Consider the following 57,671-nt stretch of genomic DNA (forward strand, 5'->3'; position numbering starts at 1 on the left):
AAAAATATGGCGCAAAAGCTGGTAGAATATCTTTTCGCACCTAGAAACGCCATGGATCCAGCAGAAGCTTATAGAAAATTTAGGGGCCGCGATGCAAAAATCGACGCGTTAATGAGAGACCGTGGTTTCCCGGTACCGGAAGAGAAGTAAAACTATGCACAAAAAAAGCCATCAGTTATTCGCTGATGGCTTTTTTATATAAAATAAATTTGGTGCTTAGAACATCTCTCTACCAGAGAAATGGAAAGCAGCTTCAATCTTTGCATTTTCATCGCTGTCACTTCCGTGAACTGCGTTTTCTCCAACAGATTTTGCGTATTTTTTTCTAATAGTTCCTTCAGCAGCATCTTCTGGATTAGTCGCTCCAATTAAAGCTCTAAAATCTTCTACTGCATTTTCTTTTTCCAATACAGCCGATACGATTGGACCTCTTGTCATAAACTCTACAAGCTCTCCAAAGAAAGGACGTTCGTTATGTACAGCGTAAAATTCTTCAGCATCAGCAGTAGTCATTTGCGTCATTTTCAAAGCTACAATTCTAAATCCTGAAGCGGTAATTTGTTCTAGTATTCCACCAACATTCCCTGCTTCAACAGCATCGGGCTTTATCATAGTGAATGTTCTTTTTCCTGCCATCTTATGGTTTTTTAAATTTTGGCAAAAATAATTAAATAAGCTGCAAATACAAGCCTATTAAGAATTTATGTGAGTTTCAGTACCCTGGCTGTTAATTCTATTTAAAATTCACACTGTATTCTTGCTGAAGTTTATTATTTACGCCTCTCATTTCCATCTGCACTTTTGCTGAATCAAAATCGAATTTCAACACACCAAAACTCAAATCGCTCACCACCTCTCCTACTCTATATTGATTAGGTTCTCCACTAAAATCTGAATAAGAGTGCGTCATTCCGCTTGATGTAAAATCTACCAAAGGATAATTAAACCCCTTGATTTTCTTTTCTGAAAATTCTGAAATATGCCGGTCTCCACTTAGAATAATCACATTTTTGGCTTCTGAAGATTGTAGAAGTTTTTCCAGTTTTTTTACTTCAGAAGGAAAATTCCCCCAGGTTTCAAAACCGTGTTCTGCTGAAAGTACCTGGATAGAACTTAAGATCAAATGATAATCTGCTGTGCTATTTTTGAGTTCATTTTCCAGCCATTTCCATTGTGCAGCGCCTAAAACGGTTCCTTCGGGATTAATTTTATAACGCTGGCCTGGTAGATTGCTTGCTTCCAAAGGAGACCTGAAATACCGAGTGTCTAAGACAATCACTTTTATGGTTTTTCCTGCTTCTACAAAACTTTCAGCATGGTAAACGCCTTCTCTTTCCCGGCGCTTATCATCTTCTGCTACATCAAAGAAATCTAAAAATAACTGCTGACTTTCCTCTTTATATTCCCAGTCTCTCCCGGCGTCGTTTTTACCGTAGTCATGATCGTCCCAAGTTCCTAAAGTTAGCGTGGTTTCAATTAACTTTTGATAATCAGGATTGTTTTTCTGGGCCTGGTAGTCGGCTTCCAGTTTTGCCATATCATCAGTATCAGCATAGATATTATCACCTCCCCATAGGAAAAGATCCGGTTTTTGCTGGATTATTGGCTGCCATAAAGGCTGGGCTTCGTCCTGCCGGTTACAGCTTCCAAAAGCAATTACAAAATCATAATCCTTACCTGCGTTTTTAGTATCAGTTTGAGTTGTGTTAGTATTACTTCCGCAGGAAATAAATAGAAAAAAGCTTACTAAGAGCGATAAAATTATCTTCATTTTTCGTTGATTTGCTGAATACAAAAATACAGATTGGTTTATTAAGCAGGTATTAATAAATTGTATCTTTACTCGCTACTCGCAGAGCAAGATTAAACATAGTGCCTTGTGGCTTGCATCAGGGTATTTTATTTTATGATATGATAGAACAAGCAATTTTAGAGATCACTGCCGAACTTTCCCAGGCTAAGAATATAGTTATTGTACCGCATAAAGGACCCGATGGGGATGCTATAGGTTCTACTTTAGGACTAATGCATTTTCTAAAAAACAAGGGCCATAAAGTAGATGTAATAGCACCAAATGATTATCCGAGATTTTTAAAATGGCTGCCAGGGAATGATGACGTTATTATCTATGAAAAGGATAAATCTAATGCCGACAAACTAATAAATGAAGCCGATCTTGTTTTTGCGCTGGATTTTAATCATTTAAATCGGGTTGGAGATATGCAGGACATCTTAACAGCATCTCAAGCGGTTTTTATAATGATAGATCATCACCGAGAACCTTCAGATTTTGCAAATTACACGTATAGCGACGCTGAAATGAGTTCTACCTGCGAGATGGTTTATCATTTTATAAATAAACTTCGCGCTGTAGAGAAAATCACCCCTGAAATTGCCACCTGTTTATACTCCGGGATTATGACAGATACCGGTTCTTTTAGATTTAGCGCAACCAGTGCAGAAACCCACCGGGTAATTGCCAAACTTATAGATAAGGGAGCCGTTAATCACGAGATTCACAATAATATTTTTGATACATTTAATGAGAATAGGTTACAACTTCTGGGAACAGCATTACAAAACTTACGTGTAAAGCCAGAATATAAAACCGCTTATATAAGCCTTACCCAGGAAGAACTGGATAAACATAATTTTCAAAAGGGAGATACCGAGGGTTTTGTAAATTATGGCCTCTCTATTGAGGGTGTAGTTTTTGCTGTTATTTTTATAGAAAATAAACAGGAAGAGATCATTAAAATCTCTTTTAGATCTAAAGGGAATTTTAATGTAAACGAATTTGCCAGAGCTCATTTTGAAGGTGGCGGTCATAATAATGCAGCCGGTGGAAAAAGCCAGCTTTCTATGGAAAACACCATCGTGAAATTCAATAGTATTCTTACAGAATATGAGGAGCTAAAAAAATAAATTCAGCCTAATGCTGAAGATAAAAAATGAACTCATAATTGGAGATTCAAAGTTATAAACAGATGAAAAGATATTTAATCTTCATTGCTATTATTAGTTTTGGAGCGTGCAAATCTCCAGAACCGCGCTATCCCGTGACACAAAAATCGGGTTCGCACATTAGCGAATCTATAGTTAAGAATCAGGAGTTACTGGAAAAGGAAATAAACCAAATAGAAACCATAATAGAAGCCGATTCTACCAAAAAATATAAGTCTTCTCAAGATGGTTTCTGGTACACTTACAATAAAAAAAATACAGATTCTTCTAATACAGAAACTCCAGAATTTGGGGATATAGTAGAATTCGATTATAGCATTTCTACCTTAGATGGTAAAACTATTTATGCTGAAGGGGAAAAAGCCACTAAAACATACGCCATAGACCAGGAACAGCTTTTTAGCGGTTTAAGGCAGGGCGTGAAATTAATGAAAGAAGGAGAAACAGTAACTTTTCTATTTCCATCGTATAAAGCTTATGGCTATTATGGTGACAAAAATAAAATAGGGACTAACTGGCCAATAAAAACCAAAGTCACGCTAAATAAGATCTCCGAACAGGAGGAAATTGAAAATCAACAATAAGTTAAACCCAGGGCCATAAAGGGCCTTTTAATTTTTATGCTCAATGAGAACCAGTAAATTTTTACTACTTTTTGCAATGGTATTTACCATGATTTCGTGTAATGACGAATACCCCGATCTTGAAGATGGGATGTATGCTGAATTTAAAACCAATTACGGAACATTTGTGGCCGAGCTTTATTATGAGCAAACGCCAATTACCGTAGCAAGTTTTGTTTCCCTTGCCGAGGGTACAAACAAAATGGCAGACAGCACTCACAAAGGGAAAAATTATTACGACGGACTTACTTTTCACAGAATTATAGATGGTTTTGTAATCCAGGGTGGCGACCCAAGCGGTACAGGATCTGGAGGACCAGGATATAAATTTCCAGATGAGATTGTAGACAGTTTAAGCCATGATTCTAAAGGAATTCTCTCTATGGCAAATGCCGGCCCCGGTACAAACGGAAGCCAGTTTTTTGTAACCCTTGCTCCTACCCAAAATTTAGATGGAAGACACACCGTTTTCGGTAAAGTTGTAGAAGGCCAGGAAGTGGTAGATTCAATAGGAAAGGTTGAAACCGGACCCCAGGATAAACCTGTAAAAACGGTTACCATGGAAGAGGTGAATATTATTAGAAAAGGAAAATCGGCTAAAGATTTTGAAGCTCCTAAAGTTTTTGAAAATGAATTACAAGCCATAAAAGATAAGGAGGAAGCCGAAGCTGAAAAACGCCAGGCAGCCAGGACTGAAATGGCTGAAATATTCGAAAGCCATAAAGATGAAGCTGAAACTCTAGAAAGCGGATTACAAATTTACTACGAAGAAAAAGGTGATGGCGAAAGACCAAAAACCGGTCAAATGGTAGAGGTTCTTTACGAAGGCTACTTTAGTGAAGGGGATATCTTTGACACTAATAAAGAAGAATTGTCTAAAGAAATGGGACTATATAATGAAGGTAGAAAAAGCCAGGGTGGTTATGGCCCAATGGCTGTAGTATATGGCCCAGACGCGCCTATGATTCCAGGTTTTAAAGAAGGTATCCAGCAACTTAAAGTTGGAGATAAAGCTTTGCTTTATATCCCGAGTCATTTAGGATATGGTGAACGTGGCGCCGGTGGCGTAATTCCTCCAAATACCGATCTTGTTTTTAGAGTTGAGTTGGTAGGCATCCAGGAATAAATTTCCTGAATTAAAATAAGAAAGGCTGTTTGAATTCTTTTCTTTTCGTCATCCTGAATTTATTCTAGGATCTAGTTCTAAAAAGAACTTAGAAGCTGAAATAATCCCGAAGCTTCGGGACAGCTTGACGTTAGAAAATAAAAATTCAAACAGCCTTTTTACTTTTCGCTATTCCCGATTATTTCTTCGGAATATTCTTTAAAACTTCAATTAAGAATTTCCAATATTTTTGAGCTGAAGAAATACTTGCGCGTTCATCTGGAGAATGCGCTCCCCTAATGGTTGGTCCAAAAGAAATCATATCCATTTCAGGATAATGGTTTCCAATTATTCCGCATTCCAGTCCTGCGTGACAGGCCGCAACATCGGCTTTTTCATTATGCAAATTTTGGTATAATTCATCAACTACTTTTAAAATAGCCGAATTAGGATTTGGTGCCCAGCCAGGATATTCACCAGATAATTTCACTTTAAATTTAGCAAGTTCAAAAGTCGCTTCTAAACTATTTGCTAGATCATCTTTAGAAGATTCAACCGATGACCTGGTAAGACAGTTAATTTTCACTTTGCCATCCCCTACTTTTACACTGGCAATATTATTAGAAGCTTCAACCAAACCTTCAATATCAGGACTCATTCTGTAAACACCGTTATGTGCTGCAGAAATCGCTTTAATAACTTCCTGCTGGTCTTCAACTTTCATTACTTTATTAGGAACTTCTGTTTCAGAAATTTCAATATCCATATTGGGTTCCAGAGAAGCAAATTCAGTTTTTATATCCCGAACTTGCTGAATAATTTCAGTTAAAAAAGTTTCGGTATTCGATTTATCCACAACTACGATAGCTTCACTTTCCCTTGGAATGGCATTTCTTAATCCACCTCCATTAATACTTGAAACACGTAAGCCAAAATCACGATTAGAATCGAAAAGCACACGAGCCATAATCTTGTTGGCGTTGGCCAGACCTTTTATAATATCCATCCCCGAGTGTCCACCTCGTAAACCTTTTACCTTTATTTGGTAACCAACTGAATTATCTGGGGTATTTTCCTCTTCATAATCCCTAACAGCCGTAATATCTACACCACCGGCACAGCCAATTCCAATTTCGTCATCCTCTTCGGTATCCAGATTTAAAAGAATATCTCCCTTAAGTAAATTCGAGTCCAGTCCTTTGGCACCTGTCATTCCCGTTTCTTCATCTATAGTAAACAGCGCTTCAATTGCAGGATGTTCAATCTCATTACTTTCCAGGATAGCCATCATACTGGCAACGCCCAGCCCGTTATCGGCGCCAAGGGTTGTTCCTTTGGCACGCACCCAATCGCCATCAACATACATTTTGATTCCTGAAGTTTCGAAATCAAAATCGGTGTCATTATTTTTTTGATGCACCATATCTAAATGCGATTGCAAAACGATTGGTTTTCTATCTTCCATCCCTGCCGTGGCTGGCTTTTTTATTACCACATTCCCGGTGTCGTCTACCAAAGTTTCAAGGTTAAGCTCGTTACCAAAGCTTTTCATAAACTCGATTACCCGCTCTTCCTTTTTAGAAGGTCGTGGCACCTCATTAAGATCGGCAAATTTATTCCATAATATTTTAGGCTCTAAATCCCTTATTTCTTCGTTCATTGTTTTATATTTTGGTCTCCTACAAAGGTATTGGTAATTAATAAGGAAGGAAAATTTACAGACTTTTTAAAACTTATTTAACCAAAAGAAGACCAGTTAATTAAGATTTTAAGTCGTGTTTTGCATATAATCCTATTTTAAGATTGTGAAGAAAAAAGGACTTTATATTTTAGCTTTTCTGCTCCCGGTTCAAATTATTTTTGTCATTTTCCTGGCGGGCTATCCCGAGCTGGTTGAAAACTGGTATAGTCAAAAGTTCTACCCAATAACTTCACAATTTATGCGTTACGGGCACGGTTTTTTACCTTTTTCACTAGGTGATCTCCTATATACTCTCTTCGGAATTTTACTTGTGCGGTGGCTAATAAGGCGAATTAAACAGAAGTTCAAAAATCCAAGGTTTTGGCTTGTTGATGCTATGGCAGTTTTATCTATAGTATATGCCTGTTTTCATATTTTTTGGGGTTTTAATTATTACCGCCTACCTCTTCACAAAGCTTTAGAAATTGAAAACGATTATACTACTGAAGAGCTCTATTCCCTTTCTGAAATATTAATTAATGAATCCAATCAGCTTCATAATCAGCTCAGCGAAAATGACTCAACAAGTATCGTTATACCATATACCAAAGATGAAATATTTGAAAAAACCATTGAAGGTTACACTAATATCAGCAAAGATTTCCCTGAATTAACTTATAAAGGGGAATCTCTAAAACGTTCCTTATATAGTGTCCCGCTTTCTTATATGGGCTTTAATGGATACCTTAATCCGTTTACTGGCGAGGCACAGGTAAATACGCAAATTGTTTCTTATAAAATCCCAACCACGGCCAGTCATGAAATAGGGCATCAACTTGGTTTTGCTAAGGAAAACGAAGCAAATTTTATAGCCTGCCTAAGCAGCATGAACCATCCCGATCCTTATTTTAGATATTCAGGATATACTTTTGCGTTGCGTTATTGCTTAAACGAATTATACCGAAGAGATAAAAAACAGTTTGAAACATTAAAAGCAAAAATGAATCCCGGGATTCTTGAAAACTACCGCGAAGTAGAAGACTTTTGGCTGGCACATCAGAATCCTTTTGAACCTATATTTCAGGCTTTTTACAACCGCTTCCTAATTGTAAATAACCAGGCCGATGGAATGAAAAGTTACAGCTACGTAGTGGCGCTTTTAGTTAACTATTTTTCCGACGAAAAAAATAGATTATAACTTATATAGTATTCAAATCAAAATTGAGATAAATAAATTCAAGCATATCCGAAAATGATCATATTATAAAATTTGATCGTCACCTGATTTTTTTTTAAAGCCTGCTCCGAATTTATATCTGAAGCCTAAGTTGAGTTTATTAATATTCTTTTTAGATGCTGAAAACATGTTCAGCACGACTATTTATTTATGATTTTTAATTCATCAGTTAAACGCACCTAAATAAAATTTCATTTAGCGATCAAAGCAATTTCAGTTTTGTTATAATTTTCTTAATTTACAGCCCTTAGGTAAACCTTGGGGCAAACTCACGAGGAAGAATATTTTAAGTATCGATTATCGAGTAAAACCACAATTAATTCAACTAAATTTTATGAAAGTAAGACTTTTACTATGTCTGGTATTTCTGGTCGGTTTGCAAACCAAAGCGCAGGAATACTTCCCAAAAAACGACGGGGTAAAGAACCCCCAAAGCAATTACACTGTTTTTAAGAACGCAAAAATTCACGTAAGTCCGCTGGAAACTATAGAAAACGGAATGTTTGTAGTGCAAAATGGCAAAATCACTGCCATCGGGATATCGGTGAGCGAGCCTGCAAATAGCGTGGTTATAAATTTAGAAGGCAAAGAAGTGTATCCTTCCTTTATTGACCTTTACAGTAGTTTTGGAGTAAAAGAACCCGAAGAAGCCAAAGCTGGCAACGGGCAACCACAATATGATGCCAACCGTGAAGGTTATTACTGGAATGACCACATTAGGCCGGAAACAGATGCAGTAAAGACTTTTAAATATGATGAAAAAACCGCTTCTTCTTTACATAAAGCAGGATTTGGCGTGGTTAATACACACATTCCCGACGGGATTATTCGTGGTACAGGAATGCTGGTAGCTTTGAATCCCGAGGGTACTGAAGGCGATAGAATACTTAAAGATCGCTCGGCACAATACCTTTCCTTTGATAAAAGCAAGCAATCAAGACAATCTTACCCAACCTCAACTATGGGTGCTATGGCCTTAATTCGCCAGGCTTACTTAGATGCCGAATGGTACGGAAAAGGCAAAGCTGAAACCAAAGATTTAGCCCTTGAAGCTTTAAACCGAAATAAAAATCTTACTCAAATATTTGCTACAGATAACTTACTGGATGCACTTAGAGCAGGAAAAATAGGAAACGAATTCAACATAAATTATGTAATCCTGGGTACCGGTAAAGAATATGAGAGCTTAAAAGAAATAAAAGAAACCGGAAGCACTTTTATCGTTCCGCTTAATTTCCCCGATGCTTATGATGTAGAAAATCCTTTTATGGCTGAAAAACTTAGTTTAGCTGAAATGAAGGCATGGAATCAGGCGCCAGCGAATTTAAAAATGCTGGCCGAAAATGATATTCCTTTTACCTTAACTACACACGATCTTGATGCTGAAAAAGATTTCAGAAATAATCTTCTAAAAGCGGTTTCTTACGGCTTAAGTAAAGAAGATGCACTTGCCGCATTAACCACTACTCCAGCTAAAATTCTTGGAGAAGAAAACAGGCTGGGAACTTTAAAAGAAGGCGCCTGGGCAAATTTCATCATAACTTCAGGGGATTACTTTGATAAGGAAAGCAGCGTTTATGAAAACTGGATTCAGGGAGAAAGAGCGGTGATCAATAAAATGAATACTACTGATATCACCGGAACCTACGATCTCAATTTACAAGGCGAAACTTACGAATTAAAAATCTCTGGAAAACCGGAAGCCCCAAAGGCGAGCGTAAAATCTGGAGACACGAAACTTGGAGCGAAACTTAGTTTTGCTGATAACTGGATGAATTTATTACTTTCTCCAGCAGATACCACAGCAACCGGATTTACAAGATTAGTCGCTAAAACCGAAGCGAGATCTGATAAAATTTCAGGAACGGCTTATTTAAATGATGGGTCGGAAAGTAATTTCAGCGCGACTAAGAAAACATCAACTGAAACTGCTGAGGCAGATGAAGAGGAAGAAGAAAATGGAGAGGAAAAGGAAGAAGATATGCGCGAGGTTATGCCGGTAAGTTTTCCGAATAAAGCTTACGGATTCTCAGAAATGCCCAAAGAAGAAACCATCTTATTTCAAAATGCCACAGTTTGGACCAATGAAGAAGAAGGAATTATAGAAAATACCGATGTTTTGGTGAAAAACGGAAAAATTTCCAGAATTGGGGAAAACCTTAATGCGGGAAATGCAAGGGTGATTGATGCCACCGGAAAACACCTTACTTCAGGGATTATAGACGAGCACTCTCATATTGCCGCTTCAGCAATTAATGAAGCCGGGCACAATTCTACCGCCGAGGTAACTATGGAAGACGTGGTAGATCCTACAGATATGAACATTTATCGAAACCTTGCTGGCGGGGTAACTACCGTTCAGCTACTACACGGTTCGGCAAATCCTATTGGGGGTCGTTCTGCAATTTTAAGGTTAAAATGGGGGGAGAATGCTGAAGATATGATCTTTGAAAATTCTCCTAAATTTATAAAATTTGCGTTAGGAGAAAACGTAAAACAGTCTAACTGGGGAAGCCGTTCCAGGTTTCCACAAACCAGGATGGGTGTAGAACAGGTTTTCACCGATTATTTTACTCGCGCAAAAGAATATGAAGCACGAAAAAATAGCGATAAAGATTTTAGAAAAGATCTTGAAATGGAAACACTCGTTGAAATTTTAAATAGCGAACGTTATGTTTCGGCACACTCTTATATTCAGAGTGAAATTAATATGTTGATGAAAGTTGCTGAAAATTTTGATTTCAGAATTAATACATTCACGCATATTTTAGAAGGTTATAAAGTAGCCGATAAAATGAAAGAACACGGTGCCGGCGGTTCTACTTTTTCTGACTGGTGGGGCTATAAATATGAAGTGAATGATGCAATCCCATTTAACGCCCCTATTATGCACAGCCAGGGAATAGTTACTGCTATAAACAGTGACGACGCCGAAATGAGCAGAAGATTAAATCAGGAAGCTGCGAAATCTGTAAAATATGGCGGAGTTTCTGAAGAAGATGCCTGGAAATTTGTAACATTGAACCCGGCAAAATTATTGCACATAGATGATCGCGTTGGAAGTATAAAAACAGGAAAAGACGCCGATTTGGTGCTATGGTCAGATAACCCATTATCTATTTACGCCAAAGCTGAAAAGACAATTATTCAGGGAAAAGTATTTTTTGATATTGAAAGAGATAAAAAGCTTCGCGAAGAAATTAAGAAGCAAAGAAGTGAACTCGTAAACCAAATGCTGAAAGCCAAAAATAAAGGTTTAAAAACGCAACCGGTAACGAAGAAAGAAGAACAACATATCCATTGTAACACCCTGGAAGAAATTAAATAAAAAGAACAAATGAAGACGAAATATTTAGTAATACTTGCACTATTTACCTGTATAGGAAATTCTTTTGCACAACAAACCCCTGCTCCAGAACAATCTGAAGCCGTAACCATTGTGGGAGCTACAGCCCACTTAGGAAATGGAGAAACTATAGAAAACAGTTTAATCATTTTTGAAGATGGAAAAATAACCCAGGTGATGGATGCTACCGCTACAAAAATGCAGTATCGCGGTCGAATAATTGAAGCCGAAGGAAAACACGTTTATCCCGGATTTATCGCTCCAAATGCAACACTAGGTTTAGTTGAAGTTGATGCTGTACGTGCTACCGACGATGAAGATGAAATTGGCTCAATGCTACCACACATTAGAAGTTTAATCGCTTATAATGCAGAGAGTAAACTGGTAGAAAGTATGCGCCCTAACGGAGTTTTAATGGGACAAATTACGCCTCGTGGAGGCAGAATTTCAGGAACTTCTTCAATTGTTCAATTTGACGCCTGGAACTGGGAAGATGCCGTTATTAAAGAAAATGATGGTTTGCATATTAACTGGCCAAGCAGTTTTACCCGAGGCCGTTGGTGGGCCGGTGAAGATCCCGGGCTTAAACCAAGCGAAGATTATCAGGCCGATCTTTTAGAACTCGAAGAGTTTTTCAATTCAGCTAAAGCATATTTAGAAGGTGATGATGAAAAAACGAATTTGGCTTATGAGGCGATGAAAGAAGTTTTTACCGGCAACAAGCGCGTTTTTGTGCACGTAGATGGTAAGAAAGAAATATTAGACGTTATAGATTTTAAAAAAGATCAGGATTTAGAAACCCTGGTTATTGTTGGTGGTTATGAAGCTCATAAAGCCATAGAAGATTTAAAAGATAATAATATTTCGGTTCTGGTTCAGCGCCCACATGACAGGCCGGAAAATGAAGATGACGACTATGATTTCCCTTACAAGTTAGCGGGAATCTTACATAACAAAGGTGTTTTGGTTGCTTTAGAAAGTAGTGGTAGTATGGAACGTATGAATACCAGGAATCTTCCTTTTTATGCGGGAACTGCCGGTGCTTATGGACTAGGGAAAGAAGAAGCTTTAAAATTAATTACTTCTAACACCGCAAAAATCCTTGGTATAGATGATATGGTTGGAACTTTAGAAAAAGGAAAAACCGCCACTCTATTTATTAGCGAAGGTGACGCATTAGATATGCGAGGCAATATTTTAACCCACGCTTTTATTCAGGGGCGGGAAATTAGTTTAGAATCGCATCAAACAGAACTTTACAAACGTTATCAGGATAAATACGATAGCGCAAGTAAGTAGAGAATTATTTAAAATTTTTAAAGAGGTTAACAAATTTATCCGTGAGGTATTTTTGTTAACCTCTTTTCTTTGCAATAGCTTTAAACTCCCTATTTTTACACCTATGGTTAAGCAAATTAGCAGCACACAAAACAAGGAAGTAAAACACCTGCTTCAACTTCAGGAAAAATCCAGGCTTAGACGAAAAGAAGCTGTGTTTTTAGTAGAAGGCCAGCGGGAAATTCAGCTTGCTTTAAAAGGAGGTTTTAAACTGAAAGCCATTTATTTCTGCCCCGATTTAATAAGCTTAAAAGAATTGAATACTTTAATTTCTGAAGAGGTGGAATACACTGAAATCTCTTCGGAAGTTTATGAAAAATTAGCTTACAGAAGCAGTACCGAAGGGGCTTTAGCTGTTTTTGAAACCAAAAGCAGCAAGCTGGAAGATATAAAATTCTCTACTGAAAACCCTTTAATTCTTATCGCTGAAGCTCCCGAAAAACCGGGGAATATAGGTGCGATTTTAAGAACTGCCGATGCCGCAAAAGCTGATGCCGTTTTTATCGCAAATCCCAAAACCGATCTCTACAACCCAAATATCATCCGTTCCAGCGTTGGTTGCGTGTTTACCAATCAAATCGCCACGGGAAGTACTTCAGAAATTATTGATTTTTTAAAGAAAAATAATATTTCAATTTATGCTGCTGCTTTGCAGGCTTCAAAACCATATCACGAAATAGATTTTACTAAATCTGCGGCAATAGTTGTTGGCACTGAAGCAACCGGATTAAGTAAAGAATGGCGTGAAAATTCAACCCAAAATATAATTATTCCTATGAGTGGTGAAATTGATTCTATGAATGTTTCAGTTGCAGCGGGAATCCTTATTTTTGAAGCCAAAAGACAGCGCGGTTTTTAACGAAAAAATCCAAAAATCTTAAGTATAATTCAGCATTAAAAATAAAAGCCTTTGAATCCCGAAAGCCTATTCTATATAATCATTGCCATTATAGTTATCGATTTTATTATCGATAAAATTCTGGATACTTTAAATGCGAAACATTTTGATGATCCGGTTCCGCAGGAACTCAGTGATGTTTACGATAAAGAGGAATACGAAAAGTCCCAGCGCTATAAAAAAGAACGTTACCGGTTTGGGATTCTTACTTCTACTTTCTCAGTATTACTCACTTTAGGTTTTATTGTTTTTGACGGATTCGCCTGGGTAGATGATATTGCCAGACATTTTACAGATAACGCAATTTTGGTCGCTCTAATTTTCTTCGGAATAATTATGATTGGCAGCGATATTCTCACCACGCCTTTTTCCTGGCACAGCACTTTTGTGATCGAAGAAAAATACGGTTTTAATAAAACCACGAAAAAAACATTCTTTCTTGATAAAATAAAAGGCTGGCTAATGATGGCTATCCTTGGCGGAGGAATCCTCGCACTTATCGTTTGGTTTTATCAGTTTGCCGGAAATGATTTCTGGTGGTATGCATGGATTCTGGTAGCTGTTTTTTCTATATTTCTCAATATGTTTTATGCGAAACTTATCGTCCCGTTATTCAATAAACAAAGTCCGTTGGAAGAAGGTTCGCTACGCACAAAAATTGAAACCTATGCTAAAAGCGTAGGCTTTACCTTGGATAATATTTTTATTATAGATGGTTCTAAAAGAAGTACCAAAGCCAATGCCTATTTTTCAGGATTTGGAAAAGAAAAACGTATCACCCTTTTTGATACTTTGGTAAAAGACCTTGAGGAAGAGGAAATTGTAGCGGTATTGGCTCACGAAGTTGGTCATTATAAAAAGAATCATATCATCGTGAATTTGGCCGCTTCCATTTTAACCACAGGTTTTACTTTGTGGCTGCTTTCTTTATTTGTAGGAAGCCCGGCCCTTTCGCAAGCCCTGGGAGTAGAAGCGCCTAGTTTTCATATTGGCTTAATTGCTTTTGGGATTTTATACAGTCCTATTTCAGAAATTACAGGCTTATTAATGAACTTTTTATCGCGAAAATTTGAATACCAGGCAGATAATTATGCTAAAAATACCTACGGAGCCGCACCCTTAATTTCAAGTTTAAAAAAACTCACAAAAAATAGTTTAAGTAATCTCACACCGCATAAAGCTTATGTCTTTATGTACTATTCTCACCCCACACTTTTACAAAGGTTTCGTAACTTAAAGCAAGATTAGTAGTTGTTTCTTTATAATCTTAATTGTACTTTTAATTTATGACAGAAGCAGCTATAGAAAAAGAAAACAAGCAAATTGCAAGGCAATATAAAGAATTGCTGCGCATAAGTTATCGTAGTCTTAGTGACGAGGATAAAAAGCAAATTAGGAAAGCTTTTGACACTTCTGTAGAAGCACATAAAGACCAACGTAGAAAGTCTGGTGAAGCTTATATTTTTCACCCAATTGCGGTGGCAAAAATTGTGGCTTCAGAAATTGGCCTTGATGCTACTTCAATTATCGCAGCGCTTTTGCACGATGTTGTAGAAGACACCATGTATACGCTTGAGGATATTGAGAAAATGTTTGGAAAGACCGTGGCGACCATCGTAGACGGACTTACAAAAATATCCAGTTTAAAAAAAGATAAGGATGTTTCGCTGCAGGCCGAGAATTTCCGGAAAATGCTTCTTACTTTAAATGATGATATTCGGGTAATTATTATAAAAATTGCTGATAGGTTGCATAACATGCAAACTATGGATGCAATGCGTCGCGACAAACAGGAAAAGATCGCTTCAGAAACGCTTTATATTTACGCACCTCTTGCGCATAGAATTGGCCTTTACAACATTAAGACCGAACTGGAAGATCTAGGTTTAAAATATACTGAACCCGAGGTTTATACTGAAATTCATACCAAAATAAAAGAAAGCAAAGAGGAACAGGATGCTTATATTAGAGAATTCTCAAAGGTTATTGAAGATTCCCTGAATCGGGAAGATTTTAAATATAATATTAAGGGAAGGCCAAAATCTATCTATTCCATACATCGTAAAATGAAAGCTCAGAATGTGAGTTTTGACGAGGTTTACGATAAATTTGCTATTCGAATTATTTATAACAGTGACCAGGCTAATGAAAAATTTCTGGCCTGGAAAATATATTCTATAGTTACAGATCACTTTAGGCCCAACCCTACCCGACTTAGAGATTGGATTTCTTCACCCAAATCTACAGGTTACGAAGCATTACATATTACGGTGATGGGTCCCAAAGGCCGTTGGGTAGAGGTTCAGATTAGAAGTCAGCGGATGAATGAAATCGCCGAAAAAGGTTATGCAGCGCATTATAAATATAAACAAGGTGACGCTCAGGAAGATCACGGTATAGAAGAATGGCTAAACAGGCTTCAGGAAGCGCTGGAAAATCCCGATGTGAATGCTGTAGATTTTGTAGAGCAATTTAAGCTCAATCTATATTCAAAAGAGATCTTTATTTTCACTCCTCAGGGGGATTTAAAATCTTTACCAAAAGGCTCAACTCCTTTAGATTTTGCATTTAGTATACATACCGAAATAGGTTTAAAGACCAGAGGTGCCCGTGTTAATAACAAGCTTGTACCCTTAAGCCACGAGTTAAAGAGCGGAGACCAGGTAGAAATTATCACTTCAGAAAACGCTAAACCTAACGTAAACTGGCTGGATTATGCCACTACCGCACGAGCGCGAGCTAAGATAAAATCTTCTTTAAAAGACGAAAAAAGAGAAATTGCCGAGGAAGGAAAAGCGATTCTTACCCGTAAATTACGCGCCCAGAAGATCACTTTCAATGAAAAAGTAATTAATGAACTTGTGGTTCATTTCAACCTAAAAACCAGTCTGGATTTATTCTACCGGGTAGGAATTGGGAAAATTGATAACCAAAAACTCAAGGAGTTTGCTTCTTCAAGAAGTAATGCGCTGGTAAGTTATATTAAACGAAAAATTACCAGGCCGGTTATTGCCGAAGATCTTAATAAAGATGAAATCACTTCTAAATACGATCAGCTTGTTTTTGGAAGGGAAGAAGATGAAACTTTAGAATATAAACTGGCAAATTGCTGTAACCCTATTCCCGGCGACCAGGTATTTGGTTTTGTAACGGTAAACGATGGGATTAAGGTGCACAAGAAAAACTGTCCCAACGCCCTTCAGCTTCAAAGTAATTATGCTTATAGAATTATCCCGGCAAAATGGATAGATTCTTCTCAGCAAGATTTCAAAGCCGTAGTAAAATTAACCGGAATAGACAATTTAGGACTGGTGAGTGAAGTTACAAAAGAGATTTCCAGCAACCTTAACGTTAACATGCAAAAAATTAGTTTTGAAAGTGTAGATGGCGTGTTTAGCGGACAGATCACCCTTAGGGTTAAGAACAATGCGATCCTCACTAAAATCATTAATCGACTCAAAAAAATTAACGGCATCGATAAGGTTAGCCGTGAATAATCACATACCTTTGTAAGGTACAAAGAACTATGAGCAAAAAAGTTGTAAATAAGAACGATCAGGCAGTAGTTAAAAACGTTTTCACCAAGTATTTGGAAGAAAAAGGGCACCGAAAAACTCCTGAACGTTTTGCAATACTCCAGGAAATCTACAATAACGACGATCATTTTGATATAGAATCACTCTATATTAAAATGAAAAATAAGAAATACCGGGTAAGTCGTGCCACCCTCTATAACACTATAGAATTACTTTTAGAATGCGGTCTTGTTAGAAAGCACCAATTTGGGCAAAACCAGTCGCAATATGAAAAATCATATTTTGACAGGCAGCACGATCATGTTATTCTAACTGATACCGGGGAAGTTATAGAATTCTGTGATCCTCGTATTCAATCTATAAAAAAGACAATTGAAGAAGTGTTTGATATAGAAATTACCAAACATTCTTTATATTTTTACGGCAATAAAAAAACAACCAACTAACTTAAGATTTCAATGGCGGTAGATTTACTACTCGGTCTCCAATGGGGTGACGAAGGCAAAGGAAAAATTGTTGATGTACTTACCTCTAAATACAATATTATTGCGAGATTTCAGGGAGGACCAAACGCAGGACACACCCTCGAATTCGACGGGCAAAAACACGTACTTCACACTATTCCTTCCGGAATTTTTCATGATGACACCATTAACCTTGTAGGTAATGGTGTAGTGATAGATCCCGTGATCTTTAAAAAAGAACTGGACAACCTCAGCAAAAATAATGTAGATTACAAGTCTAAACTGCTTATTTCCAGGAAAGCACATTTAATTTTGCCTACTCACAGGCTTTTAGATGCGGCTTCTGAAGCGTCAAAAGGAAAAGCCAAAATTGGTTCTACGCTTAAAGGTATTGGGCCAACTTATATGGATAAAACTGGAAGAAACGGAATTCGTGTAGGTGATCTTGAATTAGACAACTGGAAAGAAAAATACAGAAACCTCGCCGATAAGCATGAGAAAATGATCAAATTCTACGATGTAGATGTTCAATATGATCTTGCCGATTTGGAAAAAGAATTCTTTGAAGCAGTAAAGACTTTAAAATCACTAACATTTATTGATAGCGAGAATTACTTACAGGAGGCCCAGAAAGACGGTAAAACAATTTTAGCTGAAGGTGCCCAGGGATCTTTACTCGATATAGATTTTGGAACATACCCTTTTGTAACTTCTTCTACCACTACAGCTGCTGGCGCCTGTACAGGGCTTGGCGTTGCTCCAAATAAAATAGGTGAAGCTTACGGAATCTTTAAAGCTTATACAACAAGAGTTGGAAGCGGCCCCTTCCCTACCGAGCTTTTTGATGAAGACGGTGAAACTATGGGTCGTGTTGGGAATGAATTTGGTGCTACTACCGGTCGTGCACGCAGATGCGGTTGGTTAGATTTAGTAGCCTTAAAGTATGCGGTTCAGGTGAATGGGATTACCCAATTAATTATGATGAAAGGTGATGTACTTAGCGGATTTAAAACGCTAAAAGTATGTACCGCTTATAATTATAAAGGAAAGGAAATCAGTCATTTACCATATAACATTGAACCGGAAAATGTAACCCCGGTTTATACGGAACTTAAAGGTTGGGCAGCAGATCTTACGGGAATGACCAAAGTAGATCAACTTCCTAAAGAATTTAATGATTATGTAGCTTTCCTGGAAAAAGAATTAGAAATACCAATTAAAGTTGTTTCTGTAGGTCCAGATAGAACTCAAACTATTGAGCGCTAAGGAATACTGACCTTTATAAAATCAAAAAGCCGTTTCAAATTGAAACGGCTTTTTTTATAACAAAATTCTATATAACAAAAACTTAGAATTGAGTTAGGTAGTTATCATTCCTTAGGAAACAATAAATAAGCTTGCAATTGCAACAGCTTCATCTCCAGTTAAAATTTCGTCAAAAGCTTCGGTTGCTGCATCGGTAGCATCTCCCGCAAGACCAGAGCTAATAGAACTAACATCTACTCCACCTTGCATAACATTTTCTTCACCGTTATATACTGCCTGCGTTGCTTCTGGCATATTTTCGCCACGCTCGTTTCTAACTATCCAACCTTTAATTCCTCGAATTCTTCTTATTTCAGAAGCGTGTCTTGCTTCAACCGAATGGATTCTAAGTGCAGGTTCTAAAAATGGAGTTCCCATTAAATTTGCTGCCTGTCCTTTATAGGCTCTTACACCGGTATCTTCAAAAGCCTGAGCCAAAGCAAGCATTTGTGCCATAGCATCCATTTGGCCAATTCCATTCTCATTAAATGGATCAAAAGCTCCTCCTGCCGTAAAATCGAATTCAGGAGAACTAACAGCATCATCACCAAGATTTTCAACTAAAAAATTAACGTGCTGATCTTCGTGTTTAAAAAGTTGCATAAAGGCTATCTCCTCACGGCTACCTCCTTCTAAAACTCCAGAATCTAAAGCACGTCTATAAAATGCGGCTTCAAGATATTCTAAGGTCAATGCCAGGTTTAATGAAGATACTGGACCACCATTATCCTGAAACATAGCTGCTGCATTGGCTTTAGATCCTGCTGCCATTCCAAAAGGAATTGCTGCCAGTGCGGCTTTCTTACCAAAAGAACTCAATGTTCCAAACATTTGGCGTCTGGAAGTTGATTTAGTTACTAGCTTTTCAGATGTAAATTCATCTAATAATTTTATAATACTCATAATGTTTTGTTTTAATAGTTAGTAAGTGGGTTTACGATCCTGTATTAGGTTCTGGTAACTGGTTTGCAGTGAATTCAGTTTCAATAAAAGGTCCTGCTCCTTCAAATACCTCGCTAGGATCTAACTGAATGTCCAATCCATTTCCATCGATAATATCGTCCCCGGCAAAATCTGCCGACATTGGATTTAACAAAGATCTTATTGCAGATGCGTGCCTTGCTTCTACTGAAACAATCTTACCGGCAATAGTTAAATATGTTGCATTTTGTAAACGATCACCTGCTCCATTATAAGCACCAACGCCCGTATCTTCCAGAGTCATTGCAGTTTGTAGAACAGAATCTCTACTGTTTAGATCTACAGAAGACAGGTTAAATTCTAGTTCAGGTAGCACCTGACTTTCATCTCCTTCTACGGCTTCTAAAATGGCAGCTCTCAAGAAATCTCTATGAATTACTTCGTGATTATATAAATCGTCAATAATTTGCTTTTCTTCTGCAGGAGCTCCAGAATAATATCCGCCTCCTCTAACTGCTTCATAAAATGCAGCTTCTAATTGCTCTAACGCAAGAGCGTAGTTAAGAATTCCTACATCCCCAGCTCCAAGATCAAAACTTCCATCGGGATTAGGTTCAGGCATAGGTTGAAAATCATCATCATTGCTACAGGCTAACAAAACTCCAGAGCCAGCAATCGCTAATCCACTCATTTTAATAAACCTTCTACGAGACTTTACATTTTTGTCTTTAGAAGTAGTATCCACCACTTCCATTTTTACAACTGGTTTTTTCATAATTTAATTTTTAGTTATTCAGTAAACATACGCAACGATGTAGGTGGCGGTTTTATAAAAGAAGTTAAAGTTTTCTAAAGAAAATTTCAAAACGATTGAATTCTAATAATATTAACATTATTTTCATTTTTTTTATGAAAAAAATATTTATTTATCATTATTTACGAGATTAAAATGAAAATATTTGAATAAGTGAGCTGTTGCTTTTAAAATCCTACTCCCCTAAATTTTAATTACTTTTGAAAAAATTTTCAGTTTGAAAAAAATCATTCTTTTTATAGTATTTGCTTTGTTTATTATTCCTGCTCTAACACAGGCACAAGGAGCAAAAAAAATTGATTATGATTCTGATAGGAACATCCAGGATGAGAAATATCCCGGTGCTTTTGTTTTAAGCAAAGTAGAAAAGCAGGTTTATTTTAATCATGAGGGAATTGAGGTTTGGTGTGACCTGGCAATTCACTATAATGACGAAAACTTTTTCAGGGCTTTCGGAAATGTAAAAATGAAGCAAGGTGATACCGTAAGCCTAAATAGTAATTACGCTGAATATAACGGAAACTCACAATTTGCATTTGCCAGTGGTGATGTGGTGATGAAGCGCCCCCAAACCACACTTGAAAGCGACAGCCTTTTCTTTGATAGAGTAAAACAAGAAGCTTACTACCGTAGCGGCGGCAAAGTAATTGATACCGGCGGAGTTATAACCAGTAATATTGGGCGCTATTTTATGGAAAAGGATAAATATTCCTTTGTTTCAGATGTAGTACTTACCAATCCCGAATATGTAATTAATTCTGAGCAACTTGATTTTTACGGCGAAACTGGCCACGCCTATCTCTATGGACCTTCAACTATAGAAAGTGAAACCAGTACCGTTTATTGCGAACGCGGATTCTATGATACCCGCGGCGACACCGGTTATTTTGTAAGAAATTCAAAAATAGATTATAACAATAGAACCGTTAAGGGCGATAGCTTGTTTTTTAACAGAAACACCAATTTTGCTTCCGCTACAAACAATATTGAAGTTATAGACACTATAAATAAAAGTGTGGTCACAGGACATTATGCTGAAGTTTTCAGGGAAAAAGACTCAGTTTTTATTACAAAAAGAGCAGTTGCTGCCAGCGTTCAGGATAATGATTCCTTATTTATTCACGGCGATACCATAATGATCACCGGCAAACCCGATAAACGAATAATCCGTGGGTTTTATGATGTTCGGCTTTATAAAAGCGATATGAGTGGCAAAAGTGACTCAATTCACGTTAACCAAGAAACAGGTTTAACCAAAATGATCAACCTTATTAGTGGGCCTGTTTCTTCGGTAGATAAAAAACGAAGTCCTGTTATATGGTCAGGACTTAGCCAAATGACGGGAGATACCATTCATTTACAAAGCAATAACAAAACAGAACAACTCGACTCAATGCGGGTTTTTAATAATGCATTTTTAATCCAGCAAGATACTATAGAAGGTTATAACCAGGTAAAAGGAATGGACCTGGTAGGATTATTTGAAGACAACGAACTTTACCAGGTAAATATCAATAAAAATACTGAAACGCTTTATTACACCAGGAACAGCGAGCAGGAACTCATAGGAATAAACAAAACCCTGTCCAGTTCTATTAAAATATTTTTCGAAAATCAGGAAATTGATATTATTGATTACCTTGATAATGTTGATGGGGATTTAACTCCAGAAGAAGATTTCCCTATTAATGTTCGGGAACTTATTGGATTTAATTGGCGTGGCGAGGAAAGGTTACTTTCTAAAGAAGATTTATTTAAAGGAAAACCGGCTCCCGAATTGGTTAAAATAGAAGGCATTCCATTACCCGAGGAAGAAGAAGATTTCTTTGATGAACGGGAAGAAGGAGATGAATTGTTGCTTAATGATAAATCCAGATTAAAACCTGAAGATTTAAAAAACAGGGCGAAAGATAGTATTCCTCAAATAAAAGAGACGCAACGCTTAATTGAATCTGAAGTTGAGGATAACAAAAAAGAAGCTGAAGAATTGCAAAAAATGGTGAGAGATAGTATCCCTAAATTAAAGGAAGCACAACCCTTTGAAAAAGCTGGAGATACACAGAAAGAAAATCAGGAGCAAGCTGAAGAAGATCAACCCGATGAATAAAGATTTTTTAAAATACCAGGCGCAAACTACTCCGCATCCCCTGGGTCTGGAGGTAGAATCGGCCAAAGGTTCCTATATTTTTACTACCGACGGGAAAAAACACCTGGATTTTGTAGCCGGGGTTTCGGCTTGCAGTTTAGGACATTGCCATCCTAAAGTAGTAAACGCGATAAAAGAGCAGGCTGAAAAATATCTGCACGTAATGGTCTATGGTGAATATTCGCAGCAACCGGCGGTTGAATTAACCAAATTATTGGCTCAATATTTCCCAAAACCTCTTGAAAAAACCTACCTCACCAATTCAGGCACCGAGGCTATTGAAGGCGCAATAAAACTTGCTCGTCGTTATACCGGTAGAGCTGAAATAATTGCCGCTCACCAAGCTTACCATGGAAATACTATGGGCTCGCTTAGTTTAATGGATTATGAAGAACGCCAAAAGCCTTTTAGACCTCTTCTAGGCGGAATCTCATTTATTACTTTTAACGAGGAAGAAGATCTACAAAAAATTACAGAAAAAACCGCGGGTGTAGTACTGGAAAGTATACAGGGAGGCGCTGGGTTTATACTTCCGAAGAATAATTATCTAAAAAAGGTAAAGGAGCGCTGTGAAGAAGTAGGCGCTTTATTGATATTAGATGAAATTCAGCCCGGCTTTGGAAGAACAGGCAAACTATTTGGATTTCAAAATTTTAATATGGTACCAGATATCGTTGCTTTGGGAAAAGGAATGGGCGGTGGAATGCCAATTGGTGCATTTTCTGCTTCAGCTAAAATGATGGATAGCCTTTCTGATAATCCAAAAATGGGTCATATTACTACTTTTGGGGGTAATCCTGTAATTGCTGCTTCGGCTTTAGCGACTTTAAGAGAAATTACCGAATCTGGGTTAATGACAGAAAGTCTAGAAAAAGAAAAACTCTTTAAGGAATTGTTGGTGCATCCACTTATTTCAGAAGTTCGAGGAATAGGCTTAATGCTCGTTATCATTGCGATATCAGAAGAAATAGCAAATCAATTAGTTTTAAAATGCAAGGAGAAGAACCTCATCCTTTTCTGGCTATTATTCGAAAAAAGAGCAGTTAGAATCACCCCACCACTTACCATTTCAGAGGAAGAAATAAAAGAAGGCTGTGGCATCATTATTGACGTATTGAATGAAATAATGAACCAACAGGAGACTGTTAATTAATTTGTTAACAACAATTTCGGTTTTAAGACTTTTCAGCCATATACCTTTATAATTTTAAGAAATACCTTAATAGAAGATTATAAGGCGAAAAGTTCTAAAGATCTAGCAATTTCGACATAGACGTTGAAATATTTTAAATCTCACTTTGTGAGTAATGTAGAAATCCCGTAATTACCTACGTATGCAATTAAGCCATAACGACGAAAACAATTTCTCACTTTCCCGATTCGAATCTATGCTTAAAACCAATGATGTTTTATTCTTTGATTCCGCAGAATTTGAGGACATTATTCATTATTATTTAGAAAACGGGAAATTTGCACTGGCAAAAAAAGCAGTTAAGTTGGGCCTTGCACAACACCCCGATTCTACAAATTTAAAACTCTTTAAAATTGAGATCCTGGTTTTTGAAGACAAACTTGATGTAGCTGAAGCTATGTTAACCGAGTTACAACAGCTGGAATCTTCTAATGAAGAAGTCTACATACAAAAAGCACAAATACTATCTAAAAGAGATTCTCACGCCAAAGCCATTCAGGTTTTGGAAATGGCACTGGATATTAGTCTGGATCCCGCAGAAATTTATTCCCTTATTGGAATGGAACATTTATTTCTGGAAGATTTCGAAAATGCGAAATTCAGCTTTATGAAATGTTTGGAAGCAGATGAAGAAGATTATTCTTCGCTTTACAACATTATGTATTGTTTTGATTTCCTTGATCAAAAGAAGGAGGCTATAGAGTACCTCAACCTGTATCTGGATAAAAACCCATATTGCGAGGTTGCCTGGCACCAGGTAGGAAAACAATATTTTGATCTAAAAGATTATGAAAAAGCACTATCAGCGTTCGATTTTGCCATTATTAGCGACGATTATTTTATAGGTGCTTATCTTGAAAAAGGAAAAGTACTGGAAAAATTAGGACGATATCACGAAGCCATAGAAAACTATCGATTAACCCTGGAATTAGATGATCCTACTTCTTTTGCTTATTTAAGAATTGGAAAGTGTTTTGAAAAATTAGGTTTAAACGAACTGGCTCTAAAGCATTATAAAGATTGTGTGCACGAAGATCCGCTTTTAGACAAAGGCTGGATTGCGATAACAGATTTTTATATCAAAAAGAAAAATTATCAGAAAGCACTCTATTATATCAATAAAGCGATTAATATAGACGAAGAAAATGTGCTTTATTGGAAGCGTTATGCAAAAATTAATAACCGCCTTAAGTTTTATGAAGAGGCTGAACGTGGCTATAAAAAAAGCCTTGATCTTGGTAACTACGAATTAGAAACCTGGGTTAGACGCTGTGATATTTTAATAGATCTTGGGGAATTTGAGACCGCTATTCAAAATTTAAATCAAGCGCTGGAATTTTACCCAGATACTGCCGAGATTGAGTTTCGACTTGCCGGACTTTATTTTAGTCATAATGAAGGAGAAAAAGCTTATTTTCACCTTAATAAAGGACTAAAGTTAGACGCCGAGTATTATATTGTAATCGAAGAATTATTTCCACAAATTTTTAACCGTAAAAGCGTAAAGCAAATTATAAATTCCTTTATAAACCTCTCTTAGTTATTTTATTAACTTTGAGCCGGAATTTTAATTTGTACACATGCAAAAAACCTTTAAAGACCATCTATCAATTACTTTAAAAGGGATGGCCATGGGCGCGGCAGATGTTGTTCCCGGAGTTTCCGGAGGAACTATTGCCTTTATCTCAGGAATTTATGAAGAGTTAATATCCACCATTAGCGGTGTAAACTTTTCATTAATTAGCACCTGGAAGGAAAAAGGTTTTAAAGCCATGTGGCATCAACTTAACGGGCCATTTATTTTAGCCCTTTTCACAGGAATTCTAATTAGTGTTTTTACATTAATGCGAGTTGCAAATTACTTACTAGAAAATCATCCTGTTTTAATCTGGTCTTTTTTCTTTGGACTTGTAGTTGCAAGTATATGGTATGTAGGTAAACAAATCCCCAAATGGAATTTAAAAATTATAATAGCACTAATTATTGGGGCCGGTGTAGCATTTTATATCGTTTCGCTTCCTCCTATGGCAGCAAACGACAGTAACTTATTCATATTTTTTTCTGGAGCTATCGCAATTTGTGCCATGATACTTCCCGGGATTTCAGGTGCTTTTATCTTAGTGCTTTTGGGAGCCTATAAACGAATAACAGAAGCTGCTCACGACTTTGATTTTCAAACTTTGGGAATATTTGCGGTGGGAGCTGTAATTGGTTTACTAAGTTTTTCTAAGATTTTAAAGTGGTTGTTTGTGCATTACAGCAGTATCACCCTGGCGGTACTTACCGGTTTTATTGCCGGGTCTTTAAATAAGATCTGGCCCTGGAAACATGTTCTTGAATCTGAAATGTATGGTGATAAAGAAGTTGTACTAGATGAAGCTTCAGTTTTACCCTGGAATTTCGATGGCGAACCCCAAACAATATATGCTATTCTTTTAATGCTCGCCGGATTTTTCTTAATATTAGGTCTGGAATTTTTCGCCTCAAAAAGTTCAAAAAACGTAGATGCAGCAAACTAGAACCTTTACAGATAAAGTGCTTTTAGTACTTAAAGGTTTAGCTATGGGAGCGGCTAATAAAGTTCCCGGTGTGTCTGGTGGTGTCGTGGCTTTCGTGGCTGGTTTTTATGAAGAATTTATCTACTCGTTACAAAAGGTAAATTACAAGGCTTTTAAACTGCTTATTAACGCACGTTTTAGAAGTCTATATCATTATACCAACGGAAAATTCCTCAGTTTACTTATCCTGGGAATGCTTATAAGTTATTTTAGTGTATCTAAGTTACTTGATTATTTAATTCTTCATTACGAACTCTACGTCTGGGCGGCCTTTTTTGGGATGATCGTAGGTTCTATTTATTACATCAGTAAAGATTTTGATGAATGGAGTAAACGCTCCCTTGTTTTCGTATTCCTTGGAATTATTGTCGGGGTGGCCATTAGCTTCCTGGAACCGGCAAAAGAAAATGATAATCTTTGGTTTGTATTCTTCTGCGGGATCATAGGTGTTTCAGGAATGACCCTGCCGGGGCTTTCTGGATCTTTTATCCTTATTCTATTAGGAAATTACGTATTGTTATTGGTAGACGCCGTAAATGCCTTGTACGATACCATGGCAGATTTAATGCTTTGGGATTTGAGTTTTTTGGAAGACCCCGGGCGAATTCGTTTACTTGAAGTATTACTTGTATTTGGAGCGGGATCCCTGGCAGGATTAGTTACGCTCTCCCATTTTCTTGGTTTTGTTCTTAAACATTACAAAAAAGATACTTTTGCCGCAATAATTGGCTTTATTACCGGTTCCCTTGGTGTAGTCTGGCCCTGGAAAGAAAAGATCTTTAAATTAGACACAAATGGCGAAATGATCCTGGACAGCCAGGGAAATGGCATTATAGATTATTACGACCGGTATTTTCCCAGCTTCTCTAGTGCAGAAACCTGGCTCGCAATTTTCTTTATCTTTGTTGGTATACTTATCGTGCTGGGACTCGCCTGGTATGAAAAGAAAAACCAAAAACCCATAAAGCAATGAAAACTTTTGGCCTTTTAGGAAAAAACATCAGCTACTCATTTTCCAAAACTTACTTCACTGAAAAATTTAAGAAAGAAAAGATAGAAGCCGAATATCATAATTTCGATCTAATAAACTTAAAGGAATTTCGGGATGTTATAAAGGAAACACCCAACCTGCAAGGCCTTAATGTTACAATTCCTTATAAACAGGAGATTATTTCTTATTTAGATGATTTGGCTCCTGAGGCAAAAGAAATTGGCGCTGTAAATACAATTAAAGTTAATGGTAATAGGCTTATTGGTTACAATACAGATTACATTGGATTCTTAGAATCTTTAAAACCATTTTTAAAACCACACCACAAAAAAGCTCTTATACTTGGAACAGGTGGCGCTTCAAAAGCAGTCGCATATAGTTTACAAAAACTGGATATAGTCTATAAATTTGTTTCAAGAACTGCAGGTGAAAACAAGTGGAGCTATGAAGATCTTTCAGAAGAAATTATTAATGACCATAGCATCATTATTAACACAACTCCCCTCGGAACCTTCCCTGATACCGAAAAATACCCGGATATTCCGTATAAATACTTAAATGAAGAACACCTTGTTTATGACCTCATTTACAATCCAAATATCACTAAATTAATGGCTATGGCGAAAAAACAGGGAGCAACGGTTACCAACGGTCTTAAAATGCTCGAACTTCAAGCTGAAAGTGCCTGGAAGATCTGGAATAAATAGCTTCTCAATCTTCTTTTAAAATCGTACAAAAAAAGGGATTTGTTTGCCCATTTTTAGCGTAGTTACTATCTTTCAGCCTAATTAATTTACTCGAACCTTAACATTGAAAGATATGTCTCAGCAAGAAAATGAAAAAAAGAAAGAAGATTTTTCCAACGAATCTAACAATACTCCTGAAAATACTCAGGATAAAAAAGAGTCGTTAGAAGAGAAGAATGGTGCTAATGCAGAGGAAAATTCATTTTCTCCAAAGTCTGAAACCGAAAAACCTTCAGAAGAGAAAGATCCTGTTATAGAACCGGCAGAGACTGCTTCAGAAATTACACCTGAAGAACACAGCCTGGAAGATGCTATGGTTGCTGAAGCCGGTGATAAAAAGAAAACTTCAGAAGAAAACAAAGCGAGCCAGGAGGATGATGACGAAGATGATGCCCTGCTTGAAGAAAGCAGAAAACAAACCCAGGAAGAAGAAAAAGTAGCTACGGAAACAAAGGCCAAAGCTAAAGTTGAAGAAAAAGCGGCTGAAGATGATTCCGATGATGATGAGGAAGAGAGTTCTGAAGAAAAAGGGCGTACTTCAAAGCACCATCAGGAACATATAGACGATACGGTTGCGGAAGACAGCGAAGATCAAACCAAGGCTGAGCGTCACGATATTCCGAAAAAAGATTACCACGCAATGAGCGAAGAGCAGTTGGTAGATGAATTTGAATCCCTGCTTAAAAAGGAAAAAGTACAGGCTATCAAAGATCACGTCATTGAAATTCGAGCTGAATTTAATGCTAAATTTAATGAAGAGGAAGAAGAGAAAAAAGAAGAGTTTTTAGCAGATGGTGGAAATATAATAGACTTTCATTACTCTACTCCACTTAAAAAACGATTCAATTCTCTTTATTTTGATTATCGTGAAAAACGTAATAATTACTATAAGCAACTAAAACAAGACCTAAATAAAAACCTGGCCAAACGCCTGGAAATTATAGAGGAATTAAAAGGTCTAATTGATGTTGAAGAAAACATAAACACCACCTACAAGCATTTTAAAGAGCTTCAGGATCGCTGGCGTGTTGCAGGACCAATCCCACGCGAGAAATACAATGATGTGTGGAATACCTATCATCATCATGTAGAGAATTTTTACGATTTTCTGCATTTGAATCGCGAATTCCGCGATCTGGATTTCAAACATAATCTTGACCAAAAATTAAAAGTAATTGACCGCGCTGAAGAATTGGCACAGGAAGGTGATATAAACCGTGCTTTTAGGGAGTTACAAATGCTCCACAAAATGTGGAAAGAAGAGCTTGGCCCGGTTGCAAAGGAATTTCGTGATGATATTTGGGACCGTTTTAGCACTGCCACCAAACAAATTCACGATAAACGCCAGGAGTACTTCAATACAATGGATGAGCGTTATGAAGAAAACTGGAAAGCCAAACAGGTTATTATCGAGAAAATTAAATTAATTGCTGATGAAGAATATAAGAGTCATAATAAATGGCAGCAAAAAATTAAAGATATTGAAGCTCTAAGAGAAGAATTTTTTAATGCCGGGAAAGTACCTCGCAGCAAAAATGAAGAAACCTGGACCGATTTTAAACAAAACGTTCGCAAATTTAACCGAAACAAAAACGCTTTCTATAAAAACCTGAAAAAGGAGCAATACGATAATCTTGAGAAAAAGAAGGAATTAATTCAAATTGCCGAGGATAATAAAGACAGTGATGACTTCAAGTCAGTAACGCCTTTAATGAAGAAGATACAAGCCGACTGGAAGAAGATTGGCCATGTTCCAAGAAAAGACAGCGATAAGGTTTGGAAACAGTTTAAAGCAGCTTGCAATCATTATTTTGAACGTATGCACGAAAACCGTGATGACGAAAATAAAGAAGAATTTGAAGCTTTTGACAAGAAGAAAGAATTACTGGAACAGGTGAAATCTGTAGAACTTAGCGGAGATAAAAAAGAAGATTTACCAAAAATCAAACAATTTATTGAAGATTGGAAGAATTTAGGTCGTGTACCTCATAATAAACGTTTTATAGAAGGAAAATTCAATAAGGCTTTAGATCAACTTTTCAATAAGCTGGATGTAGATCACACCAAAGCAGAAATGCTGAAATACGAAAATAAAGTTCAGGCCTTAAATGATGCTGATGACGATAAAAAACTTCGTAACGAACATTATTTCTTAACCAAGAAAGTAGAAGAAACAAAAGCTGAAATTAGACAGCTGGAAAACAATCTACAATTTTTCTCTAATGTAGATGAAGATAATCCTTTAGTACAGGATGTACATAAAAATATAGCCGATCAAAAAGAACAACTTGAAGTTTGGAAAGAAAAGCTGCGTAAAATCAAGTCGCTTTACTAAATTAAGCGGCTATGAAGTGCATTCTTTGCGAAGGCTCTACTAAAGATTTTTGGAAAAGTAAAAAAAGAAAATATGTTGAATGCATCCATTGCGGGTGCATTCAACTTTTAAAGGAATTCTATATTTCCAAAAAAGCAGAAGAGGCACGATACCTGGCGCATAATAACGATATTGAAAATCCCGGATACCAGAATTTTGTTAAGCCGATAACTTCACGGGTTTTAAAAGATTTTTCTACAGCAAAAAAAGGTTTGGATTATGGTTGTGGCACTGGCCCTGTTGCTTCTACCCTATTAGAAAAAGAAGGATATTCCATAGCCCTTTACGATCCCTATTTTTATCCCGATGCAGCAGTACTAAATACCGAATACGATTATATTATTTGCTGCGAAGTAATGGAACATTTCTATGAACCAAAACGAGAATTCAGGGAATTAGCTGCACGATTAAATCCCGGCGGAAAACTCTACTGCAAAACTCAACTTTATTCTGAAGATATTAATTTTGATAGTTGGTACTATAAAAACGATCGTACCCACGTTATTTTCTATACCAAAAAAAGTTTAGAATGGATAAAGGATAATCTAGGATTCTCAGGGTTAGAAATTCATCCAGACCTTATTGTTTTTAGTAAGTAATTTTACAACAACTTAGCCTCATTCCAAAAAACATCCATTTCAGCTAAAGTCATATCCTTTAAAGCTTTATTCTGCTCTTTTGCTTTACTTTCTAGATACTGAAAACGTGTAATAAATTTCTTATTAGTGCGTTCTAAAGCGTTTTCCGGGTTTATATCGAGAAAACGGGCATAATTGATCATAGAGAAAAGTACATCGCCAAATTCGGCTTCTATTTTATCTTTATTCTCGGTATTTATTTCGTGCTGTAATTCTCCTAATTCTTCCTGCAACTTTTCGAAAACCTGTTGAGGTTTTTCCCAATCAAACCCAACTCCTGCCACCTTCTCCTGAATTCTACTTGCTTTCACCACTGCCGGCAAAGTACGCGGCACGCCTTCCAAAACACTCTTCTTACCTTCTTTTAATTTAAGGTTTTCCCAGTTTCTTTTTACTTCTTCTTCATCGGCAGCTTCAACATCGCCATAAATATGTGGGTGGCGATCTATTAACTTATCACAAATTCCGTTAGCCACATCTGCGATATCAAAATCCTTAGTTTCACTACCTATCTTTGCATAAAAAACAAGATGCAATAACAGATCTCCCAATTCCTTTCGCACCTCTTCCAAATCATTATCTAAGATCGCATCTCCAAGTTCGTAAGTTTCTTCTATGGTAAGATGACGAAGTGATTCCATGGTTTGTTTACGATCCCAGGGACATTGCTCCCTAAGCTCATCCATTATAGTCAGTAAACGATCGAATGCTTCTAGTTGTTCTTTCCTGGAGTTCATAATGAAAATTTTGAATGGCAAAAATAAGGATTGCTTTTAGGCTTTTTGAAACTTCCGGAAAGAAATAATTGATGAGTGTGTGAAGCTAGAAGCAGAAACCAGTTCAGCATGACATCTATTTTTAATATTTCACTTTCCTAAAATTACCCCATAAAAAAAGCCTTCAGTAAACTGAAGGCTTGAATAAAGGGTGGAAGACCGGGTTCGAACCGGCGACCTCCTGAACCACAATCAGGCACTCTAACCAGCTGAGCTACAACCACCATTTTAATTGCGGTTGCAAATGTAGCTTAATTTCATAATTTCACAAAGAAAAATTCTCAATATTCGTATGAATTTTAGCCTTAATTTGCCATCACAAGCTTAAAAAGCTTCAAATTAATTAATTACAAAAAAATAATATTCTCCCTAAATCAAATCGAAGATGGAATCTACCGCTGGATATCGTTCTACTGTAAAACCTTCGGCATGTTCCGTATTAATTAGCCTTCCCAGATCCCTCGCCCTGTAGGTAATACTTTCCAGAAAATTACTACTGGAGATTGGAGTCTGCGGCTCTTTACTATTCTGATCAAAAAATTGAGTTTTATAGGCTTTTACCGCATCCATTTTTTTCTCTATATATCCAGAAATATCTACTACCACATCGGGTTTTAAATTTCTCCACTGAATATAATGATAAACGTGTTTTGGTCTCCAGGCTTCCTGACTCTTCCCATCGTAGATAGTTTCTATTTTTCGCAAGCCACTTAAAAAGCAGGCATCACTTGCCAGTTTTGATCCCTTTGCGTGATCTATGTGGCGATCTTCTATAGCATTACACAGCACGATCTCAGGTCGATACTTTCGCAGTATTTTTATAATTTCTAATTGGTGTGCTGTATTGTTTTCAAAAAAACCATCGCTAAACTCCAGGTTTTCTCTTACAGAAACACCCAAAATTTCAGCGGCATTTTTTGCTTCTTCATCCCTGGTTTCTGCGGTACCTCGTGTTCCTAACTCCCCACGGGTAAGATCAAGAATTCCAACTTTCTTTCCCCGGTCTACTTCTTTTGCAATAGTACCCGAGCAACTCAATTCAACATCATCAGGATGCGAGCCTATAGCCAATATATCTAATTTCATCATAAATAATTTTGTCCTTTCCGTCCCGATAAAAAATCGGGATAAACTGCGGCAGAAATCTAATTTTAAGTTAGTCTTTCAAAAACTTTAAACTTCGTATTTCTACCCTCTAACCTCTTTTAGCGCTTGTTCTAAATCTTCCATCAAATCTTCCTTCTCCTCTATTCCTACAGAAAATCGCATCAATCCATCTTTAATTCCCTGGGCTTCCCGTTCTTCAGGAGTAAGCAAACCGTGAGAGGTTTTTGAAGGCGATAATATTGTAGACTCTACACCTGCCAGGCTCATAGAAGATTTTATTAATTTCAATTTTTTCTGAAAAAGGTCGAAATCCAATCCCTCACGTAATTCAAAAGACATCATTCCGCCAAAACCTTTCATTTGAGATTTCGCCAATTCGTGGTCTGGATGAGATTCTAGTCCCGGGTAAAAAACCCTGGAAATGTCTTCGTGTTTCTCAAGGAAACGAGCTAATTCCAGCGCATTCTCATTTTGTGCTCTAACTCTTAATCCCATTGTTTTTAAGCTGCGTTCCAGCATCCAAACGGTGAAATCGCTGAGACTTCCACCAAAATTCTTAGCCAACTGAAAAATCTTATCTATATGTTCTTCTGAAGCTATCGCGGTTCCCGCAAGAATATCGCTGTGCCCACCCATATATTTTGTTGCAGAATGCAAAACGATATCAATTCCAAAATCTATTGGATTTTGATTTACCGGGGAAGCAAAAGTATTGTCTATCATACTCACCAGCTTATGCTTTTTAGCAATTTCGGCAATCGCTTTTATATCGGTTACGGTAAGCAGTGGGTTTGAAGGTGTTTCGATGTAAATGACCTTTGTATTTTCTTTTACTTCTGCTTCAAATGATTCGGGATTAGAGTCTTTGGTAAAAGAAAATTCCAACCCGAATTTCTCAAACTCTTCGGTAATTAAATTACTGGTTCCACCGTATAGCGTATTCTGAAAAACCACATGATCTCCTTTTTGAGCAAAAGCCATAAGAGCCGTACTTACTGCAGCCATACCACTTCCAAATATCAAAGCCGCTTCCCCGTGTTCTAAAGCTGCCATTTTTTGAGCCAAAGCCACCTGGTTTGGGGTATTAAAATATCTTGGATAGCGCTTTACTTCTACATCTTCAAAGGCATAAGAAGTCGCCATATATAAAGGTGAAACCGCACCTTTAAATTGTTTGTCTTCCAGCTCGCCAACATGCGTACAAATAGTATTTATTCCGGGATGTTTTTTCATCATTTTTAATGCTTTCAAAATTCGCCCTAATGTAAAAAGAAATTTTCTAAAAGCCCTGCGTTTTCAGGCTGTTTCCAATTCTCTCAGATTCCACATTGTAGAACAATAGTTAAATAGCGTTAAACCAATCTTTGCTTAAAAATTTGGCCTGACATTTCTTTATCTTTAATAAAAACTATTTGATATGAGTGAAGTAAAAGCATACGGCGCACAATCCAGTGATGCCGATTTAAAGTCCTTGAATATTGAACGCAGGGAAATAACCGCCGACGATGTGAAGATTGAAATAGAATATTGTGGCGTTTGCCATAGTGATATTCATCAGGTTAGAAACGACTGGAAGAATTCAAACTATCCCGTGGTACCAGGTCACGAAATTATAGGTCGCGTAACCCAGGTTGGAAAAAATGTGAGCAATTTTAAGGAAGGAGATCTTGTTGGGGTTGGCTGTATGGTAGATTCCTGCCAGGAATGTGATTCTTGCAAAGAGGATTTAGAGCAATTCTGCGAAAATGGTGCAACGCTAACCTATAACAGTAAAGACAAGCACCTGGGGGGACATACCTTTGGAGGCTATTCTGAACAAATTGTGGTAGATAAAGAATTTGTACTTAAAGTTCCCGAAAACATAGATGCCAAAGCAGCTGCACCTCTTCTTTGTGCAGGGATTACAACCTGGTCGCCGCTACGCCACTGGAAAGTTAAAAAAGGCGATAAAGTTGGTGTTATTGGTCTTGGCGGACTTGGACATATGGGCGTGAAATTTGCCCACGCATTAGGTGCACACGTGGTCATGATCACTACTTCTCCCGCAAAATCTGAAGATGCAAAAAAACTAGGCGCAGATGAAGTATTGATCTCCAAAAACAAAGACGATATGAAAAAGCAAGCCGGATCTTTCGATTTTCTTCTGAATACTGTTCCCGTGGGTCACGATATGAATCCTTACGTGGCTTTGCTAAAAAGAGATGCTACAATGGTGTTGGTAGGCGCAATTGAACCTTTAGATCCCGTTCACGGAGGCGGTTTAATTGGTGGACGTAAAAGAATAGCCGGTTCGGTAATTGGGGGAATTAAAGAAACCCAGGAAATGCTGGATTTTTGTGGCGAACATAATATTGTTTCTGATATTGAGATGATAGATATGCAAAATATCAACGAAGCTTTTAACCGGGTAGTAAAATCTGATGTGAAATACCGATTTGTTATCGATATGAAATCGCTTAAAAACCAGAATTAGGCTCTTGAAAACAAATTCAGAGATTTAAGATTTTAGAAAATTTAAAAAGACCTCACAGGTTTAGAATCTGTGAGGTCTTTTACTTAATAATGGAAATTTAAATGCTCCTAGGCTCTTCGAATCAAAATATTTTCCAATCAAATATCTCGTAAATTTGCCAAGAGGTGGTTTACTTTTAAAAAATATAATTCAGCTGGATACCTCCAAAATAGTTTCTGGGATTTCCGGGGTAATAATAGCGTGGTGAAGCGCCACCAAAACCTACGGCGTTAGTGAGTACACTCGCGGCATAATGCTCATCCAGCGCGTTGTTAATTCCTCCATAAATATTGAAATTTAAATCCTGAAATACATTAAAAGTGTAACCTGCTTTTAAATTCACCAGGCTATACTGATCTGTATACCCTGAATTTGCATCATCGAGCGGAATTTCTCCCACGTTTCTAAAGTTTCCGTAGAATTCAAAACCTGAATCGCTTTGAACATCTACTCCAAGATTCATGGTATATTTAGGAACTCCCGGAAGCTCATTTCCCGAAAAATCTTGGTCATTATTAATAAATTCATCGAATTCAAAAAAGTTTATGGCTCCGTTAATATAAGGCTTGATAGAAATTCCAGGGTTTACTAAAAATCGATAATTTGTAAGGAATTCAATTCCATTATGATTTGTTTTCCCCGCATTAACTCCAACATATTGATCTTCTGCGACCCGCTGCGCGACTAACAAATTATCTATTTGAATGGAAAAGACAGAAATTTCGGTATACAATTTATTTTGAAGCCAATTTCCTTTAAATCCGGCTTCATAGTTAATTCCGGTTTCAGGTTCCAAACTGGTGTTTATCTGGCCTTCCGGCGTTAAAGTTTCAGCAACTGTGGGAGTTGAAAATCCGTGACTTATAGAAGCATAGATATTCTTGCCCTCGCCAACTTCATAACTAGTCCCTATTCTTGGCGAAAAAACGGCATCAAAACCATAATCCCCGGTTTGATTTACCTCATCCTGCGTATATAGATCGGTTAAACTATAGTTGGTGCTATTCACATTAAAACCGGCTTCCAGGTTCCATTTCTCGGTAAATTCAAGATTAATTTGCGCGAAGAAATTGGCATAATTACGATCCTGCTCATTATTGCTTTCACGCTCCCCCAACACACTTCCTTCTCCGGGAAAATCTTCGTATAAATTTTCGAAAGTTCCTGTTTCGTACCACTCGTTATAATATTCGGCACCAAAACTAATTTCTGAAGGCAATTCCAAAATCCGTGTATCCAAATTAAACTTTGTACGCACTCCGGCTGAAACCCGTTCTTCCTTCAAAATATCAAAAGGTCTTGGTTCGTAAGCATCTCTAAAGCTTAGAAAAATGCTGGTTGTGTTTGTGAAATTATCAAAAAGCAAATGCGTGTAAGATCCGCCAAGCATACCGCGGTCATAAGATTCATAGCCCTGGGATTGCCCCCAGGTAAAAGCAGCCGTTTCAGGATTATTTAAAAAATCATCTTCGTTAATAGAACTTGGAATAAAAGCTTTTAGGCGTGTAAAATTGGCTAAATAAGACAGGCTGCCATTCTCACTGGTTTTTAATGTTCCGTTTACCAAAGCCGATTTTCGATCATAATTCCCGTTATCCCGATAACCATCACTGCTAAGGTTTGTGAAAGTTGCGTAAAGTGAAGAATTTCTAGTCGTGTTAGAAGCCTGAAAAACCTGTTTTTGAGTATTAAAACTTCCAAATTGCGAGGTAAACCCGGCCTTAGCTTCTTCCCTGCCTAAACCTTTAGAATATAAATTAATAGATCCTCCTAAACCGGCACCGTAAATACTGGAAGTTGGTCCTTTAATCACTTCAATTCTATCTAGTGATTCCTGATCAAAATCATCCAGGGTAAGCTCACCCTCGGCAGTGGTTAAGGGAATCCCGTCAAAATAAGCCTGGATTCGGTTTGTACTGTATTGCGAACGCGCACCAATACCTCTAATATTTATTTTATTAGTATTTAGGGCGCCCTGGTTCACAAAGATTCCAGGAACATTATTGAAGGTTTCGAGAACGTTCGTTGCATCGGTTCGGTTAAAATCGGTTTGAGTGATTAGATTTACCGCCGCAGGTACTTCCCTTAAATTTTTAGGGATCATAGTACTGCGCACTATCACTTCAGAAAGATCTTCAGAAGATGGATAGATATAAATTTCCTGTACTTCATTCCCTGCCTCAAGGTTAATTTCTAAAGGTTCATAACCTAAAGCGGAGAGTTTAAAACGGCCCGGTAAATCTTCGGTATTTATTCTAAATACCCCCGACTCATTTGAAACAGCAATCACTACGGAAGCCGTTGAAACACTAACATTTTCAACGGCTTCGGCAGTATTTGCATTTAAGATTTTAAATTGATTTTCCTGAGAAAACAGGCTTTCAACACTAATTAGGCATAGTAATGCCAATAATTTTTTTTCCAATATATTTAATTTTATTCAGCTGAAACTTTCCAGATTACATTTGAATCATCATCATTTACTAATAGAGCGCCGTCTGGAGTTACGGTTACGCCAACGGGTCTTCCGTGTACTGTGCTTTTAGTTTCATCGGCAATAAATCCAGTAAGAAAATCTTCTGGCTGTCCGGGTTTTCCGTTTTCATTAAAAGGCACAAAAAGAATTTTATAACCTGAGAAAACCGCTCTATTCCACGAACCATGTTGACCTACAAAAGCGCCATTTTTATATTTATCAGGAAATTTATCTTTAGTGTAAAAAGCAAGACCTAAAGAAGCGGTGTGTGGCCCTACCGGTACATCTGGCATTATTGCTTTTTCAACTAAATCGGTATGTGGATCCTCAGCCCAACGCGGGTCCTGAATTTGCCCGTAATAAGAATAAGGCCAGCCATACCAACCATCTTCCTTAACACTGGTTATATAATCTGGCACCAAATTATTTCCAATTTTATCACGCTCGTTCACGGCGGTCCAAAGTTCACCGGTAACAGGATTCCAATCCATTCCAACCGGATTTCTTAAACCTGCAGCAAAAATTTTTTCTCCACTTCCATCTGGATTAATTTCCAGGATTGCAGCACGTCTCTCCTCTTTCTCCATTCCATACTCCCCAACATTACTGGCAGAACCTACAGAAACATAGATTTTACTTCCATCTTCGTTAGCAATTAAATTCCTGGTCCAGTGATTATTATAACCACCGGCGGGTAAACTAAGAATTTTTTCTCCTTCGGCTTCAATTTTTGTATCGCCTTCAGTATAAGGATAACGGTAAAGCCCGTCGGTATTAGCAACATAGAAATAATTATCTAGAACCAACATTCCGTAGGGTTGATTCAAATTTTCTAAAAAAGCTTCCTGGTAATCTGGAGTACCATCTCCGTTTTCATCACGAATTAAAGTAATCCTATCTGCACTGTTTTTAGTATTCGATTCCACCACAAAAATATCTTCATTTGGTGCAATATAAGTTCTGCGAGGGTGTTTTAGGTTTTCAGCAAATTTAGTTACTTTAAACCCAGCAGGCGCTTCTGGCTTTTCATTTCCCCAGCCTATCACTTTACTCTCTTTAGTAACCGATTCAGAAGAAAAAGGCGCCACCAATCTTAATTCGCCAATTTCAGTCTCTACAATATCTGCAGGACGTTTAGATAATTCTTCTTTCTTCTCTTCACTTAAATCTTCATTAACCTGGGCTTCAGTTTCTACTGCAGGGCATAAAACCAATCCCAATCCCAGGATTATCGTAAACTTTCTCATAACATCTATCATTTTAGTTTAAAATTAGCTCTTAATAATTCGCCTGAAAAGTTTTTATGCCAGATTAGGTTTACTTTAACACGAGCCAATTAACCTGAGTTTTTTGGTGGCTGTGCGTGTTTTAGTTAAGTTTATACTTTCAATTATTTAGGATAGTATGAAAAAATATCTCATATTGAGTTTGGGGCTACTTTCGCTGATTTCCTGCGATTTAGAAAAATATCAACTGACTTCTAGTTATGATTTAGAAACCCGTTTTGAAAAAACGGGGGGTAAAGAAACTGGTACTTATGAAGAAGTCATTGATTTTTATACGCAACTTGCAAAAAGTTCAGATAAAATAAGTCTGGAGGAATTTGGTGAAACAGATAGTGGTAAACCTCTTCACCTTGTAGTTTATAGCCCTTCTGAGGATTTCGATTTTGAAGGTCTAAGAGGAGAAAATAGTATTATTCTTATCAATAATGGAATTCATCCCGGAGAAAGCGATGGTATAGATGCTACAATGATGCTGTTTCGGGATTTAGCTGGAGACTCTATTGCCGCGCCAAAAAATACTGTTTTAGCTACAATACCTATCTATAATATTGGAGGTGCTTTAAACCGAAATTCAACCAGCCGAACCAACCAAAATGGACCGGCTGAATATGGATTTCGAGGAAATGCGAGAAATTATGATCTTAATCGCGATTTTATAAAAGCAGATACGCGAAACACTAGAAGTTTTTACGAAATTTTTCATCACGTAAGACCAGATATTTTTATAGATAACCACGTAAGCAATGGCGCCGATTATCAATATACACTCACCCATCTTTTTACGCAACACAATAAATTGGGCGGGGAACTGGGAACTTATTTAGATGAGCAAATTATGCCTGCGCTGGAAGATTCTCTGGCCAAAAAGAATTGGGATATTACACCTTATGTAAATGTTTTTAATGAAGTTCCTGAAAACGGATTTTCTCAATTTAACGATTACCCACGCTATTCTACGGGATATACAACCCTATGGAATACTATTGGAATGATGGTAGAAACGCATATGCTAAAACCGTATCCAAAAAGAGTAAAAGGAACTTACGAATTGATGCGCAGTATGATTGGCATTGCAGAAAATGACCGGGAACGTATAAAAGATATTCGCAACCGTGCCTCCAGAAAATACCTGACAGATCGCTGGTATCCTATAAATTTTAAACCCGATATGGAAAATCCCAGCGAAAGAGAATTTAAAGGTTACGAAGGCGAAATGATTGCCAGTGAAGTTACCGGGAACGAGCGTTTAAAATATGATGGTAACAAGCATTTCACTAAACAAGTTGATTACTATAATAATTTTATTGCTCAAGACACCATTGAAATCCCAAGAGCGTATATCGTGCCGCAGGGATGGTGGCAATTAACCGATCTTTTAAAGCTGAACAATATAAAGCTTGAACCACTTCCGAGAGATACTACTTTATATGTAGAAACTTACAAAATAGAAGATTTCAAAACCAGGAATCAGGCTTATGAAGGTCATTATATGCATAGTGAAACCAAAATTTCCAAATCAATGGATTCAGTGAAGTTTAGAAAGGGAGATTTTGTGGTGAAAACTTTTCAGGATGGTGCACGCTATTTAATAGAAACCCTGGAACCCCAAGCACCAGATTCTTTCTTTAACTGGAACTTCTTTGATACAGTACTTCAGCAAAAAGAAGGCTTTTCTCCCTATGTTTTTGAAGATGTCGCTAAAAAGATGCTCGATGAAGATCCTGAATTAAAAGAACGTTTTGAAGAAAAGAAACGCAATGATGCTGAATTCTCAAACAGTTCTTATAATCAATTATCCTGGCTACATAAACAATCTCAACATTACGAAGCAGCACATTTACGCTACCCTATCTTTAGAATGCCGCGTTAAATATTTTTCTGAAAACAAAAGTTTAATATTTGCATAAGATTTTTGCAGCGCCTTTTGGCTTTTCTTCAAATCTTTCCATTTGGCCTTTTCAATACCTTCCTTGGTTTCCGGTCGTAGCTCTCCTTCATATGAGGTGCGCATTTCGTACCAATGTGTAACTTTAAGCCTGTAACGGCCTTTTCGTTTAAAAATATGATAAGTTTTTTGCAGAAATTTGGTGACTTTTAAACCCTCCACCCCTGTCTCTTCTTCCACTTCTCTTATCGCTGAAGCTTCAATGGTTTCATTCTTTTCGGTTTTACCTTTAGGCAGGTCCCATCGCTTTTTTCTGTAAATAAATAGAATTTCATCTTTATCGTTTAGCACCAATCCTCCCGCTGCAGTAACTACGCGTAACTTCTTAAATAGGTGCTTCAGCAGTTTTTCTTCCTTTTCGTGATAAAGATTCACATAAAGCAATTCACCTTTGCTAATTTTTTTAATTATCCGCTTAATCCTCACCTTCTTAATGGGCAGTGATACATAATTTTCGCCAAAATCTTTCTTCGTAGAGAGAATTAAGGGAATATCATTTACAAAAACTTTATACATTTGCAGTATGATTTTAAATAAAGAAACAGCCAGAACAACTGCTGAACTGTTATTGCAAATTAAAGCAATAAAATTAGATGCACAAGAACCATTTACATGGGCCAGCGGTTGGAAGTCGCCAATATATTGCGATAATCGAATAGTACTCTCATACCCACCAATTAGAAATCACATACGTGAGCAATTTGCAAGACAAATTGAGGAGCTTTATGGTAAACCCGATGTTATTGCAGCTGTAGCAACTGGTGCTATTGGTATTGGGATGCTAGTAGCCGAGATTTTGAGCCTACCATTTATATATGTTCGTCCTGAAGCTAAAAGCCACGGTAGACAAAACCAGATAGAAGGAAATTTATCTGAAGGCCAAACGGTGGTGGTAATTGAAGATTTAATTAGCACCGGAAATAGCAGTCTAAATGCTGTTAAAGCTTTAAAAGAAGCTAAAGCAAACATAAAAGGAATGCTAGCCATCTTCACCTATGGTTTTAAAACTGCCGATGAAAACTTTGCAAAAGCGGGAATAGAACTACATACCCTTAGTGATTATGATTTCTTACTGGAAACTGCGCAAAAAACCAATTACATAAATGCTACTGAAGCCGGAATACTTAGAGAATGGCGTCAGGATCCTGCAAACTGGAAAAAATAAAGCAGCATAATGCTGCGGTAAAGTTAATAACAGACAGGCAAAAAATTATTAGCCTGTGAGAAATTCCCGTGTCAGGGATATATTTATAAAAGGATGAATATAGAAAGCCCAAAAGTTACTGCAGATAAAAGTCAGCAGGAAATGTTTAATTTTTTAACTAAGGTTGAAAATTATGAACAATTAATGCCGGAAAGCAAAGAAGTATTTGAAGTTAGAGATGAAAAAACTTTTGTTTTTGGCCTTAAAGGAATGCCTGTAATAAAATTAGAAATCCAGGAAACCGTAGAGCCAGAATTGGTTGTTCTTGGATCTACTTCAGATAAGTTTGATTTTAAATTAAAAGCACATATTGCCGCTTTAAACGAAAATAAGAGCGAAGTGCAAATGGAGTTTGAAGGTGAATTCAACGCGATGATGGCTATGATGGTTAAAAAACCATTAACGAAATTCATAAATACTCTAGCTGAAAATATTGGAAAGTTATAGTTCTAAAAAACTTTTATTTTAAATCAGTATCCTTCAAATTTCAGGTTCTGGCTTGAGGTGAATTAATATCAAGTTAGAACCTGAATCATGTTCACCAGGTTAACGTAATGTATTTAAGAAATACGTTTAATACATCAGTTTTATCTCTTTTAATTCAAAGGTTTTAAACACAGCATCTTCTATTTCCAGATTCAATCTTCCTGAAGTAGTCACGCCCCGGATAATCCCGGTTAAATATTCGCCATTTGGCAGCTGAAATGTTGAAACCTGCCCTCTTCGGAACATATTTTTCGCATATTCCTCTAAAATATAGGTTTCAGATTTAGCATTAATTTGAATTAATTTTTTTTCAAATTCATCGGTGATATTCTTTAGCAATTCATCAAGATCAAAATTATTTCCGGTAGATAATTTAAGTGAAGATGCTTGTGGCAGGCCTGGAAAATTGGTCTGATTTACGTTAAGTCCAACCCCTATGACCGAAGCTGCTATTTCATTATTTTTCAGAATATTTTCAATAAGAATTCCGCTTATTTTATAGCGCGCTGACATTATGTCGTTAGGCCATTTCACTTTTAGGGCAGGAACATTGAATTTATTCAAGACTTTAAGAATAGATAAAGATACCGCGGCACTCATCAAAAATTGATGGTTTATATTTACTCTAATTTTTGGGTATAGTACGCTAAAAGTAAGGTTCTCCCCTGCATTTGAATTCCATCCGGACCCTCGCTGCCCGCGTCCTTTTGTTTGCTCGTGAGCAACTACACATACCGGCTCAAAGGACGTATTCCCGCGGTAGAGTTCCCGGGCAAATTCATTAGTAGAATTGGTGGCATTAACTTTGATTATACGCATAATAATAGTTAGAAATGAAACGGGCGTTAAATGTTATGTAAACAAAGCCTATAAACAGCTAAAAAGTAATAACTTTGCGAAAATAATTAATTTTAATGGCAAAAAAAGAACAGAACAACGATCAACTTATTGCGCATATAATTAAAGGAATTGAAGAAGTAAAAGGTAACGATATTGATATTCTTGACCTTAGGCAAATAGAAAACACCGTATGTGATTACTTTATTATTTGCAACGGTACTTCCAACACACAGGTAAACGCCATCGTGAATTCCATTCAAAAAACTGTAAGTAAAGCTCTTAAAGATAAACCCTGGCACGTAGAAGGCGGTGAGAACGCAGAGTGGGTACTATTAGATTATGTAAATGTGGTAGTTCACGTTTTTCAAAAGCATATACGAGAGTTTTACGATATTGAAAGTCTTTGGGGGGATGCAAAAATCACTTCCATAGAAACCAATTATTAATTATTTAATTTAGAATTACCCAGAATGGCGAAACAGCAACCCAAAAAAAATGCAGATCCTAAAAAGCCAAAGTTCAGTGCTTACTGGATTTATGCTGCTATAATTATAGTATTTCTCGGAATAAATTTCTTTAGCGGAGGCGGCTTTAGCGAGCCCGCACAAACCAATCCGGCTGAATTTCTAACTTACCTTAGAGATGGGGATGTAAAAAAAGTTGAAATTGTAAACCGGAAGCAAGCCAAAGTTTACCTTACCGATGAAGCTGCACAAAAAGATATTCATAAAAAAGCTAACGATCCTGAGTTATTTAACACTGGTGCAGAAACCCCTGCTTATAGTTTTGAGTTTGGAGATTTGCAGAATCTTGAAGATGACATTAAGGAAATTAAGGCAGAAAATAATCTAGACACTACTGTTGTTTACGATACTCAAAGCAATGTTTGGGGAGAAGTTTTCTGGGCATTATTACCTTTTATATTAATAATTGGAGTTTGGATTTTTATTATGAAAAAAATGAGCTCTGGAGCCGGTGGCGGTGCAGGAGGTCAGATTTTTAATATCGGGAAATCAAAAGCTAAATTATTCGATCAAAATACCGATGTTAAAACATCCTTTAAAGATGTTGCCGGTTTAGAAGGTGCTAAAGAAGAAGTTCAGGAAATAGTAGATTTCCTTAAGCATCCAGATAAATATACTTCTCTTGGTGGTAAGATCCCAAAAGGAGCTTTACTGGTAGGCCCTCCAGGAACAGGTAAAACTTTATTGGCGAAAGCTGTTGCCGGTGAAGCCAAAGTACCTTTCTTTTCCCTTTCAGGATCAGATTTCGTAGAGATGTTTGTAGGAGTTGGTGCTTCCAGGGTTCGTGATTTGTTTAAACAGGCCAAAGAGAAATCACCATCAATCATTTTTATTGATGAAATTGATGCGATTGGACGTGCACGTGGAAAAAGTAATTTTTCAGGATCTAACGATGAACGTGAAAATACTTTAAACCAGTTATTAACTGAAATGGATGGTTTTGGAACCAACACCAATGTGATTGTTGTTGCAGCAACCAACCGTGCAGATGTACTGGATAAAGCTTTAATGAGAGCAGGACGTTTTGACCGACAGATCTATGTTGATCTTCCAGATTTAAATGAGCGTAAAGAAATTTTTGAAGTTCACCTTAAGCCACTTAAAAAAGTAGCCGAAGAACTTGATACCGAATTTTTAGCAAAACAAACTCCAGGTTTTTCTGGAGCTGATATTGCCAATGTTTGTAATGAAGCTGCACTTATTGCTGCCCGTAAAGGCAACAAAGCAGTAGGAAAACAAGATTTTCTTGACGCTGTTGACCGAATTGTTGGCGGTCTCGAAAAGAAGAATAAGATTATTACTCCAGATGAGAAGAAAGCGATTGCATATCACGAGGCAGGTCACGCAACTGTGAGCTGGATGTTAGAGCACGCTGCCCCGCTGGTAAAAGTAACTATTGTGCCGCGTGGACAATCTCTTGGTGCCGCCTGGTATTTACCAGAAGAGCGCCTTATAGTTAGACCTGAGCAAATGCTCGATGAGATGTGTGCTGCCCTTGGTGGTCGTGCTGCAGAAAAGGTTGTTTTTGATAAAATTTCCACTGGAGCGCTAAGTGATCTTGAAAAAGTCACAAAACAAGCACGAGCAATGGTAACCATCTATGGGCTGAATGATAAAGTAGGAAATCTTACTTATTATGATTCTTCAGGGCAAAGTGAGTATAATTTCACCAAGCCTTATAGTGAAAGTACTTCTGAACTTATTGATAAAGAGATTTCAAACTTAATCGAAACTCAATATCAGCGTGCTTTAGATTTGCTTACCAAGCATAAAGATAAACTAGGGCAATTGGCAGATATCCTACTAGACAAAGAGGTAATCTTTAAAGATGACCTGGAGCGTATTTTTGGAAAAAGACCTTATGACAAGGAAGTCCTTGAAAATAAAGCATCTGCCAAAAAGGACACGCCAAAAATTGAAGAAAAAGCCACTGAAACCGATGAGCAGAATCCTGCCCCTGGAAACGGTTCTGAAGAGAACACGATAACCGAAGATAATTCAGTTAATAAATAGTTCACAACCACAGTTTAAAAAATCTTAATTTGCACAAGTGTTAAATTAAGATTTTTTACCTTTGGTTAAAATGACGTTGAGAACCACACCAAAAACTCTATGAGTCTATTTAGAAGATTTCTTAACCCTAAATCTAAATCAGACAAGAAGCAGGAATCTCCTGAAAAAGCTGAACGGGGTAAATACATGCCGGAGGTAAAATTACCTACTGATGAGCGTTTTATGCTTAATTTTAAGAATAACGGCGGTAAATTTCTATATTGTGAAGATAATAAGGAACTGCAGGAGGCTTTTGATAATATTTTGCTTGAAAATGATTGGTATGAAAAAGATTGTTTTTGCTTAGATCCCAATCTTCAAGATAAATTTAAGGGATTCAACCTTAATTTTAATAGATCTGGAGCTGCACCATTTTTCCTTTCAACTTGTGAATACCTGATAGCTAATGATGGGTCTATCCTTATTTCTTCTAATCAGATTAAAGAATGCAAACTCAACGATTTACCAGATAACTTTGTTATTATTTCTTCTACAAGCCAATTAATTGATACTATTGGCGAAGGTCTTCGCGGCATTAAGTTTAGAAACAAACAGCGAATTCCTTCTAATATCACTACCATCAAAAATTTTGAAACTCAAAAAGAAGGAGATTTTATGAGCTATGGAAGTAGCACAAAAAACCTATATTTGCTCCTGTTGGAAGATTTATAAAATATGAGGGAAGCCATTGTTAGAACTATTTCAGGATTATTGTATGTATCCATTTTGGTTGCTTCCATCCTTTCTTCAGAGTTCATCTTTATTAGTCTATTTTATATTTTAGGGTTAGTATGCCTTATAGAAATGCAAAAGCTATTACATTTAAAAAGCTATGCTTTATTTGTCGTTCAGGCATTACTATTTTATCTTTTCAGCTATTTAAAATTTAATCAGGATGCTACTATTCTGCTGCTTTTTATAACAATTTTCGTAAACCTATTCCTCGTAAAAGATTTACTTTTTGTAAAAAAAATACCGGTGTTTGAGAAGAAGAAATATATTATTATAATTTTCTATCTTATTTCTTCAGTAATATTTCTAACACTTATTCCTACTATAGAAGGCGTTTTTATTCCAAAGCTCGTAGTTGGAATTTTCTTCCTGATTTGGACTAACGATACATTTGCTTATATTGTAGGTAAGAATTTTGGGAATAAAAAACTCTTTGAGCGCATTTCTCCCAACAAAACTGTAGAAGGTTTTTTGGGTGGATTAGTTTTTAGCGGAATAGCCAGTTTTTTTATTTTTTATTATACAGAGTTTCTAACTTTTCCCATCTGGCTTGGGTTAGCTATAATACTTAGCATATTCGGGACATTAGGTGATCTTATTCAGTCAAAATTCAAACGCCAGGCCGGTGTGAAAGATAGTGGCACGTTAATGCCAGGTCACGGCGGATTGTTTGATAGATTAGATAGTATTATCTTTTCGAGTCCATTTGTATACGCTTATTTATATATTCTAAATTATGTTTCATAAAGAAGGTTATAAAATTATGGCATTAGCAGCTTTACTGCTAATCGCAATAAACGTAGTATCATATTCGTTTATAAATACATACTGGGTAAAATTTGCCATTCTGGTAGCCACAGTTATATTGTTTTTACTTATCATACAGTTCTTTAGGAACCCTAAACGTAAAACCGATTTAAATGATGCTCACGTAGTAGCACCTGTAGATGGTAAAGTAGTGGTTATTGAGGAAGTTGAAGAGAAAGAATATTTTAAAGACAGGCGTTTACAGGTTTCAATTTTTATGTCACCGATAAATGTGCATGTTACCAGACATCCCATTGGCGGAATGGTAAAATATAGTAAATATCATCCTGGAAAATTTTTGGTTGCATGGCATCCAAAATCCAGCGAGGAGAATGAAAGGACTACTGTTGTGGTAGCAAACGATATTGCAGGCGAAGTTTTATACCGTCAAATTGCTGGGGCAATGGCCAAAAGAATCGTAAACTACGCTGAAGTTGACACCGAAGTGATTCAGGGAAGCGACAGTGGATTTATAAAATTTGGGTCTCGGGTGGATGTTTTTCTACCCTTAGGGACGCCAATTTCAGTTAAGCTTAATCAAAAGGTAAAAGGCGGGCTAAGTGTAATAGCCAAAATTGAAGAATAAGTAATCGTTATGCCTGGTACAACAAAGGAAAAATTTTTAGAAGCTTATAAAATGGCTAGCAATACCAATCAGAAATTTGCGCCAGATGTAATGCTTCATTTCTATGCCTATTACAAGAGAGCTACGCAATCTAACGGGTTCTACATTCCACCCACAAACGAGGGCGATCTAAGAGACGCTTTTAAAATCAACGCATTATTGCAAGTAAAAAATCTTAGCACGCAGGAAGCCCGGGAGAAATATGTTGAACTTGTAGAAGAACATATTGGCGAAGTTTCAATATAAATTCCCTCCGCCAATTTAATATCCTTTAATTTATCTTAAACTTTTTAAGCTGGCCTTAATAGCTTCTATTTTAGCTTCGGCATCAGCCTTTTTAGCTTTCTCAATAGCCACCACTTTTTCGGGAGCATTATTCACAAAACGCTCGTTAGAAAGTTTTTTATCTACAGATTTTAAGAAACCTTCATTATATTTTAATTCCTCTTGCAGCTTCTCTATTTCAGCATCCACATCTATAGAACCTGCTATTGGAATAAAATATTCGTTAGATTTTACACGGAAAGAAAGCGCACCTTCTACTTGCTTATCTACATAACTAAATGCATTAATATTTCCCATTTTTAAGATCACAGGATCAAATAATTCTGAAGCTTTTTCATTGTTCATCACCATAAGATCTATGGTATTTTTAAACGAAATATTCTTCTCTTTCCTAATTTTTCTAATTCCGGCAACAACTTCTGAAGCCAGAGCAAACTCACTGATTATATCCTCATTGAATTCTTTTAATCCAGGCCACCTGGCAACAATTAAAGCTTCTGAAGGAGTTCTTTTGGTTATTTCCTGCCAGATCTCTTCCGTCACAAAAGGCATAAAAGGGTGAAGAATCTTTAAATTATCTTCTAAGATTTCTATTACTGCTTTATATGTTTTTGCATCTATAGGCTGCCCATAAGCAGGTTTAACCATTTCAAGGAACCAGGAACAGTAATCGTCCCAAATTAGTTTATAAGTGCTCATTAAAGCATCGCTCATCCTATATTTAGAATAATGATCTTCAATTTCTATAAGCGTTTTTCTAAACCTCGATGTGTACCAATCTATCGCTATTTTAGCAGTTTCGGGCTGTTCAGCTTTTTCTGAAATTTCCCAGCCTTTTACAAGTCTGAAGGCATTCCATATTTTATTTGAAAAAGCACTCCCCTGCTTACATAAGTCTTCTTCAAACATTAAATCGTTACCGGCGGGAGAACTCAAAAGCATTCCTACCCTAACACCATCGGCGCCATATTGTTCAATAAGTCCCAGCGGATCTGGAGAGTTTCCTAAAGATTTAGACATCTTTCTGCGTTGCTTATCCCGAACAATACCGGTGAGGTACACGTTTTTAAAAGGTCGCTCTCCTCTATATTCATATCCGGCCATAATCATTCGTGCTACCCAGAAAAATAAAATTTCAGGAGCTGTCACAAGATCGTTGGTTGGATAGTAATATTTAATTTCTTCATTTTCCGGCTCAAGAATACCGTTAAAAACGCTCATTGGCCATAGCCATGAAGAAAACCAGGTATCTAACGCATCTTTATCCTGAATTAATTCCTCTGTTTTTAATTCAGGATTTCCGGTCTTTCTTCGAGCTTTTTCCAGTGCTTCTTCAGCAGTTTCGGCAACAACGAAATCTTCTTTTCCACTTCCGTAGAAATAAGCAGGAATTTGCTGTCCCCATAATAATTGACGTGAGATATTCCAGTCACGTACATTTTCCATCCAGTGTTTGTAGGTATTCAGGAATTTATCGGGTACCAAATTTATTTCATCACCAACTACAGCATCAATTGCTGGTTTGGCTAAATCTTTCATCTTTAAAAACCACTGATCGCTAAGTTTTGGTTCTATCACCGCACCGGTACGCTCACTGGTTCCTACTTTATTAATGTGCTCTTCCGTTTTAGTAAGCACACCCATTTCTTTTAATTCTTCTACAATTTCTTTTCTAGCCTGGAACCTGTCTTTACCTTCATAATGCATTCCGTGGGCGTTAAGGCTGGCATCATCATTAAGAATATCAATTACCTCAAGATTATGTTTATCTCCAAGCATTTTATCATTCTCGTCGTGAGCCGGAGTAACCTTTAAACATCCGGTTCCAAATTCTACGTCTACATATTCATCTTCAATAATTGGAATAACTCGGTTGCAAATAGGCACAATTGCTTTTTTGCCTTTTAGATGTGTAAAACGTTCATCGTTGGGATTAATACAAATTGCCGTATCTCCAAGAATTGTCTCGGGACGTGTGGTAGCTATAGTTAAAACATCATCGCTACCTTCTATTTTATAATTTAGATAATAAAGATTTCCCTGCTTTTCAATATGAATCACTTCTTCGTCAGAAAGAGTGGTTTTTGCAACCGGATCCCAATTTACCATTCGGTAACCGCGGTAGATAAGCCCTTTTTCATAAAGATCTACAAAAACCTTAATTACTGAAGCTGACATATTTTCATCCATGGTAAACTTGGTGCGATCCCAATCGCAGGAAGCTCCCAGTTTTTTTAATTGCTCCAGGATAATACCGCCGTGCTTATGAGTCCAATCCCATGCATGCTGTAAAAATTCCTCACGGCTAAGATCGTTTTTATCAATTCCTTCAGCCTTTAATTTTGCCACTACCTTAGCTTCAGTAGCAATAGAAGCATGATCTGTTCCCGGTACCCAACAGGCATTGAAGCCCTTTAATCTGGCACGCCTAACCAATACATCCTGAATGGTATTATTCAGCATATGGCCCATGTGCAAAACACCGGTTACGTTTGGGGGCGGGATCACAATAGTGTAAGGCTCACGCTCATCTACTTCAGAATGAAAATACTTGTTTTCCATCCAGTAGTTATACCATTTATCTTCTACTTTTTTTGAATCGTATTGGGAAGCAATCGCCATATTGGTCTGGTTTTTGAAAATAATGGCAAAAGTAATTATAACTTAAGGATTATAAAAGAAGTTGATTTGAATATAATTTTGAGTGTATATCATTTCAGCTTATCTTTACCTTTCGTTTAATAAAGACCAGAAATTATGAAAAAGTTTATTGCTATTGCCATGTTTGTTGTTGCCGGTATTGGCACTGCAGTGGCACAGGAAACCGCCAAAATAGAGTTTAAATCTGAAACTATTGATTATGGCGAAATAAAAAAAGGAAGTGACGGTGTTCGCGTTTTTGAATTCACCAATACTGGGAATGTTCCCTTAGTGATCGCCAATGTAACTTCAAGTTGTGGTTGTACCATCCCTAAAAAGCCTGAAGAACCTATTCAACCAGGCGAAACAGGCGAAATTGAAGTTAAGTATGACACGAAAAGAGTTGGGCCAATTAGAAAAACAGTAACTGTTTACTCTAATGCCGATGAAGCAACAAAATCACTGAAAATTAAAGGCCGTGTACTTGAAGATGAAAGTAGCCGTTAATTTTTAAGATTTAAAATATTGAAGAAGCCGTTTGAAAAGTCTTAAATAACTTAGATCCTGAAACAAGTTGAGGATGACGTTTTTAAAACATTTTAAACGGTTTTTTTATACCTTCAAATTTAGAATTTAACTTCAGGAAATCATTTCCGGTTTTATCCAATAATAACACTAAATAGCCTTAGAATCTTCTAAGATTTTCGCATTTTTGCACTTTATAAAAATCAACTCCATGCCAAGTATTTCAAACAAAGGGCGCAACATGCCCGAGTCTCCAATAAGAAAATTAGTTCCTTTTGCTGAAGCAGCCGTAAAAAAAGGAAAAAAAATATACCAGTTAAATATTGGACAACCAGATATTGAAACGCCAAAAGCAGCTTTAGATGCTGTAAAGAATAACGACATCGATGTTCTTTCTTATAGCCATTCTGCAGGTTTCGAATCTTACAGGACCAAACTGGCGAAATATTACCGCAAAAACGATATCCCTGTAGACGCACAGGACATTATTATAACTACAGGAGGATCTGAGGCTTTACTATTTGCCATGGGCAGCATTACCGATCCCGGCGATGAAGTGATTATCCCTGAGCCTTTTTATGCTAATTATAATGGTTTTGCGACCGCTTCTGGAGTTCAAATAGTTCCTATTAAAGGTTCTATAGAAGATAATTTCTCGCTTCCGGCAATTTCAGAATTTGAAAAACTAATTACCGATAAAACAAAAGCGATCTTGCTTTGTAACCCTGGAAACCCAACGGGTTATCTTTATACCCGTGAGGAAATTCAGCAACTTGCCGATTTGGCGCTTAAACACGACTTATTTATTGTTGCCGATGAAGTATATCGTGAATTTGCTTACGATGGTGTAAAACATCATTCTATTATGAGCATTCCCGGCCTGGAACAAAATGCAATAATGGTAGATTCTGTTTCTAAGCGTTACAGTATGTGTGGCGCAAGAATTGGCTGCCTGGTTTCTAAAAACATAGAGGTTATGACTGCTGCAATGAAATTTGCTCAGGCAAGATTAAGTCCGCCTACATTTGCTCAAATTGCTGCAGAAGCAGCATTAGATACCCCAGATGAATACTTTGAAGAAGTAAATAAAGAATATACCGAAAGAAGGAATCTTTTAATTGAAGGATTAGAGAGAATTCCCGGTGTAAAAGTGGCAAAACCAAAAGGTGCATTTTATTGTATCGCAGAACTACCTATTGAAAATGCCGATAAATTTGCGCAGTGGTTACTTGAAGAATTTCAGCATAACGGGGAAACTGTAATGGTAGCGCCTGCTAATGGCTTCTACTCTACGCCCAATACCGGGATGAACCAGGTTCGAATTGCATATGTTTTGAAAAAAGAAAACTTAGAAAAAGCTATAGAAATCCTTAAAATAGCTCTGGAAGAATATAATAATTAAGCTACCCAGGAGAAAGTTCGTGAGTGATTCATAGCAAATGATTAATTAAAACTATGCAGGTTGCTGAAAATTTTTCGCTAAAAGAGTACAATACCTTTGGAGTAGATGTAAAAGCCAGAAAATTTATTTCGGTGCATAGCACTGAAGAATTGTGTGACATTTTACAACAAACCTATGCTTCAGAAATATTTGTACTTGGGGGTGGCAGTAATATGTTACTCACAAAAGATATAGACAAAACAGTTATTCATATTGGCTTGAAAGGAATAGAACTTATTTCTGAAAGTCGGGATGAAGTTGTTTTAAAGGTTGGTGCCGGAGAAAACTGGCACCAATTTGTTTTATATTGTATTGAAAAAGCTTACGGCGGACTTGAAAATCTCTCCTTGATCCCTGGTAATGTAGGCACTGCCCCGGTTCAAAATATTGGCGCTTATGGCGTTGAGCTTAAAGACACTTTCGACTCTTGCGAAGCTATGCGCATTCAAACGCTGGAGATTGAAACTTTTAACCTGGAACAATGTGAATTTGATTACCGCAATTCTGTTTTTAAAAATAAACTGAAGGGAGAATATATTATTACCTCGGTAAATTTTAGACTTAGCAAAACAGACCACCAATTAAGTACTTCTTACGGAGACATCCAGGCAGAACTGGATAAAAATAAAATTAAAAAGCCTACAATAAAGAATGTTTCTGATGCCGTGGTTAGTATTCGACAAAAAAAATTACCCGATCCAAGAGAGTTAGGAAATAGTGGTAGTTTTTTTAAGAATCCTGTGATTTCCGAAACTGAATTCAAAAGATTGCAAAGGCAATTTCCCGACATGCCTTTCTACGCGTTGCACGCTAATAAGATAAAGGTTCCAGCAGGTTGGCTTATAGACCAGGCAGGCTTAAAAGGATACCGAAAGGGAGATGCAGGGGTGCACAAAAACCAAGCGCTGGTTTTAGTGAACTACGGCAATGCCACCGGTGAAGAAATATTAGCACTTTCTAATGAAATTCAGGATAAGATTTATAAAAAATACGGAGTTAAGTTGGAGCCCGAGGTTAATATTTTTTAAATACTGTAGGAAAATATTTAACTACTAACCTACAAGAAAAAATGTTTAATTGGCTTAATATTAGCAATATAATCCTCTAAATAATCATATATTTATAGAATCAATATCGGGGTGCTTAGGCTGAGATATACCCGTAAAACCTGATCTGGATAATCCCAGCGTAGGAAATGTTGAATCTAGAAAGACTTAATTGTCTTTTAAGAGAGAGTTTCATTTTCTTTAGAGAAAATGAAACTTTTTTTGTTTTAGATAGGGTATTAAAAAACCCGTTAGCGAACTAACGGGATGATTTTTAATATAAGATTAAAAGAGAATTTATGAAGCCTTCTTCATCACCACACCATTTATAAGGTGTACAATTCCATTAGAAGCCTCTATATCTGTAGCAGTAATCGTTGCTGTATTTCCATTTCCATCCTTTAGTACAATATTCTCACCATCCATCATAGCGGTAAGTTCTGCACCTTCCATAGTAGAGAATGTAGCTTCACCATCACCATCTTCTATCATTTGACTTAGATCTGATGCAGTAATTTCATCGTCTACCACGTGATATTTAAGCACTTCAGCCAATTTAGACTTATTTTCAGATTTCATTAATTCATCTAAAGTAGCTTTATCAACTTTTTCAAAAGCGCTGTTAGTTGGAGCGAAAACAGTATATGGACCCTCATCTTCGGTAAAAGTAGTAGCCAAATCTGCATTCTGCAGGGCGCTCACAAGAGTACTTAAGGAATCTGTTGCCATTGCTTTCGCGGCAATACTGTTAGATTCCATTTCCATGCGTTCTTCTTCGGCTTCCATTTCAGCTTGACGTTCAGCCTCTTCCTGTTCCATTTTCGCTTTTTCTTCTTCCTTTTTCTTAGAATCTTCACACGAGGTAAAACTGAAAGCAAAAGCAGCCAGAAGTATGAATAAAAATTTAGTTTTTAGTGGTTTAAGCTAACTAATTTATCACCTAAACTTGACATTAATAGTAGTTTGCGATTAAATTTTAGTTAAAGTGTGTAAAGCTTATGCTAATATGCGCCTGAATTTTCCAAAATGCCTTTTTATTTCTATTTTTGCAGTAGCATTAATCAACAATACGCTAGTGTTGTATTTGCTAACAAACCTCAAGCTTTAAACGAGGAGAAAACGATAGCTATGAAACTATTATTAATAACATTTATACTTTTAGGACTTGCATTTGCCGGAATCGCCATAAAAATATGGGGAAAGAAAGACGGTAAATTTGCGGGTACCTGTGCCAGTCAAAGCCCGTTTTTAAATAAGGAAGGTGAGGCCTGCAGTTTTTGCGGAAAACTGCCCGATGAAATGTCTGACTGTTCTGGAGAAAAGAAGACCACTTAAATAAATGGCAACACTTCTACTGGGGTTATTTTTCTTATTCTCTTTAATTATTCTCGCTTTTTACCTGGCTTTTTTTGCATTCGCAGGTGATAAAAGTAGAAGTTTCAGCACAACTAATCTGCCTGTTTCGGTAATTGTTTGCGCTAAAAACGAAGCCGAAAATCTTAAAAATTTCCTACCTCCTATTCTTGACCAGGACTATCCTAATTTTGAAGTAATAGTGATAAACGATGCTTCTATTGATGAAACATTAAATGTTATAAAAGACTTCCAGTCTCGAGATGCCAGGGTTAAATTGGTAGATGTTCAAAATAACGAAGCTTTTTGGGCAAATAAAAAATACGCACTCACCCTTGGGATCAGAAAAGCACGCAATCCTTATTTAATTTTCACAGATGCAGATTGCGCCCCACAAAGCCGAAATTGGATAAAATATATGGCCGCAGGGTTTGGGGAAGAAAAAAGTATTGTTTTAGGCTATGGAGGTTATTTTAAAAACAACCGCTCTTTATTAAATAAACTCATTCGTTTTGAAACCTTGCTCACAGCGATTCAATATTTTTCTTTTGCAAAATTAGGAAATCCATATATGGGGGTAGGAAGAAATCTTGCCTATACTTCTAAACAGTTTTATGATCAAAAAGGTTTTGCAAACCATTTACACCTACGCTCTGGAGACGACGACCTTTTTGTTAATGAAGGAGGCAATGAAACCAATACTTTTATTTGCCATCATCCTGAAGCCACCACTAGAAGCGTTCCTAAAACCGATTTAAAATCGTGGTTTCATCAAAAAAGAAGACACGCTTCTGCAGCTGGGTTTTACAAAACTAAAGACAAGATCTTACTCGGTTTATTTTATGCTTCCCGATTCTTTTTCTGGATTCTATTAATTATTTTACTGGCGCTTCAGTATCAATGGAAACTAGCACTGGGTGTTACAGGGCTAGTTTTACTGGTTCAAGCTATCGTTTATGCTAAGTCGGCACAAAAACTTAATGAAACCGATGTGGTTTGGTTATTTCCGTTTTTAGAAGTATTTTTAGTATTTACCCAATTTGGCATTTTTATAGCAAACAGCATTTCAAAACCCAGGCATTGGAAATAAATCAGGAATTGCTTCTTACCAAAATTATAGCTGCCAAAAATGGGAGTCAATCGGCTTTTAATTATCTACTCGATACTTTCTGGGATAGCGTTTACGGCTTTCAGCTTAAAAATACCGGTAATGCTTATGAATCTGAAGATATTACCATTCAAACATTTTCAAAGGCCTTTAAAAAGATTCACACCTTTGATGAGGATTATTCGTTTAGTACCTGGCTTATCGCTATTTCGAAGAATATTCATGTAGATATGCTTAGAAAACAAAAATCTTCCATAAGATCTCAAACTACTTCAGATCAAAGTGAAAAGGTTTATCGCATTGCAGATGAAACCCCTACTATTGAAGATAAATTAATTAGCGAACAACATTTAGCACAATTGCTAACCGATATTAAACAACTAAAGCCACATTATCAGGAAGTGATTAATCTCAGGTATTTTCAGGAGAAATCTTATAAAGAAATTGCAGAAAACCTGGACGAACCCATGAACAATGTAAAAGTAAAACTACTGAGAGCCAAGAAATTGCTTGCCCAAATTATTGAAGACCGAAAATCGGTGTAAGTTTTCACCGACTTAACAGTCTAATTTATGCAGTTCACTAGATTATTGTATCTTTGAAACCTAGATTTTTACTATGAGTACAGACACTATAAGCCCCGTAAAAGAAAAACCAAAAGCCAAACCAAAATGGCTAAGGGTAAAACTTCCAACCGGTAAAAAATACACCGAACTTCGCAGCCTGGTAGACAAATATGATTTGCATACCATCTGTACTTCGGGTAGTTGCCCAAATATGGGGGAATGCTGGAGTGAAGGTACAGCAACCTTTATGATCTTGGGGAATGTTTGTACCCGTTCCTGCGGATTTTGCGGGGTAAAAACCGGCCGCCCGGAAACAGTAGATTGGGACGAGCCTGAAAAGGTAGCGCGTTCTATTAAAATTATGGGTATTAAGCACGCCGTGGTAACCAGTGTAGACCGCGACGACCTTAAAGATATGGGATCTATTATTTGGGCAGAGACCGTAAAGGCAATTCGCC

Annotated in this window: 51 protein-coding genes, 1 tRNA gene and 1 riboswitch (2 of these 53 running past the window's edge); of the genes, 37 read left to right on the top strand and 15 right to left on the bottom strand. The window is 37.0% G+C overall.

All coding sequences use genetic code 11. From position 1 onward, the window contains the following. Nucleotides 1-150: the end of a M3 family metallopeptidase gene (locus FG27_RS02575; protein ID WP_037315116.1), read on the top strand. It extends 1,998 nt beyond the left edge of the window; only the last 150 of its 2,148 coding nucleotides appear in the window; its start codon lies beyond the left edge, outside the window; the stop codon is at nucleotides 148-150. Nucleotides 151-216: 66 nt separating this feature from the next. On the opposite strand, the gene FG27_RS02580 is transcribed toward FG27_RS02575, so the two are convergent. Together FG27_RS02580 and FG27_RS02585 are read right to left on the bottom strand one after the other, a co-directional pair. Next, nucleotides 217-636, bottom strand: a complete 420-nt coding sequence (locus FG27_RS02580) for a nucleoside-diphosphate kinase (protein WP_037315119.1) — start codon at nucleotides 634-636, stop codon at nucleotides 217-219. A 97-nt stretch (nucleotides 637-733) separates the two neighbouring features. Beyond that, the gene (locus FG27_RS02585; RefSeq protein WP_037315123.1) at nucleotides 734-1,771 is read right to left on the bottom strand and encodes an alkaline phosphatase D family protein; all 1,038 of its coding nucleotides are present in this window, start codon (nucleotides 1,769-1,771) and stop codon (nucleotides 734-736) included. A 140-nt stretch (nucleotides 1,772-1,911) separates the two neighbouring features. Between FG27_RS02585 and FG27_RS02590 the strand changes: the two genes are divergently transcribed. The 3 genes from FG27_RS02590 (at nucleotide 1,912) to FG27_RS02600 (ending at nucleotide 4,713) form a co-directional block, all read left to right on the top strand. Then, nucleotides 1,912-2,925, top strand: a complete 1,014-nt coding sequence (locus FG27_RS02590) for a bifunctional oligoribonuclease/PAP phosphatase NrnA (RefSeq protein WP_037315126.1) — start codon at nucleotides 1,912-1,914, stop codon at nucleotides 2,923-2,925. A gap of 62 nt (nucleotides 2,926-2,987) precedes the next feature. After that, entirely contained in the window at nucleotides 2,988-3,548 is a 561-nt protein-coding gene (gene gldI / locus FG27_RS02595) for a gliding motility-associated peptidyl-prolyl isomerase GldI (protein WP_037315129.1), read from the top strand. 43 nt (nucleotides 3,549-3,591) lie between these two features. Continuing rightward, nucleotides 3,592-4,713, top strand: coding sequence for a peptidylprolyl isomerase (locus FG27_RS02600; protein ID WP_037315132.1), 1,122 nt, complete (start codon nucleotides 3,592-3,594; stop codon nucleotides 4,711-4,713). 178 nt (nucleotides 4,714-4,891) lie between these two features. Here FG27_RS02600 and FG27_RS02605 read toward each other — a convergent pair whose 3' ends face one another. Then, on the bottom strand, nucleotides 4,892-6,352 hold the full coding sequence (locus FG27_RS02605; RefSeq protein ID WP_037315134.1) for an aminoacyl-histidine dipeptidase: 1,461 nt from the start codon (nucleotides 6,350-6,352) through the stop codon (nucleotides 4,892-4,894). A 145-nt stretch (nucleotides 6,353-6,497) separates the two neighbouring features. Here FG27_RS02605 and FG27_RS02610 point away from each other — a divergent pair, with 145 nt between their 5' ends. The 8 genes from FG27_RS02610 to FG27_RS02645 all read left to right on the top strand — a co-directional run bounded on the left by FG27_RS02610 (nucleotide 6,498) and on the right by FG27_RS02645 (nucleotide 18,458). Continuing rightward, the gene (locus FG27_RS02610; protein WP_037315137.1) at nucleotides 6,498-7,571 is read left to right on the top strand and encodes a DUF3810 domain-containing protein; all 1,074 of its coding nucleotides are present in this window, start codon (nucleotides 6,498-6,500) and stop codon (nucleotides 7,569-7,571) included. Between the two features lie 373 nt (nucleotides 7,572-7,944). Continuing rightward, complete coding sequence (locus FG27_RS02615) at nucleotides 7,945-10,938, top strand: amidohydrolase family protein (RefSeq protein ID WP_037315140.1); 2,994 nt, start codon at nucleotides 7,945-7,947, stop codon at nucleotides 10,936-10,938. Nucleotides 10,939-10,947: 9 nt separating this feature from the next. Then, nucleotides 10,948-12,255, top strand: a complete 1,308-nt coding sequence (locus FG27_RS02620) for an amidohydrolase family protein (protein ID WP_037315143.1) — start codon at nucleotides 10,948-10,950, stop codon at nucleotides 12,253-12,255. A gap of 103 nt (nucleotides 12,256-12,358) precedes the next feature. Further along, entirely contained in the window at nucleotides 12,359-13,153 is a 795-nt protein-coding gene (locus FG27_RS02625; RefSeq protein ID WP_037315145.1) for an RNA methyltransferase, read from the top strand. A 51-nt stretch (nucleotides 13,154-13,204) separates the two neighbouring features. Then, complete coding sequence (locus tag FG27_RS02630; protein WP_037315148.1) at nucleotides 13,205-14,440, top strand: M48 family metallopeptidase; 1,236 nt, start codon at nucleotides 13,205-13,207, stop codon at nucleotides 14,438-14,440. A 38-nt stretch (nucleotides 14,441-14,478) separates the two neighbouring features. Then, nucleotides 14,479-16,689 (top strand): bifunctional (p)ppGpp synthetase/guanosine-3',5'-bis(diphosphate) 3'-pyrophosphohydrolase, encoded by a 2,211-nt coding sequence (locus FG27_RS02635; RefSeq protein WP_037315151.1) that lies wholly within the window; start codon nucleotides 14,479-14,481, stop codon nucleotides 16,687-16,689. A gap of 29 nt (nucleotides 16,690-16,718) precedes the next feature. Then, on the top strand, nucleotides 16,719-17,174 hold the full coding sequence (locus tag FG27_RS02640) for a Fur family transcriptional regulator (RefSeq protein WP_037315154.1): 456 nt from the start codon (nucleotides 16,719-16,721) through the stop codon (nucleotides 17,172-17,174). A gap of 12 nt (nucleotides 17,175-17,186) precedes the next feature. Then, nucleotides 17,187-18,458, top strand: coding sequence for an adenylosuccinate synthase (locus FG27_RS02645; protein ID WP_037315157.1), 1,272 nt, complete (start codon nucleotides 17,187-17,189; stop codon nucleotides 18,456-18,458). A gap of 111 nt (nucleotides 18,459-18,569) precedes the next feature. On the opposite strand, the gene FG27_RS02650 is transcribed toward FG27_RS02645, so the two are convergent. Beyond that, entirely contained in the window at nucleotides 18,570-19,400 is an 831-nt protein-coding gene (locus FG27_RS02650; RefSeq protein WP_037315160.1) for a ferritin-like domain-containing protein, read from the bottom strand. 31 nt (nucleotides 19,401-19,431) lie between these two features. Continuing rightward, a complete protein-coding gene (locus FG27_RS02655) occupies nucleotides 19,432-20,193 on the bottom strand; it encodes a ferritin-like domain-containing protein (protein ID WP_037315163.1) in 762 nt (253 codons plus the stop codon). A gap of 256 nt (nucleotides 20,194-20,449) precedes the next feature. Between FG27_RS02655 and FG27_RS02660 the strand changes: the two genes are divergently transcribed. From FG27_RS02660 to FG27_RS02695, 8 genes are all read left to right on the top strand, one after another. Further along, nucleotides 20,450-22,339: an OstA-like protein gene (locus FG27_RS02660; protein WP_081912577.1), complete on the top strand. Its 1,890-nt coding sequence runs from the start codon at nucleotides 20,450-20,452 to the stop codon at nucleotides 22,337-22,339. Further along, a complete protein-coding gene (locus FG27_RS02665) occupies nucleotides 22,332-23,531 on the top strand; it encodes an aspartate aminotransferase family protein (protein WP_037315166.1) in 1,200 nt (399 codons plus the stop codon). The genes FG27_RS02660 and FG27_RS02665 overlap by 8 nt, the downstream gene beginning before the upstream one ends. Before the next feature lie 181 nt (nucleotides 23,532-23,712). Beyond that, the gene (locus tag FG27_RS02670; RefSeq protein WP_037315169.1) at nucleotides 23,713-25,110 is read left to right on the top strand and encodes a tetratricopeptide repeat protein; all 1,398 of its coding nucleotides are present in this window, start codon (nucleotides 23,713-23,715) and stop codon (nucleotides 25,108-25,110) included. 40 nt (nucleotides 25,111-25,150) lie between these two features. After that, nucleotides 25,151-26,089, top strand: coding sequence for a DUF368 domain-containing protein (locus tag FG27_RS02675; protein ID WP_037315172.1), 939 nt, complete (start codon nucleotides 25,151-25,153; stop codon nucleotides 26,087-26,089). After that, a complete protein-coding gene (locus FG27_RS02680) occupies nucleotides 26,076-27,101 on the top strand; it encodes a DUF368 domain-containing protein (RefSeq protein ID WP_037315175.1) in 1,026 nt (341 codons plus the stop codon). Before FG27_RS02675 ends, FG27_RS02680 begins: the two co-directional genes overlap by 14 nt. Further along, nucleotides 27,098-27,826, top strand: a complete 729-nt coding sequence (locus FG27_RS02685) for a shikimate dehydrogenase (protein ID WP_037315178.1) — start codon at nucleotides 27,098-27,100, stop codon at nucleotides 27,824-27,826. Before FG27_RS02680 ends, FG27_RS02685 begins: the two co-directional genes overlap by 4 nt. Nucleotides 27,827-27,938: 112 nt before the next feature. Beyond that, nucleotides 27,939-30,200 carry a DUF349 domain-containing protein gene (locus FG27_RS02690; RefSeq protein WP_037315181.1) on the top strand — a complete coding sequence of 754 codons (2,262 nt, stop codon included), beginning with the start codon at nucleotides 27,939-27,941 and terminating at the stop codon, nucleotides 30,198-30,200. An 11-nt stretch (nucleotides 30,201-30,211) separates the two neighbouring features. Continuing rightward, nucleotides 30,212-30,838, top strand: a complete 627-nt coding sequence (locus FG27_RS02695; protein ID WP_037315184.1) for a class I SAM-dependent methyltransferase — start codon at nucleotides 30,212-30,214, stop codon at nucleotides 30,836-30,838. A gap of 2 nt (nucleotides 30,839-30,840) precedes the next feature. On the opposite strand, the gene mazG is transcribed toward FG27_RS02695, so the two are convergent. From mazG to FG27_RS02715, 4 genes are all read right to left on the bottom strand, one after another. After that, complete coding sequence (mazG, locus tag FG27_RS02700) at nucleotides 30,841-31,614, bottom strand: nucleoside triphosphate pyrophosphohydrolase (protein ID WP_037315187.1); 774 nt, start codon at nucleotides 31,612-31,614, stop codon at nucleotides 30,841-30,843. Between the two features lie 188 nt (nucleotides 31,615-31,802). Further along, a tRNA-His gene (locus FG27_RS02705) sits at nucleotides 31,803-31,878 on the bottom strand. A gap of 144 nt (nucleotides 31,879-32,022) precedes the next feature. Continuing rightward, nucleotides 32,023-32,739, bottom strand: a complete 717-nt coding sequence (bshB1, locus tag FG27_RS02710) for a bacillithiol biosynthesis deacetylase BshB1 (protein WP_037315191.1) — start codon at nucleotides 32,737-32,739, stop codon at nucleotides 32,023-32,025. Nucleotides 32,740-32,841: 102 nt separating this feature from the next. Further along, nucleotides 32,842-33,996: a PLP-dependent aspartate aminotransferase family protein gene (locus FG27_RS02715; RefSeq protein ID WP_037315194.1), complete on the bottom strand. Its 1,155-nt coding sequence runs from the start codon at nucleotides 33,994-33,996 to the stop codon at nucleotides 32,842-32,844. Between the two features lie 181 nt (nucleotides 33,997-34,177). On the opposite strand from FG27_RS02715, the gene FG27_RS02720 reads away from it, so the two are divergent. After that, nucleotides 34,178-35,233, top strand: coding sequence for an NAD(P)-dependent alcohol dehydrogenase (locus tag FG27_RS02720; RefSeq protein WP_037315197.1), 1,056 nt, complete (start codon nucleotides 34,178-34,180; stop codon nucleotides 35,231-35,233). 175 nt (nucleotides 35,234-35,408) lie between these two features. Here FG27_RS02720 and FG27_RS02725 read toward each other — a convergent pair whose 3' ends face one another. After that, nucleotides 35,409-37,697: a TonB-dependent receptor gene (locus FG27_RS02725; RefSeq protein ID WP_037315200.1), complete on the bottom strand. Its 2,289-nt coding sequence runs from the start codon at nucleotides 37,695-37,697 to the stop codon at nucleotides 35,409-35,411. An 11-nt stretch (nucleotides 37,698-37,708) separates the two neighbouring features. Further along, nucleotides 37,709-38,995, bottom strand: a complete 1,287-nt coding sequence (locus FG27_RS02730) for a sorbosone dehydrogenase family protein (RefSeq protein ID WP_037321912.1) — start codon at nucleotides 38,993-38,995, stop codon at nucleotides 37,709-37,711. A 157-nt stretch (nucleotides 38,996-39,152) separates the two neighbouring features. Here FG27_RS02730 and FG27_RS02735 point away from each other — a divergent pair, with 157 nt between their 5' ends. Next, nucleotides 39,153-40,904 (top strand): M14 family metallopeptidase, encoded by a 1,752-nt coding sequence (locus FG27_RS02735; protein ID WP_037315202.1) that lies wholly within the window; start codon nucleotides 39,153-39,155, stop codon nucleotides 40,902-40,904. Here FG27_RS02735 and FG27_RS02740 read toward each other — a convergent pair. Further along, nucleotides 40,872-41,495: an NUDIX hydrolase gene (locus tag FG27_RS02740; protein WP_037315203.1), complete on the bottom strand. Its 624-nt coding sequence runs from the start codon at nucleotides 41,493-41,495 to the stop codon at nucleotides 40,872-40,874. The genes FG27_RS02735 and FG27_RS02740 overlap by 33 nt on opposite strands. A 7-nt stretch (nucleotides 41,496-41,502) precedes the next feature. On the opposite strand from FG27_RS02740, the gene pyrE reads away from it, so the two are divergent. Further along, nucleotides 41,503-42,144 (top strand): orotate phosphoribosyltransferase, encoded by a 642-nt coding sequence (pyrE, locus tag FG27_RS02745; protein WP_037315207.1) that lies wholly within the window; start codon nucleotides 41,503-41,505, stop codon nucleotides 42,142-42,144. A gap of 93 nt (nucleotides 42,145-42,237) precedes the next feature. Then, nucleotides 42,238-42,630, top strand: coding sequence for an SRPBCC family protein (locus tag FG27_RS02750; protein ID WP_037315210.1), 393 nt, complete (start codon nucleotides 42,238-42,240; stop codon nucleotides 42,628-42,630). Between the two features lie 126 nt (nucleotides 42,631-42,756). Here the strand turns inward: FG27_RS02750 and FG27_RS02755 are convergent, their stop codons facing one another. After that, nucleotides 42,757-43,488: a biotin--[acetyl-CoA-carboxylase] ligase gene (locus tag FG27_RS02755; protein WP_037315212.1), complete on the bottom strand. Its 732-nt coding sequence runs from the start codon at nucleotides 43,486-43,488 to the stop codon at nucleotides 42,757-42,759. 95 nt (nucleotides 43,489-43,583) lie between these two features. Here FG27_RS02755 and rsfS point away from each other — a divergent pair, with 95 nt between their 5' ends. The 6 genes from rsfS (at nucleotide 43,584) to FG27_RS02785 (ending at nucleotide 48,495) form a co-directional block, all read left to right on the top strand. Then, nucleotides 43,584-43,955 carry a ribosome silencing factor gene (gene rsfS / locus FG27_RS02760; protein WP_037315216.1) on the top strand — a complete coding sequence of 124 codons (372 nt, stop codon included), beginning with the start codon at nucleotides 43,584-43,586 and terminating at the stop codon, nucleotides 43,953-43,955. Nucleotides 43,956-43,979: 24 nt separating this feature from the next. Continuing rightward, nucleotides 43,980-46,046 (top strand): ATP-dependent zinc metalloprotease FtsH, encoded by a 2,067-nt coding sequence (gene ftsH / locus FG27_RS02765; RefSeq protein WP_037315218.1) that lies wholly within the window; start codon nucleotides 43,980-43,982, stop codon nucleotides 46,044-46,046. A gap of 99 nt (nucleotides 46,047-46,145) precedes the next feature. Continuing rightward, nucleotides 46,146-46,757, top strand: coding sequence for an LUD domain-containing protein (locus FG27_RS02770; RefSeq protein ID WP_037315221.1), 612 nt, complete (start codon nucleotides 46,146-46,148; stop codon nucleotides 46,755-46,757). 3 nt (nucleotides 46,758-46,760) lie between these two features. Next, a complete protein-coding gene (locus FG27_RS02775) occupies nucleotides 46,761-47,564 on the top strand; it encodes a phosphatidate cytidylyltransferase (RefSeq protein WP_037315224.1) in 804 nt (267 codons plus the stop codon). Next, nucleotides 47,554-48,210 carry a phosphatidylserine decarboxylase family protein gene (locus FG27_RS02780; protein WP_037315227.1) on the top strand — a complete coding sequence of 219 codons (657 nt, stop codon included), beginning with the start codon at nucleotides 47,554-47,556 and terminating at the stop codon, nucleotides 48,208-48,210. The genes FG27_RS02775 and FG27_RS02780 overlap by 11 nt, the downstream gene beginning before the upstream one ends. Before the next feature lie 9 nt (nucleotides 48,211-48,219). Further along, nucleotides 48,220-48,495: an acyl-CoA-binding protein gene (locus FG27_RS02785; protein WP_037315229.1), complete on the top strand. Its 276-nt coding sequence runs from the start codon at nucleotides 48,220-48,222 to the stop codon at nucleotides 48,493-48,495. A gap of 30 nt (nucleotides 48,496-48,525) precedes the next feature. On the opposite strand, the gene FG27_RS02790 is transcribed toward FG27_RS02785, so the two are convergent. Further along, nucleotides 48,526-51,156: a valine--tRNA ligase gene (locus tag FG27_RS02790; RefSeq protein WP_037315232.1), complete on the bottom strand. Its 2,631-nt coding sequence runs from the start codon at nucleotides 51,154-51,156 to the stop codon at nucleotides 48,526-48,528. 135 nt (nucleotides 51,157-51,291) lie between these two features. Here FG27_RS02790 and FG27_RS02795 point away from each other — a divergent pair, with 135 nt between their 5' ends. The 3 genes from FG27_RS02795 (at nucleotide 51,292) to murB (ending at nucleotide 54,168) form a co-directional block, all read left to right on the top strand. Next, nucleotides 51,292-51,681 carry a DUF1573 domain-containing protein gene (locus tag FG27_RS02795; RefSeq protein ID WP_037315235.1) on the top strand — a complete coding sequence of 130 codons (390 nt, stop codon included), beginning with the start codon at nucleotides 51,292-51,294 and terminating at the stop codon, nucleotides 51,679-51,681. Nucleotides 51,682-51,910: 229 nt separating this feature from the next. Next, nucleotides 51,911-53,101, top strand: a complete 1,191-nt coding sequence (locus tag FG27_RS02800) for a pyridoxal phosphate-dependent aminotransferase (RefSeq protein ID WP_037315237.1) — start codon at nucleotides 51,911-51,913, stop codon at nucleotides 53,099-53,101. 53 nt (nucleotides 53,102-53,154) lie between these two features. Then, nucleotides 53,155-54,168, top strand: coding sequence for a UDP-N-acetylmuramate dehydrogenase (gene murB / locus FG27_RS02805; protein ID WP_037315239.1), 1,014 nt, complete (start codon nucleotides 53,155-53,157; stop codon nucleotides 54,166-54,168). A gap of 97 nt (nucleotides 54,169-54,265) precedes the next feature. Then, nucleotides 54,266-54,352, top strand: a riboswitch (TPP riboswitch). Between the two features lie 131 nt (nucleotides 54,353-54,483). Here murB and FG27_RS02810 read toward each other — a convergent pair. After that, complete coding sequence (locus FG27_RS02810; protein WP_197051655.1) at nucleotides 54,484-55,005, bottom strand: fasciclin domain-containing protein; 522 nt, start codon at nucleotides 55,003-55,005, stop codon at nucleotides 54,484-54,486. Nucleotides 55,006-55,314: 309 nt separating this feature from the next. On the opposite strand from FG27_RS02810, the gene FG27_RS02815 reads away from it, so the two are divergent. The 4 genes from FG27_RS02815 to lipA form a co-directional block, all read left to right on the top strand. Further along, complete coding sequence (locus tag FG27_RS02815) at nucleotides 55,315-55,521, top strand: hypothetical protein (protein WP_037321913.1); 207 nt, start codon at nucleotides 55,315-55,317, stop codon at nucleotides 55,519-55,521. A 4-nt stretch (nucleotides 55,522-55,525) separates the two neighbouring features. Then, nucleotides 55,526-56,629, top strand: a complete 1,104-nt coding sequence (locus FG27_RS02820; protein WP_037315245.1) for a glycosyltransferase — start codon at nucleotides 55,526-55,528, stop codon at nucleotides 56,627-56,629. Next, on the top strand, nucleotides 56,620-57,192 hold the full coding sequence (locus FG27_RS02825) for an RNA polymerase sigma factor (RefSeq protein WP_037315248.1): 573 nt from the start codon (nucleotides 56,620-56,622) through the stop codon (nucleotides 57,190-57,192). Before FG27_RS02820 ends, FG27_RS02825 begins: the two co-directional genes overlap by 10 nt. A 73-nt stretch (nucleotides 57,193-57,265) precedes the next feature. Next, on the top strand, nucleotides 57,266-57,671 hold the beginning of the coding sequence (gene lipA / locus FG27_RS02830) for a lipoyl synthase (RefSeq protein ID WP_037315251.1). Its footprint extends 473 nt past the window's final position; 406 of the gene's 879 nt are visible here — the first part of the coding sequence; it begins with the start codon at nucleotides 57,266-57,268; its stop codon lies off the right edge, out of view.

This window comes from Salegentibacter sp. Hel_I_6, assembly GCF_000745315.1.
GTDB lineage: Bacteria > Bacteroidota > Bacteroidia > Flavobacteriales > Flavobacteriaceae > Salegentibacter.

Excerpts from the sequence above, each read along its gene's own strand:
- FG27_RS02605 (WP_037315134.1), bottom strand. The coding sequence starts at position 6,352 with ATGAACGAAGAAATAAGGGATTTAGAGCCTAAAATATTATGGAATAAA.
- FG27_RS02580 (WP_037315119.1), bottom strand. The coding sequence starts at position 636 with ATGGCAGGAAAAAGAACATTCACTATGATAAAGCCCGATGCTGTTGAA.
- FG27_RS02665 (WP_037315166.1), top strand. The coding sequence starts at position 22,332 with ATGAATAAAGATTTTTTAAAATACCAGGCGCAAACTACTCCGCATCCC.
- FG27_RS02690 (WP_037315181.1), top strand. The coding sequence starts at position 27,939 with ATGTCTCAGCAAGAAAATGAAAAAAAGAAAGAAGATTTTTCCAACGAA.
- FG27_RS02655 (WP_037315163.1), bottom strand. The coding sequence starts at position 20,193 with ATGAAAAAACCAGTTGTAAAAATGGAAGTGGTGGATACTACTTCTAAA.
- mazG (WP_037315187.1), bottom strand. The coding sequence starts at position 31,614 with ATGAACTCCAGGAAAGAACAACTAGAAGCATTCGATCGTTTACTGACT.
- FG27_RS02675 (WP_037315172.1), top strand. The coding sequence starts at position 25,151 with ATGCAAAAAACCTTTAAAGACCATCTATCAATTACTTTAAAAGGGATG.
- FG27_RS02625 (WP_037315145.1), top strand. The coding sequence starts at position 12,359 with ATGGTTAAGCAAATTAGCAGCACACAAAACAAGGAAGTAAAACACCTG.
- FG27_RS02615 (WP_037315140.1), top strand. The coding sequence starts at position 7,945 with ATGAAAGTAAGACTTTTACTATGTCTGGTATTTCTGGTCGGTTTGCAA.
- FG27_RS02810 (WP_197051655.1), bottom strand. The coding sequence starts at position 55,005 with ATGGAACAGGAAGAGGCTGAACGTCAAGCTGAAATGGAAGCCGAAGAA.
- ftsH (WP_037315218.1), top strand. The coding sequence starts at position 43,980 with ATGGCGAAACAGCAACCCAAAAAAAATGCAGATCCTAAAAAGCCAAAG.
- FG27_RS02685 (WP_037315178.1), top strand. The coding sequence starts at position 27,098 with ATGAAAACTTTTGGCCTTTTAGGAAAAAACATCAGCTACTCATTTTCC.
- FG27_RS02715 (WP_037315194.1), bottom strand. The coding sequence starts at position 33,996 with ATGATGAAAAAACATCCCGGAATAAATACTATTTGTACGCATGTTGGC.
- FG27_RS02695 (WP_037315184.1), top strand. The coding sequence starts at position 30,212 with ATGAAGTGCATTCTTTGCGAAGGCTCTACTAAAGATTTTTGGAAAAGT.
- FG27_RS02620 (WP_037315143.1), top strand. The coding sequence starts at position 10,948 with ATGAAGACGAAATATTTAGTAATACTTGCACTATTTACCTGTATAGGA.
- rsfS (WP_037315216.1), top strand. The coding sequence starts at position 43,584 with ATGGCAAAAAAAGAACAGAACAACGATCAACTTATTGCGCATATAATT.
- FG27_RS02780 (WP_037315227.1), top strand. The coding sequence starts at position 47,554 with ATGTTTCATAAAGAAGGTTATAAAATTATGGCATTAGCAGCTTTACTG.
- FG27_RS02590 (WP_037315126.1), top strand. The coding sequence starts at position 1,912 with ATGATAGAACAAGCAATTTTAGAGATCACTGCCGAACTTTCCCAGGCT.
- FG27_RS02815 (WP_037321913.1), top strand. The coding sequence starts at position 55,315 with ATGAAACTATTATTAATAACATTTATACTTTTAGGACTTGCATTTGCC.
- FG27_RS02600 (WP_037315132.1), top strand. The coding sequence starts at position 3,592 with ATGAGAACCAGTAAATTTTTACTACTTTTTGCAATGGTATTTACCATG.
- FG27_RS02635 (WP_037315151.1), top strand. The coding sequence starts at position 14,479 with ATGACAGAAGCAGCTATAGAAAAAGAAAACAAGCAAATTGCAAGGCAA.
- pyrE (WP_037315207.1), top strand. The coding sequence starts at position 41,503 with ATGATTTTAAATAAAGAAACAGCCAGAACAACTGCTGAACTGTTATTG.
- FG27_RS02720 (WP_037315197.1), top strand. The coding sequence starts at position 34,178 with ATGAGTGAAGTAAAAGCATACGGCGCACAATCCAGTGATGCCGATTTA.
- FG27_RS02640 (WP_037315154.1), top strand. The coding sequence starts at position 16,719 with ATGAGCAAAAAAGTTGTAAATAAGAACGATCAGGCAGTAGTTAAAAAC.
- FG27_RS02670 (WP_037315169.1), top strand. The coding sequence starts at position 23,713 with ATGCAATTAAGCCATAACGACGAAAACAATTTCTCACTTTCCCGATTC.
- FG27_RS02730 (WP_037321912.1), bottom strand. The coding sequence starts at position 38,995 with ATGAGAAAGTTTACGATAATCCTGGGATTGGGATTGGTTTTATGCCCT.
- FG27_RS02820 (WP_037315245.1), top strand. The coding sequence starts at position 55,526 with ATGGCAACACTTCTACTGGGGTTATTTTTCTTATTCTCTTTAATTATT.
- FG27_RS02735 (WP_037315202.1), top strand. The coding sequence starts at position 39,153 with ATGAAAAAATATCTCATATTGAGTTTGGGGCTACTTTCGCTGATTTCC.
- FG27_RS02585 (WP_037315123.1), bottom strand. The coding sequence starts at position 1,771 with ATGAAGATAATTTTATCGCTCTTAGTAAGCTTTTTTCTATTTATTTCC.
- gldI (WP_037315129.1), top strand. The coding sequence starts at position 2,988 with ATGAAAAGATATTTAATCTTCATTGCTATTATTAGTTTTGGAGCGTGC.
- FG27_RS02790 (WP_037315232.1), bottom strand. The coding sequence starts at position 51,156 with ATGGCGATTGCTTCCCAATACGATTCAAAAAAAGTAGAAGATAAATGG.
- FG27_RS02770 (WP_037315221.1), top strand. The coding sequence starts at position 46,146 with ATGAGTCTATTTAGAAGATTTCTTAACCCTAAATCTAAATCAGACAAG.
- FG27_RS02645 (WP_037315157.1), top strand. The coding sequence starts at position 17,187 with ATGGCGGTAGATTTACTACTCGGTCTCCAATGGGGTGACGAAGGCAAA.
- FG27_RS02795 (WP_037315235.1), top strand. The coding sequence starts at position 51,292 with ATGAAAAAGTTTATTGCTATTGCCATGTTTGTTGTTGCCGGTATTGGC.
- murB (WP_037315239.1), top strand. The coding sequence starts at position 53,155 with ATGCAGGTTGCTGAAAATTTTTCGCTAAAAGAGTACAATACCTTTGGA.
- FG27_RS02680 (WP_037315175.1), top strand. The coding sequence starts at position 26,076 with ATGCAGCAAACTAGAACCTTTACAGATAAAGTGCTTTTAGTACTTAAA.
- FG27_RS02800 (WP_037315237.1), top strand. The coding sequence starts at position 51,911 with ATGCCAAGTATTTCAAACAAAGGGCGCAACATGCCCGAGTCTCCAATA.
- FG27_RS02650 (WP_037315160.1), bottom strand. The coding sequence starts at position 19,400 with ATGAGTATTATAAAATTATTAGATGAATTTACATCTGAAAAGCTAGTA.
- FG27_RS02750 (WP_037315210.1), top strand. The coding sequence starts at position 42,238 with ATGAATATAGAAAGCCCAAAAGTTACTGCAGATAAAAGTCAGCAGGAA.
- FG27_RS02755 (WP_037315212.1), bottom strand. The coding sequence starts at position 43,488 with ATGCGTATAATCAAAGTTAATGCCACCAATTCTACTAATGAATTTGCC.
- FG27_RS02740 (WP_037315203.1), bottom strand. The coding sequence starts at position 41,495 with ATGTATAAAGTTTTTGTAAATGATATTCCCTTAATTCTCTCTACGAAG.
- FG27_RS02785 (WP_037315229.1), top strand. The coding sequence starts at position 48,220 with ATGCCTGGTACAACAAAGGAAAAATTTTTAGAAGCTTATAAAATGGCT.
- bshB1 (WP_037315191.1), bottom strand. The coding sequence starts at position 32,739 with ATGAAATTAGATATATTGGCTATAGGCTCGCATCCTGATGATGTTGAA.
- FG27_RS02775 (WP_037315224.1), top strand. The coding sequence starts at position 46,761 with ATGAGGGAAGCCATTGTTAGAACTATTTCAGGATTATTGTATGTATCC.